54 protein-coding genes and 1 tRNA gene (1 of these 55 only partly in view) are annotated in these 56652 nt (G+C 69.1%); 17 read left to right on the top strand and 38 right to left on the bottom strand.

Features of this window, described 5'->3' with window-relative positions:
- From dacB to ADX84_RS09170, 5 genes are all read right to left on the bottom strand, one after another.
- Window positions 1-1387 carry the 5' portion of a D-alanyl-D-alanine carboxypeptidase/D-alanyl-D-alanine-endopeptidase gene (dacB, locus tag ADX84_RS09190; protein ID WP_049570562.1) on the bottom strand. It extends 188 nt beyond the left edge of the window, so only the first 1387 of its 1575 coding nucleotides appear in the window; the start codon lies at window positions 1385-1387; its stop codon lies off the left edge, out of view.
- A 168-nt stretch (window positions 1388-1555) separates the two neighbouring features.
- Window positions 1556-3772, bottom strand: coding sequence for an ABC transporter ATP-binding protein (locus ADX84_RS09185; protein WP_049570558.1), 2217 nt, complete (start codon window positions 3770-3772; stop codon window positions 1556-1558).
- Window positions 3769-4695: an ABC transporter permease gene (locus ADX84_RS09180; protein ID WP_049570554.1), complete on the bottom strand. Its 927-nt coding sequence runs from the start codon at window positions 4693-4695 to the stop codon at window positions 3769-3771. The genes ADX84_RS09185 and ADX84_RS09180 overlap by 4 nt, the downstream gene beginning before the upstream one ends.
- Entirely contained in the window at window positions 4688-5698 is a 1011-nt protein-coding gene (locus ADX84_RS09175) for an ABC transporter permease (RefSeq protein ID WP_049570551.1), read from the bottom strand. The genes ADX84_RS09180 and ADX84_RS09175 overlap by 8 nt, the downstream gene beginning before the upstream one ends.
- 82 nt (window positions 5699-5780) lie before the next feature.
- On the bottom strand, window positions 5781-7493 hold the full coding sequence (locus ADX84_RS09170) for an ABC transporter family substrate-binding protein (RefSeq protein WP_199776531.1): 1713 nt from the start codon (window positions 7491-7493) through the stop codon (window positions 5781-5783).
- 662 nt (window positions 7494-8155) lie between these two features.
- On the opposite strand from ADX84_RS09170, the gene ADX84_RS09165 reads away from it, so the two are divergent.
- Together ADX84_RS09165 and ADX84_RS09160 are read left to right on the top strand one after the other, a co-directional pair.
- Entirely contained in the window at window positions 8156-8629 is a 474-nt protein-coding gene (locus ADX84_RS09165) for a hypothetical protein (protein WP_049570546.1), read from the top strand.
- 134 nt (window positions 8630-8763) lie between these two features.
- The gene (locus ADX84_RS09160; protein WP_049570543.1) at window positions 8764-9378 is read left to right on the top strand and encodes a rhomboid family intramembrane serine protease; all 615 of its coding nucleotides are present in this window, start codon (window positions 8764-8766) and stop codon (window positions 9376-9378) included.
- A gap of 105 nt (window positions 9379-9483) precedes the next feature.
- Here ADX84_RS09160 and ADX84_RS09155 read toward each other — a convergent pair whose 3' ends face one another.
- The 5 genes from ADX84_RS09155 to dcd all read right to left on the bottom strand — a co-directional run bounded on the left by ADX84_RS09155 (window position 9484) and on the right by dcd (window position 14761).
- Window positions 9484-10401, bottom strand: a complete 918-nt coding sequence (locus ADX84_RS09155) for a glycine betaine ABC transporter substrate-binding protein (RefSeq protein WP_049570540.1) — start codon at window positions 10399-10401, stop codon at window positions 9484-9486.
- Between the two features lie 129 nt (window positions 10402-10530).
- Entirely contained in the window at window positions 10531-11484 is a 954-nt protein-coding gene (locus ADX84_RS09150) for a glycine betaine ABC transporter substrate-binding protein (RefSeq protein WP_049570538.1), read from the bottom strand.
- Between the two features lie 40 nt (window positions 11485-11524).
- The gene (locus ADX84_RS09145) at window positions 11525-12751 is read right to left on the bottom strand and encodes a proline/glycine betaine ABC transporter permease (RefSeq protein WP_049570535.1); all 1227 of its coding nucleotides are present in this window, start codon (window positions 12749-12751) and stop codon (window positions 11525-11527) included.
- Complete coding sequence (locus ADX84_RS09140) at window positions 12748-13773, bottom strand: glycine betaine/L-proline ABC transporter ATP-binding protein (RefSeq protein WP_199776530.1); 1026 nt, start codon at window positions 13771-13773, stop codon at window positions 12748-12750. Before ADX84_RS09140 ends, ADX84_RS09145 begins: the two co-directional genes overlap by 4 nt.
- Window positions 13774-14176: 403 nt before the next feature.
- Window positions 14177-14761 carry a dCTP deaminase gene (gene dcd, locus ADX84_RS09135; protein WP_049570526.1) on the bottom strand — a complete coding sequence of 195 codons (585 nt, stop codon included), beginning with the start codon at window positions 14759-14761 and terminating at the stop codon, window positions 14177-14179.
- A gap of 122 nt (window positions 14762-14883) precedes the next feature.
- Between dcd and ADX84_RS09130 the strand changes: the two genes are divergently transcribed.
- Window positions 14884-14957, top strand: a tRNA-Gly gene (locus ADX84_RS09130).
- A gap of 117 nt (window positions 14958-15074) precedes the next feature.
- On the opposite strand, the gene ADX84_RS25975 is transcribed toward ADX84_RS09130, so the two are convergent.
- Complete coding sequence (locus ADX84_RS25975; protein ID WP_234003889.1) at window positions 15075-15236, bottom strand: hypothetical protein; 162 nt, start codon at window positions 15234-15236, stop codon at window positions 15075-15077.
- A gap of 70 nt (window positions 15237-15306) precedes the next feature.
- Here ADX84_RS25975 and ADX84_RS27070 point away from each other — a divergent pair, with 70 nt between their 5' ends.
- Window positions 15307-15399: a DUF397 domain-containing protein gene (locus ADX84_RS27070; RefSeq protein WP_082206367.1), complete on the top strand. Its 93-nt coding sequence runs from the start codon at window positions 15307-15309 to the stop codon at window positions 15397-15399.
- Window positions 15400-15453: 54 nt separating this feature from the next.
- Here the strand turns inward: ADX84_RS27070 and ADX84_RS09125 are convergent, their stop codons facing one another.
- The 4 genes from ADX84_RS09125 to ADX84_RS09110 all read right to left on the bottom strand — a co-directional run bounded on the left by ADX84_RS09125 (window position 15454) and on the right by ADX84_RS09110 (window position 18185).
- On the bottom strand, window positions 15454-15906 hold the full coding sequence (locus ADX84_RS09125) for a hypothetical protein (RefSeq protein WP_156208053.1): 453 nt from the start codon (window positions 15904-15906) through the stop codon (window positions 15454-15456).
- Window positions 15836-16456, bottom strand: coding sequence for an HAD domain-containing protein (locus tag ADX84_RS09120; RefSeq protein ID WP_199776529.1), 621 nt, complete (start codon window positions 16454-16456; stop codon window positions 15836-15838). Before ADX84_RS09120 ends, ADX84_RS09125 begins: the two co-directional genes overlap by 71 nt.
- Window positions 16457-16467: 11 nt before the next feature.
- Window positions 16468-17379 carry a hypothetical protein gene (locus tag ADX84_RS09115; RefSeq protein WP_199776528.1) on the bottom strand — a complete coding sequence of 304 codons (912 nt, stop codon included), beginning with the start codon at window positions 17377-17379 and terminating at the stop codon, window positions 16468-16470.
- Between the two features lie 62 nt (window positions 17380-17441).
- Complete coding sequence (locus tag ADX84_RS09110) at window positions 17442-18185, bottom strand: hypothetical protein (RefSeq protein ID WP_049570520.1); 744 nt, start codon at window positions 18183-18185, stop codon at window positions 17442-17444.
- A gap of 210 nt (window positions 18186-18395) precedes the next feature.
- Here ADX84_RS09110 and ADX84_RS09105 point away from each other — a divergent pair, with 210 nt between their 5' ends.
- Window positions 18396-19742: a hypothetical protein gene (locus ADX84_RS09105; RefSeq protein WP_049570517.1), complete on the top strand. Its 1347-nt coding sequence runs from the start codon at window positions 18396-18398 to the stop codon at window positions 19740-19742.
- Here ADX84_RS09105 and ADX84_RS09100 read toward each other — a convergent pair.
- On the bottom strand, window positions 19729-20259 hold the full coding sequence (locus tag ADX84_RS09100; RefSeq protein ID WP_049570627.1) for an NUDIX hydrolase: 531 nt from the start codon (window positions 20257-20259) through the stop codon (window positions 19729-19731). The two genes, ADX84_RS09105 and ADX84_RS09100, sit on opposite strands and share 14 nt — an antisense overlap.
- 273 nt (window positions 20260-20532) lie before the next feature.
- Here ADX84_RS09100 and ADX84_RS25350 point away from each other — a divergent pair, with 273 nt between their 5' ends.
- Window positions 20533-21291, top strand: a complete 759-nt coding sequence (locus ADX84_RS25350) for a DUF5131 family protein (protein WP_082206366.1) — start codon at window positions 20533-20535, stop codon at window positions 21289-21291.
- Between the two features lie 57 nt (window positions 21292-21348).
- Window positions 21349-22479, top strand: coding sequence for a three-Cys-motif partner protein TcmP (locus ADX84_RS09095; protein ID WP_049570514.1), 1131 nt, complete (start codon window positions 21349-21351; stop codon window positions 22477-22479).
- Between the two features lie 359 nt (window positions 22480-22838).
- On the opposite strand, the gene ADX84_RS09090 is transcribed toward ADX84_RS09095, so the two are convergent.
- Window positions 22839-23639, bottom strand: coding sequence for a siderophore-interacting protein (locus ADX84_RS09090; RefSeq protein WP_049570511.1), 801 nt, complete (start codon window positions 23637-23639; stop codon window positions 22839-22841).
- Between the two features lie 110 nt (window positions 23640-23749).
- On the opposite strand from ADX84_RS09090, the gene ADX84_RS09085 reads away from it, so the two are divergent.
- The gene (locus tag ADX84_RS09085) at window positions 23750-24370 is read left to right on the top strand and encodes a TetR/AcrR family transcriptional regulator (RefSeq protein ID WP_049570508.1); all 621 of its coding nucleotides are present in this window, start codon (window positions 23750-23752) and stop codon (window positions 24368-24370) included.
- 343 nt (window positions 24371-24713) lie between these two features.
- Here the strand turns inward: ADX84_RS09085 and ADX84_RS09080 are convergent, their stop codons facing one another.
- Genes ADX84_RS09080 through ADX84_RS09040 form a run of 9 tightly spaced genes read right to left on the bottom strand, consistent with a single transcriptional unit; the run spans window position 24714 to window position 34656 of the window.
- A complete protein-coding gene (locus ADX84_RS09080; protein WP_156208052.1) occupies window positions 24714-25988 on the bottom strand; it encodes an ATP-grasp domain-containing protein in 1275 nt (424 codons plus the stop codon).
- Window positions 25985-27253: an MFS transporter gene (locus ADX84_RS09075; protein ID WP_049570501.1), complete on the bottom strand. Its 1269-nt coding sequence runs from the start codon at window positions 27251-27253 to the stop codon at window positions 25985-25987. The genes ADX84_RS09080 and ADX84_RS09075 overlap by 4 nt, the downstream gene beginning before the upstream one ends.
- An 11-nt stretch (window positions 27254-27264) precedes the next feature.
- A complete protein-coding gene (locus ADX84_RS09070; protein WP_082206360.1) occupies window positions 27265-28245 on the bottom strand; it encodes a branched-chain amino acid transaminase in 981 nt (326 codons plus the stop codon).
- Complete coding sequence (locus ADX84_RS09065; protein WP_049570493.1) at window positions 28236-29498, bottom strand: GNAT family N-acetyltransferase; 1263 nt, start codon at window positions 29496-29498, stop codon at window positions 28236-28238. Before ADX84_RS09065 ends, ADX84_RS09070 begins: the two co-directional genes overlap by 10 nt.
- A complete protein-coding gene (locus ADX84_RS09060; RefSeq protein ID WP_049570490.1) occupies window positions 29495-30754 on the bottom strand; it encodes an acetyl-CoA carboxylase biotin carboxylase subunit family protein in 1260 nt (419 codons plus the stop codon). Before ADX84_RS09060 ends, ADX84_RS09065 begins: the two co-directional genes overlap by 4 nt.
- Window positions 30751-31836, bottom strand: coding sequence for an Ldh family oxidoreductase (locus tag ADX84_RS09055; RefSeq protein WP_082206359.1), 1086 nt, complete (start codon window positions 31834-31836; stop codon window positions 30751-30753). The genes ADX84_RS09060 and ADX84_RS09055 overlap by 4 nt, the downstream gene beginning before the upstream one ends.
- Complete coding sequence (locus ADX84_RS09050) at window positions 31833-32930, bottom strand: enolase C-terminal domain-like protein (protein WP_053107272.1); 1098 nt, start codon at window positions 32928-32930, stop codon at window positions 31833-31835. Before ADX84_RS09050 ends, ADX84_RS09055 begins: the two co-directional genes overlap by 4 nt.
- Window positions 32931-32953: 23 nt before the next feature.
- Window positions 32954-33952, bottom strand: a complete 999-nt coding sequence (locus ADX84_RS09045) for a diiron oxygenase (RefSeq protein ID WP_049570486.1) — start codon at window positions 33950-33952, stop codon at window positions 32954-32956.
- Complete coding sequence (locus ADX84_RS09040; RefSeq protein WP_049570484.1) at window positions 33949-34656, bottom strand: TauD/TfdA family dioxygenase; 708 nt, start codon at window positions 34654-34656, stop codon at window positions 33949-33951. Before ADX84_RS09040 ends, ADX84_RS09045 begins: the two co-directional genes overlap by 4 nt.
- 989 nt (window positions 34657-35645) lie before the next feature.
- Here ADX84_RS09040 and ADX84_RS09030 point away from each other — a divergent pair.
- A complete protein-coding gene (locus ADX84_RS09030; RefSeq protein WP_053107271.1) occupies window positions 35646-35951 on the top strand; it encodes a hypothetical protein in 306 nt (101 codons plus the stop codon).
- 16 nt (window positions 35952-35967) lie between these two features.
- Here ADX84_RS09030 and ADX84_RS09025 read toward each other — a convergent pair whose 3' ends face one another.
- The 4 genes from ADX84_RS09025 to ADX84_RS09010 are packed head-to-tail and all read right to left on the bottom strand — an operon-like array spanning window position 35968 to window position 37441.
- Entirely contained in the window at window positions 35968-36297 is a 330-nt protein-coding gene (locus ADX84_RS09025; RefSeq protein ID WP_049570472.1) for a rhodanese-like domain-containing protein, read from the bottom strand.
- Window positions 36294-36560 carry a hypothetical protein gene (locus ADX84_RS09020; protein WP_049570468.1) on the bottom strand — a complete coding sequence of 89 codons (267 nt, stop codon included), beginning with the start codon at window positions 36558-36560 and terminating at the stop codon, window positions 36294-36296. Before ADX84_RS09020 ends, ADX84_RS09025 begins: the two co-directional genes overlap by 4 nt.
- Complete coding sequence (locus ADX84_RS09015; RefSeq protein ID WP_049570466.1) at window positions 36557-37000, bottom strand: hypothetical protein; 444 nt, start codon at window positions 36998-37000, stop codon at window positions 36557-36559. Before ADX84_RS09015 ends, ADX84_RS09020 begins: the two co-directional genes overlap by 4 nt.
- 21 nt (window positions 37001-37021) lie before the next feature.
- Window positions 37022-37441 (bottom strand): MarR family winged helix-turn-helix transcriptional regulator, encoded by a 420-nt coding sequence (locus ADX84_RS09010; protein ID WP_049570463.1) that lies wholly within the window; start codon window positions 37439-37441, stop codon window positions 37022-37024.
- Between the two features lie 246 nt (window positions 37442-37687).
- Here ADX84_RS09010 and ADX84_RS09005 point away from each other — a divergent pair, with 246 nt between their 5' ends.
- The 7 genes from ADX84_RS09005 (at window position 37688) to ADX84_RS08975 (ending at window position 44879) form a co-directional block, all read left to right on the top strand.
- Complete coding sequence (locus ADX84_RS09005) at window positions 37688-38923, top strand: trypsin-like serine protease (RefSeq protein ID WP_234003888.1); 1236 nt, start codon at window positions 37688-37690, stop codon at window positions 38921-38923.
- Window positions 38924-39378: 455 nt separating this feature from the next.
- Window positions 39379-39672 (top strand): lactococcin 972 family bacteriocin, encoded by a 294-nt coding sequence (locus tag ADX84_RS09000; RefSeq protein WP_049570460.1) that lies wholly within the window; start codon window positions 39379-39381, stop codon window positions 39670-39672.
- A gap of 8 nt (window positions 39673-39680) precedes the next feature.
- Entirely contained in the window at window positions 39681-39983 is a 303-nt protein-coding gene (locus tag ADX84_RS08995; RefSeq protein WP_049570457.1) for a lactococcin 972 family bacteriocin, read from the top strand.
- Window positions 39984-40002: 19 nt separating this feature from the next.
- On the top strand, window positions 40003-40296 hold the full coding sequence (locus ADX84_RS08990) for a lactococcin 972 family bacteriocin (protein WP_049570455.1): 294 nt from the start codon (window positions 40003-40005) through the stop codon (window positions 40294-40296).
- Between the two features lie 66 nt (window positions 40297-40362).
- On the top strand, window positions 40363-42417 hold the full coding sequence (locus ADX84_RS08985) for a bacteriocin-associated integral membrane family protein (protein WP_049570451.1): 2055 nt from the start codon (window positions 40363-40365) through the stop codon (window positions 42415-42417).
- A gap of 455 nt (window positions 42418-42872) precedes the next feature.
- Window positions 42873-44039, top strand: a complete 1167-nt coding sequence (locus ADX84_RS08980) for an amidase (RefSeq protein ID WP_049570450.1) — start codon at window positions 42873-42875, stop codon at window positions 44037-44039.
- A gap of 93 nt (window positions 44040-44132) precedes the next feature.
- The gene (locus ADX84_RS08975) at window positions 44133-44879 is read left to right on the top strand and encodes a hypothetical protein (protein WP_049570447.1); all 747 of its coding nucleotides are present in this window, start codon (window positions 44133-44135) and stop codon (window positions 44877-44879) included.
- Here the strand turns inward: ADX84_RS08975 and ADX84_RS08970 are convergent.
- From ADX84_RS08970 to ADX84_RS08955, 4 genes are all read right to left on the bottom strand, one after another.
- Window positions 44876-46018 carry a sorbosone dehydrogenase family protein gene (locus ADX84_RS08970; protein ID WP_049570444.1) on the bottom strand — a complete coding sequence of 381 codons (1143 nt, stop codon included), beginning with the start codon at window positions 46016-46018 and terminating at the stop codon, window positions 44876-44878. The two genes, ADX84_RS08975 and ADX84_RS08970, sit on opposite strands and share 4 nt — an antisense overlap.
- A gap of 49 nt (window positions 46019-46067) precedes the next feature.
- Entirely contained in the window at window positions 46068-47207 is a 1140-nt protein-coding gene (locus ADX84_RS08965) for an aromatic acid exporter family protein (protein WP_049570438.1), read from the bottom strand.
- Window positions 47208-47600: 393 nt separating this feature from the next.
- Window positions 47601-48308, bottom strand: a complete 708-nt coding sequence (locus tag ADX84_RS08960; RefSeq protein ID WP_049570609.1) for a Crp/Fnr family transcriptional regulator — start codon at window positions 48306-48308, stop codon at window positions 47601-47603.
- 155 nt (window positions 48309-48463) lie between these two features.
- Window positions 48464-49858, bottom strand: a complete 1395-nt coding sequence (locus ADX84_RS08955; protein ID WP_234003887.1) for an MFS transporter — start codon at window positions 49856-49858, stop codon at window positions 48464-48466.
- A gap of 216 nt (window positions 49859-50074) precedes the next feature.
- Here ADX84_RS08955 and ADX84_RS08950 point away from each other — a divergent pair, with 216 nt between their 5' ends.
- Entirely contained in the window at window positions 50075-50509 is a 435-nt protein-coding gene (locus ADX84_RS08950) for a VOC family protein (protein WP_049570436.1), read from the top strand.
- Between the two features lie 45 nt (window positions 50510-50554).
- Here ADX84_RS08950 and ADX84_RS08945 read toward each other — a convergent pair whose 3' ends face one another.
- From ADX84_RS08945 to ADX84_RS26280, 4 genes are all read right to left on the bottom strand, one after another.
- A complete protein-coding gene (locus tag ADX84_RS08945) occupies window positions 50555-51715 on the bottom strand; it encodes a VWA domain-containing protein (protein WP_049570433.1) in 1161 nt (386 codons plus the stop codon).
- Complete coding sequence (locus ADX84_RS08940; RefSeq protein ID WP_049570431.1) at window positions 51712-54066, bottom strand: DUF5682 family protein; 2355 nt, start codon at window positions 54064-54066, stop codon at window positions 51712-51714. The genes ADX84_RS08945 and ADX84_RS08940 overlap by 4 nt, the downstream gene beginning before the upstream one ends.
- Window positions 54066-55187 (bottom strand): AAA family ATPase, encoded by a 1122-nt coding sequence (locus tag ADX84_RS08935; protein WP_049570427.1) that lies wholly within the window; start codon window positions 55185-55187, stop codon window positions 54066-54068. The genes ADX84_RS08940 and ADX84_RS08935 overlap by 1 nt, the downstream gene beginning before the upstream one ends.
- On the bottom strand, window positions 55188-56652 hold a 1465-nt coding region (locus ADX84_RS26280; protein ID WP_049570424.1), incomplete at its 5' end, for a DUF5691 domain-containing protein.

The following is a 56652-nucleotide window of genomic DNA, read 5'->3' as shown; positions in this document are numbered from 1 at the left end:
CGTCCGGGCCCTGCACGTAGCCCGACAGGGCGCTCACCCCGGTCATCGTGCCGGTCTTGGCCTGCGCCGCTCCTTCGGCGGCGGTGCCGCGCATCCGGTTGGCCAGCGTGCCACCGACGAACGGGTCGCTGTCGCCCGCCACCGGCAGCGAGTGGTGCCACTCCTCGTACCAGGCGGCGTCCTTGGCGCTGTCGAGCAGGTCGACGACGGTGTTCGCGGTGACACGGTTGCCCCGGGACAGCCCGGAGCCGTCGGTGAGGACCAGGTCCGAGGTGTCCACGCCCGCCTCCTGAAGCGCGGTCTCCTGGGCCGCCAGCCCCGCCTCCCACGAACCCTCACCCTGGAGCTCGCGCCCGAGGGTCTTGGTCAGCATCTCGGAGTGCCCGTTGTTGCTGAACTTCATGAGCGGGACCAGGACCTCGTTCAGCGGCATGGAGGTGTGCTCCCCCACCACCCTGGGCCGGTGCCACTCGGCGGGCACCTCGCCCTGGGCGACCTCGCCCTTCACGGCCACCCCGTTCTCCTCCAGGGCCCGCGCGAACAGGTGCCCGGCCAACCCGGCGGGCTCGTCCACGGTGCGCACGGCCACCACCGGTCCGGCGTTCACCGACAGCGACCCGGTGACACTGATGGTGTTGGTGCCCACCGGACGGTCGACCGTGATTCCGGTGCCCTGCCCGGCGGGGGCGGTGACGGCCTGGTTGTCGAGCTCGACGTAGCCCTCTGCGGCGCCCAGGTCCACGTCGACGGGATCGCCCGCGGAGGCGGCGGTGACGGTCACCTCGGTCACGCCGGTGTCGTAGCGCTCGCCGTGGGCCACCGTGAGCGCGGAGATCTGCGCCGAGTAGGCGTACGCCTCGTCCTCGGGCCACCAGTCGTCCACGAGGCGCTGGTCGTCGAACCACGAGTCGTCGGCGAACACCTCACCCACCGAGGTCACCCCGGAGGCGGCCACGTCCGAGGCGAGGGAGTCGAGGTCCTCGGCGTTCAGGGTCGGGTCACCGCCGCCGACAAGGTACAGCTCCGGCACGTCGCCGCGTCCGGGCCGGCGTTCCACCACGGCCTCGGTGGCGAAGGTGTGCTCGCCTCCCAGCGCCTCCAGCGCGGCGGCGGCCGTGAAGATCTTCATGTTCGAGGCGGGCAGCAGCTGGGTGTCCGCGTCCCGCGAGTAGAGCGTCTGGCCGGAGTCGGCCTCGGTCACCACCACACCGGAGGTCGCGCCCTCCAGCGCGGGATCCGCGAGGATCGCGTCGAGGTCGGTGCGCAGGTCGTCGGCGCGTTCGGCCTGCTCGGCGGTGTCGGCCCACGACGGCGCGACGGGGGTGAGGGCCACCAGCGGGGCCACGGCCAGTGCGACCAGCCAACGGCGGGGGGTTGCGGGGGTCATGTGTCTCCTCCGGAAGTACCGATCGGGAGCATGCCAGGAGAACGTAACCGACGGTTTCCGTCCACGCCAGGACGCCACCGGCGGTTCGATGGCAAAAGGGGCGTCTCAAATGGGCCCAGACGCGTACGGGGCGGGCCGGGAGTCCCCGACCCGCCCCGTGTGCGGCACCTAGATGAGTTCGATCGCCTTCGAGTAGTGGCAGGCGTCCCGGTGGCCGGTGCCCCGGTCCTTCAGCTCCGGCGGCTCCTCCACGCACCTGGCGCGCTCGGCGTCCGAGAGCTCGTTGGCGAACTTCGGGCAGCGGGTCCGGAACCGGCAGCCCGAGGGCGGGTTGGCCGGGCTCGGGATGTCACCCGTGACGGTGATCCGCTCCCGGGTCCGCTCCTTGACGGGGTCCGGCAGCGGGATCGCCGAGATCAGCGCCTGCGTGTACGGGTGCGCGGGCGCGCTGAACAGCTGGTCCGTCGTGGCCGTCTCCACCATCTTGCCGAGGTACATCACGGCCACGCGGTCGGCGATGTGCTTGACCACCGAGAGGTCGTGCGAGACGAACAGGTAGGACAGCCCCAGCTCGTCCTGGAGGTCCTCCAGCAGGTTGATCACGCCCGCCTGGATGGACACGTCCAGCGCCGAGACCGGTTCGTCCAGCACCAGCACCCTGGGGTTGAGCGACAGGGCCCGGGCCACGCCGATGCGCTGACGCTGGCCCCCGGAGAACTCGTGCGGGTAGCGCGAGCCGTGCTCGGGGTTGAGCCCCACCAGTTCGAGGAGCTCGGACACCCGCTTCCGGGCGTCACGGTGCCCGCTCCCGTGGATGCGCATGGGCTCGGCGATGATGTCCGAGACCGTCATGCGCGGGTCCAGGGACGCGAAGGGGTCCTGGAACACCAGCTGGAGGTCCTTGCGCAGCGGCCGCATCCTGCGGTCGGAGAGGTCCTGGAGCGGCTGACCCATGTAGGTGACCTCGCCCGAGGTCAGCTTGATCAGGTTCAGCAGCAGGCGCGCCGTGGTGGACTTGCCGCAGCCGGACTCACCCACGAGCGCGAGGGTCTCCCTCTCACGCAGGTCCAGCGAGATCCCGGAGACCGCCTGCACCGCACCGACCTTGCGCCGCATCAGCCCCTTGGAGCGGATCGGGAAGTGTTTCACCAGGTCGGTGGCGGTGAGCAGGACCTCGGGCTCCGCCTTGGCGGCCACCTCACGACCGGCCTCCGCGCCGAGCTCCCCCAGGTACTCCTCGCGGGCCTCGGCCACCTGCGACTCCGCAGCCTCCATCTCGGCGACGGACCCCAGGCCCTCGGTGTCCACGGAGGTGGGCCGGAAGAGGTCACTCGCCTCCGTGTCCGCGAGTTCCTCGCTGAAGTGGCAGGCGGCGGTGTGCGCGGTCTCGCCGCCCTCCTGCGGGCCGTCCTCGATGAGCAGCAGCCGGGGCTCCTCCTCGTGACAGCGTTCCCTGGCCATGGGGCAGCGCGGCGCGAACCCGCAGCCTCCGGGCAGGTCCCGCAGCGAGGGCGGGGCCCCGAGGATGGGGGTGAGCCGGTCGCCGCGGTCGCCGTCAAGTCGCGGCAGCGACCCGAGCAGCCCCAGCGCGTAGGGCATGCGCGGCCGGTAGAACACATCCTCCACCGACCCCATCTCCACGATCCGGCCCGCGTACATCACGCCCACCCGGTCGACCTGACCGGCCACCACGCCGAGGTCGTGGGTGATGAGCACCAGGGCGGCCCCGGTCTCCTCACGGGCCCTCTGGAGGGCGTCCAGCACCTGCGCCTGGACGGTCACGTCGAGCGCCGTGGTGGGCTCGTCCGCGATGATCACGTCAGGGTCGTTGGCCATCGCGATCGCGATCACCACTCGCTGGCGCATACCGCCGGACAGCTCGTGCGGGTACTGCCTGAGCCGCTGCTCGGGGGACGGGATGCCCACGATCTCCAGCAGCTCCAGTGCCCGCGCCATGGCGACCTTCTTGCTCACCTTCCGGTGGGCGAGCACCGCCTCTGCGATCTGGTAGCCGATCGTGTACACGGGGTTGAGCGAGGTCAGCGGGTCCTGGAAGATCATCGCGATCCTCTGCCCCCGGACCTCGCTGATCTGCTTGTCGTTGAGCCCGATGATCTCCTGGCCCAGCAACCGGGCCGAGCCCTCCACGCGCGCGTTCCTGGGCAGCAGGCCCATGATCGCCATGGAGGTCACGGACTTGCCCGATCCGGACTCCCCCACGATGCCCAGGGCCTCGCCCCGGCGCACCTTGTAGGAGACCTGCCGGACCGCGGGCAGCGGGCCGTCGTCGGAGGGGAAGGTGACGCTGAGGTCGCTGACCTCCAGCACCACGTCGTCGGTGTCCGCCACGGCGGTGTGTTCCTTGTTCTCGTACTCAGTCGTCATCGCCGCACCCTGGTCTGTCGTGGGTCGAGGGCGTCCCGGAGGCCGTCACCGATGAAGTTGATCGTCAGACAGATCAGCACCAGCAGCACACCGGGCGGATAGAACAGCCACGGCCGCGTGGACACCGCCGTGCGCGCGCTGCCGATCATCTGGCCGAGCGAGATGTCCGGCAGCTGGATGCCCAGCCCGAGGAAGGACATGCCGGCCTCGGCGAGGATGGCCACCGCCACCAACAGGGTGGCGGCGACGATGATCGGCCCGGCCGCGTTGGGCAGCAGGTGCCGGAGAATGATCCACGGCGCCGAGGCGCCCGAGGCCCGGGCCGCCTCCACGAACTCCTGTTCCCGCAGGGACAGGACCACGCCGCGCACCACGCGCGCGATGGTGGCCCACGAGAAGATCGAGATGATCAGCGCGATCGCGGACCACGAGGTCCCGGCACCGCTGTTGCCCGCGATGGCCGCGGCGGCCACGAGCAGCGGGACGATCAGGAAGATGTCCACGACGCGCATCATGAACGCGTCCACCCGGCCGCCGTAGTAGCCGGCGGTGGCACCCCACACGGAGCCGACCGCCGTCGACAGCAGCGAGACGGTGAAGGCGACCTTCAGAGTCTGCTGGGCGCCGCGCATGAGCTGGCCGAGGACGTCGTGTCCGGCGGCCGAGGTGCCCAGGGGGTGGATGCCGGACGGCGGCTGGTTGCTGGGGATCTCGCGGTAGACCGTGTGGTCCCAGGTCCAGAAGAAGGGTCCGACGAACGCGAACAGGGCGATGAGCCCCAGGAGCACCAGGCTGATCATCGCTGGCCGGTGTCGGGTGAACCGGATCAGGATGGTCTGGAGCTGGGTCTGGTCGGCGCTGCTCTTCTTCCGCTTCTTCGCCGGGTCACGGCGCGCGCTCTTCGACATGCCGTTCTCACTCATAGCGAATCCTCGGGTCCAGCACGGCGTACAGCAGGTCGGCGACAAGGTTGGCCAGGATGACGATGGTGCCGCTGAGCAGCAGCCACCCCATCAGCGCGAAGGAGTCGTTGTTGTCCACCGCGGTGATGAAGAAGTCGCCCAAACCGCGCCACTGGAAGACCACCTCGGTGAGGATGGCCCCGTCGATGACGCCCGCGACGCCGATGGCCACCACGGTGGTCAGGGGGATCAGCGCGGTGCGCAGCGCGTGACGCCTGATGACCGTGTGGTTGCGCAGGCCCTTGGCCCGGGCCAGCCGCACGTAGTCGCTGTTCATCACCTCCAGCATCGAGGTGCGCTGGTAGCGGCTCCACGACGCGAAGCTGATCAGCATGAGCACGATCGTGGGCAGGGCCATGTGCGCGAAGGCGTTGAGGAACTGGTCCCACAACGGTGCGCCCTCCGCCCTGAAACGCCCGTCGCCGATCGTGGCGAAGACCTGGTCGCCCACCAGCTGGTTGAACTTGACCCCCGCCGCCTGCATGATGCCCGCGAACCAGAAGGTTGGCAGCGCCAGGGCGAGGAAGCCGACGAAGGTGAGGGTGTAGTCGAGTTTGGAGTACTGGCGCAGGGCGCTGACCACACCGGTGATGATCGCCAGGCCGAGCGCGAAGACCATGGCCGCGCCCACCAGGCGCAGCGTGGTCCACAGGCGTTCGGCGATGGCCGAGCCGATGTCGTACTGGGGGCCCTGGGTGGAGGGGCCGAACTCCCCCTGGAGCAGCCCGATGTCGCCGTTTCCGCCGATTCCGGTCACCCACAGCCAGTACCGCTCGGGCATGGAGCGGTCGAGGTAGAGCCGCTCCTCCGCCTGTTGCAGGACTTCCTCTGTGGGCGGTGGCTGGGCCATCCGGACGTCAGCGAGCGGGTCACCGGTGACGTCGATCATCACGAAGGTGAGGATGGATGCGAGGACCAGGACGGGTAGCGCGCCCAGGATGCGCCGCATCGTGTAAACGAGCATGGGAGTGATCCTTCAGGGGTGGACGAGGACCGGTCCGGCCCCGGGAGGGTGTCCCGGGGCCGGACCTGGGTGGTGCGCCGGACTAGCTGGCGACGTCCCACTCACCGATGTTGTAGGTGGCTCGGTAGCTGGACTGAAGGTTGTCGTGAACGTTCACGAGGCGGTCGGAGTTGGCGAAGAAGTAGTTCGGCTCCGCCATGATCGGCATGACGTAGGCCTCGGGAACGTGGATCGCCATGGCCTCGTTGGACAGCTCCGCGGCGGTGTCCAGGTCGGGGGCGTTGTCCACCTGCGCGGTCAGCTCGTCGACCTCGTCGTTGGCGTAGCCGCCGAAGTTGCTGCCGCTCTCGGAGTGCCACTGCTGCTGCGGGGTCGTGACGAAGTACGGGGAGCCGGACCAGCCGAACTGGGCGATGTCGTACTCGGCCGCCGCGAGCATGCCGCCGAGGTCGTCGGTCATCTCGATGTTGGTCGTGATGCCGATCTCGGAGAGCTGGGCCTGGATGAGCTGGACCGAGGTGTTACGAACGGTCGAGTCGGTGCTGCGTAGGCGGAACGGGCCGATCTCCTCGCCGTCCAGGGTGAGGTCCTCACCGGACTCGAAGCCCTCGTAGCCGGCCTCCTCCAGGATGCTGCGGGCCTCGTCGAGGTCACCGGTACCCAGGGGCTCGTTCTCGTAGTGGTCGACGAAGTACGGGCTGTCGACACCGAAGGTGTGGTTGTTCTTCAGCTCGTAGTCCGGGTAGCCGGCGCCGAAGTTGCGGTTGGCGATGTCGTCGCGGTCGATCGCGGTGAAGATGGCGCGGCGCAGCTCGACGTCCTGGAGCGTCTCGTTCTTCAGGTTGAGGTCGATGTGCTCCCAGGTGGCGCCCTCGGCGACGGTCACCTCGGCGTTGGCGACGTCCTCCAGCTGGAGGATGACGTCCTCGCTGTAGTCGGCGGGGTTGCCACCGTCGATCTCGTTGTTGACGAAGGCGTTCACGAAGGTGCCCTCGTCGGTGTTGTACGGCATGGTGATCTTGTCGAGCGCGGGCGCCTCACCGAACCAGTTGGGGTTCGGCTCCTTGACGACCTCGTTCTCCAGGTCGCCGGAGGTGATCATGTACGGGCCGCCGGACCACTCGGGACGCTCGGAGTGCAGCCAGGCGTAGTACTCGCCCAGGTCGTCCGGGTCGTCGACGTCCCAGTCGTTCTCCGCGGCGATGTGCGCGGGCAGGAAGCCGCCGGACTGGCCGTGGGCGTCGAACAGCCCCATCCACTCCGGGTCGGCCAGTCCCTCCTTCAGCTGGAAGGTGGCCGTCTTGCCGTCGACCTCGACGGACTCGACCTTGTCGTTGCTGGCGGAGGACCGGGGGTCGCAGCCGGTGCAGTAGCCCTCGTCGGGGCTGGTGCCGAGCATCCACGAGACCCGCAGGTCCTCACCGGTCATCGGCTCGCCGTCGCTCCAGACGGCGTCCTCGGCGAGGGTGATGGACCACTCGAACGGACCCTCGTCGGGGTCGTCGTTGATGAGCTCGGGCTCCTCCGCGAGGACGTCCATGTCGTACTCGTACGTCGCGTCCGGCAGCCACTGGCCGGTGTAGGGGAGCACGCCGGAGAGCATCTGGATGACGTAGACGCTGCCACCGGCGAGGCTCGTGGCCTGCCAGGCGCCGGGGAGGCTGTTGATGACCCAGGTGACCTCCTTGGGGCCGCCGTCGCCACCACCGTCACCCCCTCCTCCACAGCCGCTGGCCACCATGACCGCTGACGTCGCCGCGGCGGCGAGTGCCAACGTCTTTCGGCGCTTGAACATAGTCACACCCTTGATCACTCATGCGAACAGGCCACGGGTTGGTGCCCCCAGGGCACAACCCACCAAAACTAGGCGATTAGTCGATTAGAAGACCATTAAGGGAAATGTCTGTATAGCCCCAATGCCGATTTCGTGACCCATCCGCAACCGGTCCGCGCTCACACGCACCCGATCGAGTCACGAACTCCCAATACACCGGTAACAACCAGGACATCCTTACATCATGCCAGGTCAAGCGGACACTGGCGACCGGAGCTCGGGACGGCGGGATTCGGACACACCGGAAAAGCATTGGGGATCAACGAAGGCCTTCCACTGCAAAAGCACAAACGTAAACGACGTTTAACTACCGCCTCGGAGCACGCAACTACTGAGAGAGAACAGGACAAACAGCGCATAACTTCGCATACGGCCCAACTCGCGCACTGGGCGGCATCTTTCTCCCCCTCCGCACCCCTCCTGGAATCCGATGAAAATTCATGGGACAACCCGATCATCACTTGATGGAAAGCGACACAGGGGACGAAACTTCCTTGCGCCTGTCCTGAACCCCACGCTCGAACTGACCGAAACCGAGATGGCCGTATCCGCGAAGCGGATAGGGTTCCCAGTGACGGCTTCCGTCATCCTCAGCGCCCCGCCCAGCGAGAGAGGCATCCGCCGTGTCCGAACCGGTCCGCCTGGTCTGCCCCGTAGGCCGCAAGTACGTGGAGCTGTGGGGTGGTTACGCTCTGCTGACCCTGGGCGTCGTGGTCGTGGCCGTCGACCCCGGGCACTGGGCCAACATCGTGCTCGGCGTCATCCTCGCGCTCCTCGGCGCCGCCTCGGCGTTCGACGGGCACCGGATCAAGGCACCGGTGCTGGAGGTCTCCGAGGACGAGTTCCGCTACGAGCGCGGCGCCTACGTCGTCCGGGTGCCGTTCGTCGACATCGGCTCCTACTACGTGCTTCCCGGCCGCATCCGCTCCCTGGGCCTGTGCGACCACACTGGGCGCCCCAAGCGCTTCCCCTCGCTGAAGAGCCGCCGGGCCTCACGCACCTACCTGCCGCTGACCGGGATGACCAACCCGGCCAGGGTGGAGGCGTTCATGGCGGTCGCGGGCATCCCGCCGCGCAAGCGCTCCCTGACCTCCTGAGGCCCTCGGGCGCGCCGCCGCACGACTCCGAACGGCCGCGACAGAGCAGTCATCTGTGAACACAACAGATCATTTCGCCCACACGCGCCCCAGGAACATACCGACGCAAGCCTGCTTCATCTAGTCTCGATGGGGTGAAGCAGTCCAGAATCACCGCCATCCTGACCGTCGCGGGCATGCTCGCGGCCATGTGGGTCTTCGAGATCATCGACACCCCGCTCGGGGGACACCTCGACCGGCAGTTCGGTATCCAGGCCCGCAACCCCGACGCGCCCTGGACCGTGCTGACCGCGCCCTTCATGCACGGCAACTTCGCCCACCTGATCGGTAACTCACTGCCGTTCCTGGTGCTCGGAGCCCTCGTCGCCTTCAGCGGCCTGGGCCGGTTCCTGCTCACCACACTGATCATCGCCGTCGTCAGCGGCGTCGGCGTGTGGCTGTTCACCCCCTCACACGTCGTGACGGTGGGTGCCAGCGGGCTGGTCTTCGGCTACTTCGGCTACACGGTGCTACGCGGCATCATCGAACGCAGGACCGTCGACATCGTCATCATGATCTGCGTGGTCATCTTCTACGGAACGATGATCTGGGGGGTCCTGCCCCAGCACCCCGGCGTCTCCTGGCAGGCGCACCTGTTCGGTTTCCTCGGCGGGCTCCTGTCCGCCTACGCGCTGCCCCGGCGCGACAAGCCGGGCCAGACCAACCAGGGGAGCATCGGTGGCGCCCAGGGCGGCTACTACGCCCCCTGAACCCACTGCCACCGAACACACGACGGGGCCGTCTCCCCTCCGGGAGGCGGCCCCGTCGTCTCGTCCGAACCGTCCGGGTCATCCGGGTGGTCCGCGTCCTGCGGGTCAGAACTCCAGGCCCTCGGCGGCGTCCATCAGCGTGCGCTCCAGGAACAGCGGGTTCTGGGCGAGCCACTCACGCGCCCCGGCCGCCGGGTCGGTGACACCGGGACCGACCGTGAGCGCCTCCAGGGACGCCAGCTCCTCGTCGTCCATGGTCCAGTTGCGCATCCACTCGGCCAGCTCCGGGTAGTCCTCGGAGAACCCGGCGCGCCCGATCGAGTGCAGGCCCTCGGTGCCGCCCATCCCGCCCTGCGGGTCCTCCAGGTCCCGCAGCTCGTACTGGGCGTAGGCCGGGTGCGGACGCCACAGCGTGACGACGATCGGCCGCTCCTCCAGGATCGCCTCGTCCAGCCGCCGCATCATCTCCCCGCCCGACGAGGTCTCCAGCTCGAAGTCCTCCTCCAGCCCGTACAGGGGCATGGCCTGGTCGCGGGTGACCTGGGTCAGACCGGCGCCCGGTTCGATACCGACGATGGTTCCGCCGAGCTCGTCCGCGCGCGCGGGGAGGTCGTCGATCTCCCGCACGTCCTCCATGTACTCCGGCACCGTCAGCGTGAGGACGGCGTTGTCGTACCAGGAGCCCAGGCTCTCGATGCTGTCCCGGTGCTGCTCCATGTACTCGTGGTGGGTGACCGGAAGCCACATGTCGAGGTAGAGGTCGAGCTCGCCGTCGGCCACTCCCTGGAAGGCCGGAGCGACGTCGACCTCGGTCACGGTGACGTCGTAGCCCTTCTCCTCCAGGACCGCCTCCCACATGTGGGTGACCGCGATCGCCTCCTCCCAGGCGATCAACGCGATGTTGACCTCCCGGAGGTCGTCACCGTCGTCCGGGCCTCCGGAGTCCGCCTCCCCCGAGCAGGCGGACAGCAGGAGCACACCGCTCAGACCAGCGGCGGCCAGTCCCGTACCTCGCCTCTTCATGTCAAGCTCCCTCACAACCTCGCGCAGACGAAGGCCGCCCCCACGCTCGTGAAGGCGGCCGTCATCGCATGTCTACCCCATGAAACGGGACGTGTGGCACTCCCCGTGACGGGTTCCACACTGTGGGTCCTAGAAGTTCAGGCCCTCGGCGTCGTCGCCCAGGGTGCGCTCCAGGAACTCGGGGTTGTCGGCGAGCCACTGGCGGGCACCGGCGTCGGGGTCGTCGACATCGTCACCGACGGTCAGCGCCTCCAGGCTGGCGAGCTCGTCGTCGCTCATGTCCCAGCCCTCGAGCCAGGAGGCGAGCTGCGGGTAGTCGTTGGCGAAGCCGTCACGGCCGACCGCGTGGATCGTCTCGGCGTCGCCCATGAGGCCCTCGGGGTCCTCGAGGTCCTTCAGGTCGTGCTTGGCGTAGGCCGGGTGCGGACGCCACAGGGTGACGACGATGGGCTCCTCGTCGGCGATAGCCGAGTCGAGCTCCGCGAGCATCGCCGCACCGGAGGAGGTCACCAGCTCGAACTCGTCGTCCAGACCGTAACCCGGCATGGCGGAGTTCTGGGTGGTCTCGGTGAGACCGGCGCCCGGGTCGATGCCGACGATGCGGTTGTCCAGCTCGTCCGCGTGGTCGAGCAGGTCGGGGATCGAGTTGACGTCCTCCATGTACTCGGGGACGGTCAGCGTCAGGATCGCGTTGTCGTACCAGGAGCCGAGGTCCTCCAGCTGGTCCCCGTAGTCGTCCCAGTACTGCTGGTGCGTGGCGGGGAGCCAGGTGTCGAGGAACAGGTCCACGTCGCCGTTGGCGGCGCCCTGGTACATCGGGGCCACGTCGACGTCGGTGACCTCGACGTTGTAGCCCTTCTCGTCCAGGACGGCCTCCCACATGTGGGTGACCGCGATCGCCTCTTCCCACGCGATCAGCGCGATGTTGACGTCCTGGAGGTCGTCACCCGTGCCCGAACCGCCGTTCTGGTCCTCGCCGGAGCCACCGGTGAGGTCCTCCCCGTTGCCGCCACAGGCGGTCAGCAGGAGCACCCCGCTCATACCGGCCGCGGCCAGGGCCATCATGCGCTTACGGCTGTACATCTGGATTCCTTCCATCAGGACTGCTGCGAAAAAACCGTTGTCAGGACGAACTGCTGACCCTGGCCTGGGGACTCTTGCGGGTGACGGCGGCGGTCAGGCGGTCCAGGAAGATCGCCAGGATGACCACGGCGATACCGGCCTCGAAACCGAGCGCGCCGTCGTTGCGGGTGATGCCCTGGTAGACCTGGCTGCCGAGGCCGCCCGCGCCGACCATGCCCGCGATGACGACCATGGACAGGCCCAGCATGATCACCTGGTTGACGCCCGCCATGATCGTCGGCAGGGCGAGCGGGAGCTGGATGCCGGTGAGGATCTTGCGCTTGGGCGCACCGAAGGCCTCACCCGCCTCGACGAGCTCCTTGTCGATCTGCCGGATGCCGAGTTCGGTCAGACGCACACCGGGCGGCATGGCGAACACGATGGTCGCGACCACACCGGGCACCGCACCGATGGAGAAGAAGAAGATCGCCGGGATCAGGTAGACGAACGCCGGGAGCGTCTGCATCAGGTCCAGGACCGGCTTGGCGACCTTGCTGACGTACTCGTTGTAGGCGGCCAGGATGCCGATCGGGATGGCGATGACCACCGCGATGAGGCTGGCCACCAGGACCAGGCCCAGGGTGTCCATGGCGTTGGACCACTGGCCGACGGAGGCCACGACGGTCAGGGCGATCAGGGCGAAGACGCCCAGGCGCCAGCCTGCCACCGAGAGCGCGAGCAGGCTCAGCAGCAGGATCATCAGCAGGGACATCGGGTTGGTGACCAGCATGGGCAGGACCAGCCAGCCCAGCAGCACCAGCGCGAGCCAGCCACCGGCGACGATTCCCGTGCGCACGCGGTTGGCGCTGTCGACCATGCCCAGGGCCGCCGTCGCGATCAGGAAGACCAGCGAGACGACGAAGGTGGGCTCGACGTTCGTGTCGAACAGGTTCATGGCCCAGACGAAGAGCCCCGGAACACTGTTGATGAAGCCCGTCACCAGGGCGAACTGCGCCTCGGCGATGTAGAGGAGCGAGACCACCACGACGATGGCGAGCAGCGGGATCCGGCGCGATCGCACCAGCGGGACCGCGATGATCACGGCCGCGATGAAGGCGAGCTGTCCGGCCCCCGGCTCGACGAAGAACCCGGCCAGGACGGAGACCGCCCAGCGGATGAAGTCGCCGGTGAGGTCGAAGAACAACCCGAAGTGGCTCTTCAGCCAGGAGTTGAACGCCTCGAAGCCGTCACCGATGGGAAGCGACGGGGGGAAGTTGACGGGGGTCACTTGGCCACCTCCGCGGTGTCACTCTGGACCAAGGCGGCGAGCACCGACTCCCGGGTGACCATGCCCAGTACCTCGCCGTCGCCCGAGACGACCCGGAGGCCGTTCTCGGTGGCGACGCTGGTGTACAGGTCCGCGACGAGGGTGTCGGCGGTGACCTGCGGGGCGCCGTCGTCGACGGGAACGTCCGCGAGCGCCTCGGCCGCCGTCAGCACACGGCTGCGGTCGACGTCCTCCACGAAGCGCTCGACGTACTCGTTCGCGGGCGCGTTGAGGATCTCCGACGCCTCACCGATCTGGGCCACGCGTCCGTCGCGGAGCACGCAGATCCGGTCGCCGAGGCGCATGGCCTCGTTGAGGTCGTGGGTGATGAAGATGATCGTCTTGCCCAGCGTCTCCTGGAGCTCCAGGAGCTGCGTCTGCATGTCGCGGCGGATCAGCGGGTCGAGCGCGCTGAAGGCCTCGTCCATCAGGATGATGTCGGTGTCGGCGGCCAGGGCGCGGGCCAGGCCCACGCGCTGCTGCATGCCGCCGGAGAGCTGCTGGGGGAGCTTGTCCTCCCAGCCCTCGAGCCCCACGAGGGCGAGGGTCTCCTTGGCCTTGGCGAAGCGCTCGGCGCGGGAGAACCCGCGCAGCTCCAGCCCGTAGGCGGCGTTCTCCAGCACCGTCCGGTGGGGAAGCAGGGCGAAGTGCTGGAAGACCATGCTGATCTTCTCGCCCCTGAGCTTGAGCAGGTTCTTCCTGCTGAGCGTGGTGATGTCCACGCCGTCGATCTCCACCGATCCGGCCGTGGAGTCGAGAAGTCCGTTGAGCATCCGGATCAGGGTGGACTTACCCGATCCGGACAGGCCCATGACGACGAAGATCTCGCCGGGTTGGACCTCGAAGGACACGTCGATGACGGCAGCGGTCACGTCGAGGTCGGCGATGGTGTCCCGGTGGCTCCCGTCGGCGAGCCGTTCGACGGCCGCCTTCGACTGCCTACCGAACACCTTGTACAAGTGGTCTGCGCGTACTACTGGCACGGTCTCCTCTAAGGGGCTGTCCCTGTCGCGAGGCCGAGCGGGGCGTGATAACCCTGCGCTCGGCCTGCGGTTACCTCAGGTAGCCGGTCCGCGCAGAGCCCCCTCGTGCGCACCCGAATCGGGCGTAACCACTACCTGGTTCACGTCGGGGCGCCACCTTACCGAGATGTGAACGCACAGTTCAGGCGGCATGTCACTACCAGATAACATGTTTAACCGCCATAAAAGCCGTCCGTCGACCTGTGGCACGGGTTGCCGACGCCACAGAACACCTATATGTGATCTATGCCACTAGCCAGATGGAGGCGACTTGGATCACAATCCGGCGACAAGCACCAAATGCGACAGAACGTGTCAGTACATAACCGTAACGTAAGGGCCTCTCCGTGCCCAGAGCGGACCCCTACCCCCCGACGATCCGGGTCCGCGCGAAGTTCTGGTGCGACCTCGACGGCGTGGGTCCGCGCTGCCCCTGGTAGCGGGATCCGTAGGCAGCCGAGCCGTACGGACGCTCAGAAGGCGAGGTCAGCCTGAACATGCACAGCTGGCCGATCTTCATGCCCGGGTAGAGCTTGATCGGGAGGGTGGCCACGTTCGAGAGCTCCAGGGTGACGTGCCCGGAGAACCCGGGGTCGATGAACCCCGCAGTGGAGTGGGTCAGCAGACCCAACCGTCCGAGGGAGCTCTTGCCCTCCAAACGGCTCGCGATGTCGTCCGGGAGGGTGACCACCTCGTAGGTGGACGCCAGCACGAACTCACCGGGGTGGAGGATGAAGGCCTCCTCCCCGTCGGTCTCCACGAGCCGCGTGAGGTCCGGCTGCTCCACCGAGGGGTCGATGTGGGGGTACTTGTGGTTCTCGAAGACCCGGAAGAACCGGTCGAGGCGGACGTCGATACTCGACGGCTGGACAAGAGTGGGTTCGAAGGGATCGATCCGGACCCGCCCGGAGTCGATTTCTGACCTGATATCGCGATCGGAGAGCAGCACGCTCCGAACCTACCGCCTGCGAGAACGGGCCGAGGGTCGCACTCGACACCCCGCCGACTTGCCTACCGGGCCCAGAGTTGGGCTAGGATGGCGAGCGTTGGTCAGCCTCCGGGCTATCCGACGCGGATGTAGTTCAATGGCAGAACTTCAGCTTCCCAAGCTGATAGCGCGGGTTCGATTCCCGTCATCCGCTCCAGACACGCAAACGGCCAGGTCGTTCGAGGTTTCTCGAACACCTGGCCGTTTGTTATTCCCGGGGTCTGAAGCGGTCTCCGTGCCACACACGTGCCACACGCCCTTCCGGCGGTGGGAGTCAGGCGGGGACACCCGCGAGAGGCGGATCGTCGTCCTCGTCTCCGGTCCCGCCCGGCCCGTTGGCCCTCAGCTCCTCGGCGGCCCGGTCCGCGATTTCTCGTTCGCGTTCGTCGCGCGCGTGGAGGTAGAGCATCGCCGCCCTCGTGCTGGAGTGGCCCATCCGCCGCATGAGTGCAACACCATGAACTCAGGTCCCCGCACCTGCGTGCCGCGGCCGCCTCCCCCGCACGCTGGTCCGCAACAACCAGAACCCCCACCTGGACGTACTGGGTTTCCACACCCGGGCGTGGGCTGACTTCCTGTCCGGGATCAGAACGAACTGACACTGGGGGCCACCCGTCCCACAGGACGAGCAGCCCCAGCCCCCGAGCTTCTCTTCACCCGGTCTCGCGGAGAACGTTCAGCACCCGTTCCAGGTGCTCACGGGGGAAGAGAAGATGCGCGCTGGGCGCCGTCTTGCCTCGGCCTCCGATCAGCTCGGGCAGAAGCGGGCGGACGCACCACCAGGACTCGGTGAGTCCCCACTGGGACAGGGCCAAGCGGAGCTCGGGGTCGCGGCTGATCAGGCCCACGAGCCGCTCAGCGTCCTCGGCCTCCAGTTCCAGCCAGACCCGGTCCGCGCAGAAGTCGATCCACCGACTATCGCCCGCCGCGAGTCCGGGCGGTGAGGCGGCCAGCATGGCCCCGTAGTCCTGACAGCTCGACCGGGTGCGGATACCGAGCTCCCAGAGCCGGGTGATGAGCGGAACCAGGTCCTCGTCAATAGGAACCTGTGCCCCTTGAGGTGTGCGCAGCGGCCGCCAGGGGTGGAGCGTGGGCGGCGACGTCATCGCGGTCTCCGTTCGTGCGTGCGTTCCGTGTGACGGCCAGGGCCCAGGTCCGCACCGCGTCGATGTGGGCGCGCTTTAGGCCCTGGTAGGGGTCGGGTTGGATCAGCAGGGTGGGCACCCCGTTCAGGGCACGTTGTCGGGCCCACTCGTGGTCGGGATGGGCGAAGTCGTCGTCGATCCACACCAGGGGCGCCTGCGCTGCCCAGGTGGCGACCGCGTCGCGTTTCCACAGGTAGCCGTTGGGGTGGCGGGTGAGCTGCCTGGTGGGGCCGAGGTCGATGTGCGGGTAGGAGTCGAGGCCGAGCCGGGGACCGATGGTGCGTGCGGCCGCGCTCTGCCAACTGGTGGCCCAGATCGGACGGAGCAGGCCCGTGGAGTAGAGCTCGGTGATCCACGAACCGTGCTCCGGGTTCAGCCAGACCGGTACGTCGGTGCCGTTGAGGTCGACCCGGCGGGGCCGGTAGTCGGGTGGGAGTGAGCCTCCGGGCCCGGGGAAGGGGTTGAGGACCCCGTCGATGTCGATGAGCAGGTGCGGGGGGTTGGCTGTCATCACACATCCCGTCAGACGTTGAGGAGTCGGACCGCTTCTTCGGCGTGGTTGCGCACGACCCGGGCGTACATGTGGTCATCTGGTTCGTGGGCGATCCACACAGCGGCCTGGGCGAGGTACCACTCGACGATCCACACCCGGTGCCAGCCCAGCGCCCAGTCCTGAGCGGGCAACCCACCCCGATCAGCCAGGGTTTCCCCGGGGCCTCCGGCCTGGACGTAGCGTTCGAGCAGGGCGCGGGTACGGTCGGGGTCGGCTGGGTCGATGGTGCCGTGCCAGGAGGCCAGATCGAGCAGTCCGGGCCCGTGGAAGGCACGGGCGAGGTCGTACATGTGCACCCGGTCCGGGCCGATGAGCAGGCTGGTGGGGTGGAACTCCGAGTGCACCCACCCGAACGGTGCCAACATGGCGCCCTGTGTCCTGGTCGGTGCCGCTTTCTCAAGCGACCTCAGGGCGGTTTCGAGGTCGGCGGTGTCGGCCCAGCGGTTGTTCTCGTGCAGCACGGTCAGGGTGCGCAGGGCCCGGCCGGGCAGCGAGGCGAGCCAGTCGGTGTCTCCGGGTGAGAGGAAGTCGGGGGCAGCGGCGGAGTGCAGTTGCCGGGCTGCGGCGACCCCGTCGTCGTCATCGGCCTGGCGGCAGGGTTGGCCCAGGTCCTCCAGGAGCATCCCCAACGTGGTGCCGCTGCGGGTCGAGGTGAGCACCCGGGGGACGTCGACCCCGGCCTGGCGGGCGGCGATGAGTGCTTCGTCCTCGTGGGTGAAGGGTTCGGTGGCGCACTTGAAGATCACCGTCACCCCGTCAGCGGTGTGGAGGCGTTCGACGTGTGAGAGCGCCCAGCTGTGCAGGACCTCCGCCGAAGTGCTGTCGAAGCCCGCAGCGATGGTGACCTCCTGACGCAGCCGGTCGATGTCCTGGGTGTGCACGAACACTCCCTTTCTCGCGATCGAAGCGCCGGGGCCGTGCGGGCCCCGGCGGGCCTGGGTGTTCAGGTGGTGGAACCGTAGGAGCGCACGGCCTGGATCCACTGGTCGCGGAACTGCGCGAGTTCGTCGCGGAAACGACCCATGGGGGTTCCGTAGGAGGCGACCACACCGCCCTTCTGGGAGGGGGTGGACTGGCAGCCGTGCACGAGCCGGCCGCCCAGGGCGGTGTGGGCCTTGATCGACTCGATCCTGCGGTTCTCGTTGAACAGGCCACCGTGGAAGACCTCGTCCAGAGCCTGCACGGTGGGCTCGTCCAGGTCGTAGACCACGCGTGCGGTGTCGCCGAAGAACCAGGCGGGACCGACCACGGAGATCCGGCCGTCGGCATCGACCTTGTTCAGCGCGGTGAGCGTGGAGACCTCCGCGAGGATCCGCAGGTGTTCGGCGGTGATCCCGGGGACGTCCAGGGTGGGCAGGTGTTCGGTTCGGAAGAGGTAGCTGTAGACCTTCCAGGCGATCCCCAGGACCTCGGCAGGGTCGTGGGTGGTGCGGACGCGGTCCTCGATGAACCGCAGCGCCTTCTGTTCCAGTGCTTCGTCGGAGGACTCCTCCAGGGGCAGCATCCGGTCGGTGACGGTCTGCCAGTCGATGACGCGCCAGCCGGTGGACTCCAGGCGGAAGAAGTAGTCCTCGGGCTGAACGCTGAGCGTGGGTCCGTCGACCGTGATTCCGGGCAGGCGTTCCCAGCGGGGGTCGAAGCGGTGGTCGGGCAGCTCCACCGTGAACGGGGCGAGTGTGGTCGTCATGCCTGTTCCCTTTCCTCTTCTGCGGCTTCGGGCAGATCCCACCGTCTCTTGGGGAGCCTGTGCCGAGAAGGCGCGGCCTCGGGGTTCGTGCGTGAGCCCAAGCTGAAGGAGTGCACAGGGGGCGTGCGTTTTCGCGACTTCGTTCCCCGTAGGCCGAGGGCGTGCCACACTGCACTCCCCCGGACACTGCGGAAACACTGTGGAGACGCCGTGCCGCGCACCCCCAAACAGCCGAACACCCAACTCGCGCAGCTCCTGGACGAGTCAGGTATGCCCGCCAAGGGACTCGCCCGCAGAGTGGTCTCGCGCGGTGATGAGCTGGGGCTCTCACTGTCCTACGACCACAACAGCGTGCGCCGCTGGTTGGAAGGGGAACGTCCACAACAACCGGTCCCCACGCTGATTTCCGGAGTTCTCTCCGAGGCCTTGGGGCACCCCGTCAGCCCGCAAGAGTGCGGCCTACCCGGCGGAGACGAGCGCACCCTGGAGTTCCCGCTCGCCTGGACCACGGGTATCTCCACCGCTGGGCAGCTCTACCGGGCCGACGTCGAACGCCGCCGTGTGCTGTCCGGCGGCTACTCCCCCGCCGCCTACCCGAGCGCCACCACCCGCTGGCTCACCCATCCGCCCTCCCCGGGCCCCGCGCACCGGGGCCGAACACGGGTCGGACGTCCTGAGATCGCTGCCATTCGACAGATGACCCGGGCCTTTCGCGACCTCGACAACCGAGTGGGCGGGGGTCGCATCCGCAGCACCGTCGTGCAGTACCTCGACGCCAACGTCACCCCGCTCCTGCACGGCACCTACACCGAAGAGATCGGGCAGGAGTTGTTTGCTGCGGCGGCCGAGCTCACCAAGGCCGTGGGGTGGATGGCCTACGACTGCGAGCAGCACGGCCTGGCCCAGCGCTACCTGGTACAGGCCCTGCGCATGGCCAAGACCGCGCAGGACGACGGCCTGTGCGCCGAGATCCTCGCCGCCATGGGTCACCAGGCCACCTACATCGGTCGCTCAGCCGAAGCGGTGGACCTCGCGCGGGCGGCCCAGTCCGCAGCCACCCGCACCGGGCACACAGCGCTCATGGCCGAGTGCCATCTCATCGAAGCGCACGGCCACGCGGGCCTGACCGATCACCGGGCGACATCGGTCTCCCTGCGCGCAGGGGTGCGGGCGTTCGAGACCGAAGACCCAAATCCCCCGGAGTGGCTGACCTACTTCGACGAGGCTTACCTCGCGGCCAAGGTCGCCCACTGCTTCCTCGCCCTGAACGACGACACCCAGACCGCCGCCTACGCGGAACGCTCCCTGGAGATGAATACCGACTACGTCCGCGGCCGCACGTTCAATCTGCTGATGCTCGCCACCGCTCATGCCCCTAATGAACCTGAGGAGGCCGTTCGAGTAGGTGATCAGGCCCTGCATCTGGTCGAGGGGTTGCAATCCCGTAGAGCCCTGTCCTACCTACGCCGCTTGGGCCACCGCCTCCGCGCCCATGAAAGCTCGCCCACTGTCGAGGAGTTCACCGTGCGCGCCAGGGAAGCAGTCACACCAGACTGAGCGCCCGGTAAACCGCCACAACCGTGGACGCACCAACGATCTCGCCACGTTCGATCATCTTCACTGCCTCTTCCAGCGGCCACCAACGGATCTCCTGGGCTTCGTTGATGTCAGGAGGGGTGTCGGTCAGGTGAGCGCCGCGTGCCAGGTAGATGATCTGGGGTTGGTCCACCGACCCGATCGCGGGTTGGAAGGTCACCATGTGCTCCATCGAGCGGGGACGCCACCCAGTCTCCTCCTCGACCTCACGGGCGGCTGCGCTCTCGACGTCCTCCGCGCCATCCACGTATCCGCCCGGCAGCTCCCACACCCACCGGTCGATGATGAACCGGTGCCTCCGCATCAGCAGGACTTCGCGCTGGTCATTGACCACCAGCGTCATCGCGGCCGGAGGCATGGCCACGACGTACTGCGTGAAGGACACCCCGTCCGGGAGGGTGATGTCGACCGTAGACAGTCTGATGTGCCGGTTCTCGTCCACCAGCTTCTCGCCGTGGATCGTCCATTGCGTACTCACACCGGCACAGTAGGGCACGGCAAGGTCCGAGAGGGGGGCGCTGGTCTGTTCAAAGATCCCTCGGTGAGGATGATCGCGGTCCTCGTAAATCACCACGTCCCTGAGCACCGAAGCCCCTACCAGCCAGCGGTAGATTTTGTTATGTTGCGAACTAGTGTTCGATTATATCTAGGTTCTCAGAACCTGCGCGACGCACGTCACCTTCGTGGTTAAGTCAACCTCGACTGGTGTCACCAACCAAGTACAAATTTTTGAGGAAGGGCGGTGTTGGCCGTGGCTGACAAGAGCTCCATCGAGTGGACGGAGGCGACCTGGAATCCAACCACAGGGTGCGACCGCGTCGCCTCTGGTTGCGACAACTGCTACGCGCTGGCGCTTTCCAAGAGGCTCAAGGCCATGGGTGTTGACAAGTACCAGACAGACGGAGACCCGCGAACTTCGGGTCCTGGGTTCGGAGTTGCTGTCCACCCCTCAGCGCTCAAGATGCCGTATAAATGGAAGAGCCCCCGTACGGTCTTCGTCAACTCCATGAGCGATCTTTTTCACGCGAAGGTGCCCAAGGACTTCGTTCACAAGGTCTTCGAAGTCATGGCTGATACCCCACAGCACACATACCAGGTACTCACCAAGCGCTCTCTTCGTTTGGCACGGCTAGCCCCCGAGCTGCCGTGGCCACCCAACATCTGGATGGGTGTTTCGGTGGAGAGTGCGGAGGCACTCGACCGCGTGGATCATCTTCGAAGCACGCCAGCTGCCGTTCGCTTTCTCTCGTGCGAACCGCTCCTAGGCCCCCTAGACCAGCTGGATCTAGCTAACATCCACTGGGTCATCGTGGGTGGTGAAAGCGGCCCACGCCACCGCACGATGAAGGCCGACTGGGCCCGAGGAATCCGGGACCTTTGTCTTGAATCAGACACTCCTTTCTTCTTTAAGCAATGGGGCGGTCACACACCGAAGTCAGGCGGGCGCCTTCTTGACGATCGAAGCTGGGATGCTACCCCTCATGACCTGAAGGTCCACGCGCACCAGTGACCGAATTCGGCCAATTTTAGCCGTTATTCGATTTCACCTTGGTGGTAAGTGAAATGTATGGCTACCCCCAAGGACACCGTCTGGCCTCTGGACCCCCACACCCAGGCGAAGCATCTCATCATCAGCGAGTACCTCAAAGCCTGGTACCCGATCTGCGCAGGAGGCCAGTTCAAGGAGTTCACCTACGCCGAGGGGTTCGCGGGTCCCGGTGTCTACGTAGGAGAGGAACCTGGCTCGCCGGTGGTCGCCCTGGACGTCTTCCTGCGCCGCCGCGAACTGCTTCGCCCCGGCCAACACCTCAACGTGCTCCTCATCGAGGAGAGAGGTGACCGCCTGGAGGAGCTTCGGCGCCAGGTTGACCGCAAATTTGATGAGTATGGCGGCCGACCTTCTCAGCTGACCGTCACCTTCCGGAAAGGCGAATGCACAACTGCGTTACTCCCCACCCTGCAAAAGTTGACTCCGAGACGTTCTCCCTTCTTCGCCGTACTCGACGGTTGGGGAGGGCCCGACGCGATCCCTCTGGACATAGCCCGGAGTGCTGCCAACAGACCAGGCGGAGAAGTCCTGGTTACCTTCCAGCCACAACACCTGGTCCGCTTCGCCACTACCGAGAACGGTGCGCAAGCAGGTGACAGGTGCTTCGGTAGCGATGATTGGCGCGCTGCCGTCGATCAGCCCAAGAAGATGAAGAAGAAGTTCCTGGTGGATTGCTACCGAAACTCCCTCTTCAAAGCTGGGTTCAGATACGCGGCATCGTTCGAGATGCGAGATGAGAAAAAGAATGAGCTTCACCTCGTCTTCGCGAGCAACCATCTCAAAGGCCTAACCAAGATGAAAGAGGCCATGTGGAAGGTGGACAAGCAGCATGGTGTCAGGTTCCGTGACCCTCGGGATCCGGACCAGTTGGAGTTCTACTTTGAGGAGAAACCTGAGCTCAGCCCCCTGCGCCGCGCCCTCCTCAACAAGTTGGAGGAAGGACCTGGGGAGGTATCGGAGCTCCGCGAATTTGCACTGTGCGAGACAGTCTACCGAGACGTCCACGCCGGAATGGTGCTGAAGGATCTACTCAAGGTTGGCACCATCGAGAGCTCGACTGGGAAAAGGGTCCCGCGAAAGCAGGACCGCGTCTGGCTGACGAAGAAGGAACCAACACCTCCGCCTCTCTCGCCGGAACCTCTCTTCTGATAAAACGTAGATCTTCTGCTTCGGGTATCGGAGAAATCAGCATGTCTGGTGCACCCGTGAGGGTGTACCAAGGCGGCAAAGGTCGTGCACCCGTAGGGTGCACGAGGGCTGATGCAACCTGGGTGAACCCAACACAACGGGGTGGCTGCCAGCGCCACTGCCTGCGAGTTCTCGTGTTTGGGCAGGTCACGCCATTAGCGGTGGGCGGTTCGATTCCCGTCATCCGCTCCGTACGAAAGACGGCCCCTGGTCGCGAACTCGGTTCGCGGACCAGGGGCCGTTTTCGTGTCGGCCGTGTCTCGACCTCTTCCACCGTCGGTGATCGGCCCAGAGCGCCCATCCGGTGGTGGACGGAGTCCTCAGCCGGGGGCGGACCGACCCTGACGCCAGTAGCCGACGAACGAGATGTCCCGTTTGGGCACGCCACGATCGTTGACCAGGTGGCGACGCACGGTCGTGGCCATCTGGGACTCTCCCGCGACCCACGTGTAGAAGCGACCGGATGGCAGCGACGCCCCACGCACCGCGTCCAGCACCAAGGTGCCCGGCCGCGGGTTCTCGGCGTCCCGGCAGAGCCAGTGGACGCGGACGTCAGTGGGGGCCTCGACGGGCCGGATCTCGGCCGCGGTCGCCACCTCCAGGTAGACCTCCGTGGGCAGCGACGAAGGCGTTCCGTCGAGGATGGACAGGATGGCGGGCAACGCGGTTTCGTCGCCGACCAGCAGCTGCCCCTCCGCGTACTCCGGTAGCCGGTACGTGGTGCCGATGTCGAAGATCCCGGCCCGGTCACCCGGCTCGACCCGGCGCACCCAGGACGACATGGGTGAGTCACCGTGCAGGGCGAACTCGATGTCGATCTCGTCGTCCGCGGGCCGCACGCGCCGAATCGTCATGTTGCGGACGCACGGGCGGACCGACTTCGGCATGACCATCAGCTGGGCCATCCAGGCCTCGTTCGAGATGGTCGGCATCCGCAACGCGGTCTGCCCTTCGCGGGGGAAGAACAGACGAACCGCCTGGTCGTTGCCGACGACGGTCAGGTCCCGCACGGCCGGTCCGCCGAGGGTGACGCTCGCGAAACCCGGTGTGAGGAACTCGCGGCGACGCACCTCCAGCGTGATCATCGTGCGCGACTCGGGCAGGGACACCCTGGGGATCACAGCGCGCCACCGACACCGATGAGGATCTTGTCTTCGCAGTTCATGGCCCTATTATGAGCAATGGCTCAGCTCTTTGACTACTCGCTTTCACACCCGGGGAGGACCTTCGGATGCCACCCGCCGATCGGCGTCTCCAGCCACGTCGCAAGCCCGTCCAGGTGCGTGCCGAGCTCACCCGTGAGCGCATCCTCACCGCCGCTGCTCACGTTTTCGCCGAGAACGGCTACGCCGCTGGCACGACCAACCGCATCGCGGAACGCGCCCGGGTCTCCATCGGCTCGCTCTACCAGTACTTCCCGAACAAGGACGCCATCCTCGCCGAGCTGTTGGTGCGGCACATGGAACGTGGCAGGTGGGCCCAGGCCGATCAGCTCGATCTGTCCGCCGGCGGACTGGAGACGGTCGTCCGGGCACTGGTCCGCGACGCGATCGACAACCACCGCGACGATCCGCAGCTGCTGCGGATCATGATCGAGGAGGCGTCGTTCTCACGGGAAGTGCTCGACACGATCGACCGGCACGAAAGGTTGCGGGTCAGTCAGGTACGCGATCTCCTCGCCCGGCACCCGGATGTCGGCGTGCGGGACCTCGACACCGCCGCCGAGCTGATCGTGACCACAGTGGAGATGAACACGCACAGGCGGATGGCCGACCTGAAGGGCGAACCGGTCGAGACGTTCGAGAACGAGCTGGTGGACATGGTGACTCGTTACCTGCGCGGAGATCAGTAGGCGCCCACGGGCGTCGCGACGTCTGCGCGGTCGGGAACGCGACCACGAGCGGATCAGCGGTGGTCGGTGTGTGCGACCTCCGGGCCACACGGGTCGGGGGTGCGACGCCCGAACTGACCCCCACATGAGCGACGGACGGACCCCGGCCCTGACCTGAGGGCGACGAAAGCCCTACGGCAAGAGGCGGGTGCGTCCGCACGGGTGCACCACACCCGCTGGCCCCCATGCACCCGGAGGTCACGGGGGCCAGCGGTGACGCGCACGACTCCCGGAGTCGATCGCGTCCCCATACCGGTCCGCCGTCACCACGGCTTGCGGGACGGCGGACCTGACCACTCCTCGTTCACACGGCTTCGTCGGGTGCGGTGCCCCCCACAAGCGGGACCGAGAGCACCAGTCGACACGAGGCGACCGCTTCGTAGGCCTTGCGCACGGCCTCCTCCGACGTGGGTTCCTGCACCCTGACCTGGAGGATCCGCGCGTGGGAGTCCTCCATGGGCCGGACATCGTCCTGCGCGCTCACGTAGGACTCGACATCGAAGCCGTCCTGGGCCTTCAGCTCCTCCACCCCCTCGACCCGCACGACTCGGCCCTCGCAGGGTGAGGAGCCGAACCAGATCGCCTCAGCCCGCTCCGGCCGCTGTGAGAGCCGCTCGCGGATCTCCGGAAGGACTCGTTCACCCACCGTCTGGCGGACGATGGCGTCCACGAGGTCGACCCCGGTCGCCCCCTTGACCAGTGCGGGGATGTCGTCCCCGCCCAGACGCAGGTGGGTCTCGATGAGGCGTGGCCCGGCGTCCGTCAGGACCAGTTCGGTGTGGCAGGTGCCGTCGCGCACGCCCAGGGCGTCGAGCACCTCGGGCAGATAGCGCCCTACCGTCTCCCTCTGGCTCTCGGAGATGAGGGCCGGGACGACGTGGCCGATCTCCACCAGGGAGCCGGGGTGGGAGAACTTGCCGGTCGCCGCCACCACACAGTGTTCACCGCCCTCGGAGAACGACTCGACGCTGATCTGCGGTCCGGTGAGGTACTCCTCCACCAGGACCTGGGCACGGTCGGTGTCCCCTGAATGGTCCGCCTCGGAGCACCGGGCGTAGGCCAGCCGGGCCTCCTCGGGGGTGGAGACCACCGAGACCCCGGCGCTGCCGGTGCCGTCCACGGGTTTGAGGACCCACCGCCCGGGGTTCCCATCCACCCAGTCGGCGGCCTCGTCACCGCTGGCGCATCGCCGCGCGACGACCTTCTCCACTCCCGCGTCGGCCAGGATGCGCCGCGTGAGCTCCTTGTCGTAGACGGCCCTGACCAGTTCGACCGGGTGCCATGCCAGCCCGAGCGCCTCCGCCAGGCGTGCCGCTCGGAGCTGGTCACGCTCCGAGAAGGCCGCGATCCGGGTGAAGGGGTCGTCACGGTGGATACCGAGAGCCGCGCCGATCCACTCGCTGTCGGGACTGTCGCTCTGGAAGGCCAAGACCCTGGCGTGCCGGTCGACGTCGCGCAGCCTGGGCACGACGTACATCTGGCACATGACCGAGGTCCGCAGGCCCGGGACGTGTTCTCGAAGCAGGCCCGGGATCTCCATCCCACCGCCCACCACCAGCACGTGCTCGGTAGTCGTCACGAGATCTTCTCCTTTCGCGCGGTGGCGCTTTCACCGGAACGACGCGCGCCCGCGGCCATGAGCAGCGTGCCGAGGGCGAAGGCTCCGGCGAGCACGATCCACCCGGCGGGGCCCCGTAGGACGACCGCCGTCATGAGGGGCGGGCCGATGGTCAACTGCACGGAGTTGCCCAGGTTGAACACTCCCAGATACCGACCGATGAGTGCGGGCGGCGCCATCCTGTGGGAGAGCTCGAACGAACCCACCGAATGCAGGTTCTCGCCCACCGTGAGGAACAGGATGGCCAGCACGGCGAGCGTGGTGGCGCCCCAAAGGCCCGCGTTCGCCTCCGCCGCGGCGAAGAGCAGACAGCAGGCGAGCAGCGGGCCCACCGCGGCGATGACCGTCCTGCGAGCACCGTCGTGGTCCTTGGCCCAGCGGGTGAGGGGCACCTGGAGGAGCACGGTCAGCACGGTGTTGACCGCGAGGAGGGGGCCGACCATGGCGTCGGGGACCTCGGTTCGGCTGACCAGCCACAGCGGGAAGAGCGTGAAGAGCAGTGAGTCGTGGAGCAGCACCAAGGTGTCCCCGGCGACCAGGGTGAGGTAGCGGCGGTTCCGGAACGGGGAAAGCCCCTGATCGACCTCCTGCTCCGAGGATCCGTCGGCGGCCGCGGGGCGTTCCCCCTGCTCGGCACTCTTCATGACCGCGCCCGTTCGGGCGACCGCCGCCACGGCGGCCCACAGCGCCGCGTAGGAGAGCGCGTTCAACAGGAAGCCGAGCTGGAAGGCCCAGTCCGTGCCCAGCCCCAGCAACACGCCGGTGAGCAACAACCCGACACTCATCCCGACGTTGCGCGCGGTGCGCACCCCGGCCATCGATCGGCTGCGTTCTCCCGGTGGTTCGCTGTGCACCACGAACGCCTGCTGAGCGGTCCCGCTCCCCCGGTCCAGGGGCACGAGCAGGCAGGTGAGCAGGGCGTAGGCCAGGAAGGAGTCCACGAACAGGAACCCCGAGTAGCCGACCATCCGGACGACCACGAGTGCCTTCCAGACACGGCCCGCGCCCAGGAGGTCGCACAGCCATCCCGTGGGGACCGAGGCGAACAGCGCGAGGAGGTTGGCGAACCCGATGATCAGACCGACGTAGAGGGGTTCCACTCCCAGGGAACGAACGAGGAAGACCGGGAGGAGGCTCAGGAACAGGCCCGTCCCCAGGGAGTCGAGCGCCGCACCGCACGAGAGGATCCTGCCCGACCGGGTGTTGGGCAGATAGGCCCTGACCAAGGCCGAGGGCCTCATGACCCGGAAGCCGTGCTACCCGACGTGAGCGGGCTCGGTGCGGGGGCGTCCGGCGAGCAGTCGGTGGACCAGTCCTGGTGGTCCTCGCACCGGCCGTGGAAGGCGCCGTCGAGCGCGCCGCGCAACTTCGCGTACCAGGGCCCGGGACGTCCCGGGCCCACCGGGCTCCCGTCGATCCGAACGACCGGGGCCAGCTCCATGGCGGTTCCGGCGAGCATGACCTCCTCGGCTCCGGACAGTTCACGGGGTTCGACCGGGCGGCACAGGGTCGGCATCCCGTGGTCCTCGGCCAGGGTGAGAACGGCGTCCCTGGTGATCCCGGGGAGGATTCCCTCGCTCAGGGGCGGCGTGACGAGCGTGTCGTCGATGACAGCGAAGACGTTGGCCGCGGACGCCTCGGCGACCCGGCCCTCCTGGTTCAGCAGGATCGCCTCGTGGTCGCCTCCGCGAACGGCGTCCAGCCGCGCCAGGGAGGGATTGAGGTACCCGCCGGTCGACTTCACGCTGGGTGGGATCTGGGACGCGGCGCACCGCACCCAGGAGCTGGTGCGCACGGAGATACCGCTGTCCGCGTCGCTCACATAGCCCGACCAGGTCCAGCAGCCGATCACGACACTGACGTCGTCGATCTGGCCCGCGACCGACATCGCGCCGGCCCTGAGCATCACCAGCGGCCGGAGGTACCCCTCGGAGAGCCCGCTACGGCGCACCAGTTGGACACACGCGGCGATGAGTTCCTCCTGGCTGTGGGGCAGGCTCATCCCCAGGGCCTCGGAGGAGGCCTCCAGACGACTCAGGTGTTCGGCCAGGCGGAAGATGAGGGGGCCGGGGCGTTCCGGGTCGTCCGAAGTGTAGAAGCGGATGCCCTCATAGGCGCCCCAGCCGTAGTGCAGGCTCGGCGTCATCACGTGGACCATCGCCTCGGGGCCCGAGACGATCTCGCCGTCCATCCAGACGGCCTCCGTTGTCACATCCATGGTGTTCCTTCCATGACGTCCAGGTCGGTCCGCGCCATACCGGATCCGCACTCCTGCACCAGTCGTCTCCGCTCACCGGTGTCCTGGGCGCGGAGGACCCGTTCCAGGGGGTTGTCCGGGCCGAACGAGAACAGTCCGAAACGGGGCTCGAAGCCGCATCCTCGCGTGCGTTTGGCCGGATAGGCGGAGAGGCCCAGTTCCAGGCGCCGGATACCTCGGGGCAGGCCCCATTCGAGTACGTCGTAGTAGACGAGGTTGAAGTAGCAGTAGTGGTGGCTGGAGAGCCTCTCGTAGTCGAACCCCGCGGTGCGGGCGTAGACGGTGTCCCCGTCGAGGAGGAGGACGACGAACCCGACGACCGTCCCGTCGCGCCAGGCCCGGTTGACGACCACACGGTCGCCGCACCAACGTGCCAAGGACCTGAACTCGGCGGCGGAGCGTTCTCGGTCCGGTGGCATCCCGTGGCGTATGCGGAGATTGGCCCGCATCTCGATGAGGTCCTCTCCCAGGGCGTCCGGTCCGGTTCGGATCTCGCTGACGACGTCGCTCTCTCCGTAGGCGCGGCGCTCGCGCCACACACGGGAGCGGCGACGGGTCGAGAGGGAGGCCAGGTAGTCCCCCCAGGAGTCACCGGAGCACTCCAGGACGCTCTCCGCTCCCAGGACTGCGGTTCGGTACTCGGAGTCGGGGGAGGCCGTGGCACACAGGAGTTCGGGGGTGAGGTACAGGAGCGCGTGACTCGCGCACCGCAGCTCCTCGGCGGCCTCGGCGACGGCGGTCGGCAGACCTTCCAGGAGTGACGCGCGCTCGGCGGCGTCCGCCGCGGGATGGACCAGGATTCCGTGGTGGGAACCATAGCTTCCCGCGGCGAGGCTGGGGTAGGCGGCCGTCCTGGCGTCCTCCAGTTCCGTGGCCGTCACGTTCGGGTGTTCGTCCGCTCCGAGCCGTGCGGAGTCCCCGAAGGCGCGCTCGTCTCCGGCCATGGCCGGCACGTCGTAGAAGAGCAGGCCTCCCGCGTGCTCTGTGAGGAGCAGCGGCACGAACATCCGGGGGCCCCGATGGTCGAAGGCCACGAGCTGGAGCGCCCTGTGCGGCGGCAGCTCCTCCGTCGCACGGCGAAAGTCCGGACGGGACCAGACCCGGGTCCGTCCGACGGGGTCCTCCCAGGTGTCCAGGTCCGTTCGTGCGGCGACGTCGGACAGTTCGGTGACCGCCCAGCGGACGGCGGAAGCGGTGCGAGTGCGAGCGTTCATCCGGCGCCCACCCCCATCACGGCTTCCTCGTGTCCCCGGTCCCGTGGCGGTGGCTCCCACCTGACCTGTGCCTCCAACAGTTCCGCCGACCGGGTCAACCGCTCCTGGAGGGTGTCGGCGTCCGGGGCGGTGACGGTCCAGGTCAGGACGAAGTCACCCGACTTGCGTCGGGCGTAACGGTCCGCGTCCCACACCTGCCCGTCACCGAACTCCAGGTCGCGCACCCACGGTGCGCATTCCGGCGGCGGTGCTTCCGGCAAGGCAGCCAGAGCGCCCAGCCGGGGCGGGAGCCCGTAGTTGGCGACCAGCCGCCCTTCTGCTGCTCGCTTCCCGAGCGCCTCGGTGTCGCACTCCAACCCCGCCGCCACACGCGTCCACACCTGTTGCAGGCTGGTGTCCAGGGCACGGTCGAGCATGGGTGGAATCGGGTGCCCTGGCATTCGTGAGGCGATCTCGCACAGCACCGGGGTCCTTCCCTCCGACACGAAGAACTCGGCGTGCAGGAGGAGGTCGTCGGCGGGGGGCAGGGCCCGCACGACGTTCCACAGTTCCTCGACCAGGGGGGTGTACCAGGGATGCTCCGGAGGCAGCAGACTGCTTCCGCCGCCCTGGTCGGCCAGGTGCGCGAGACACCCCAGTTCGGTGTACACGGCTGGCAGGGCGAACACGGGTTCGCCTCCGACCATGAGGCCGTCCACGTGGACCACGGTCCCGGGAACGAACTCCTCGACGACGTGGTCCGGCAGATTCTCGGGCAGTTCCCCCAGCGCACTGTGGTCGTCCAGCACGCGCACGCCGACACTGCCCGACGCCCTCCTCGGCTTCACCACCACGGGAACACCGTGCGCGTGGACGAAGGCCCGTACCTGTGACGCCTTCTCCACGCACCAGGAGCGCGGGCCGGGCAGGCCCGCCGCAGCGGTGTGCCGACGCATGAGCGCCTTGTCCCGGTAGGCCGCGGCGCTGGCGGGCGACTGCCCCACCAGACTGAGCTGTTCCCGCAGGCGGGCGGCCGCGATGACGTCGGACTCCGCGTAGGAGACCACCCGTTCGATCGGGTACCGCTCCGCCAGACGCAGCCCCGCCGCCACGATGGCCTCGGTTCCGTACTCTTCCAAGGGCACCGTGAGCACCGCGTCCTCGGCCCCGGTCGGCAACGGTCCACCCGTGATGAGCAGGGTCCGGCCCAGGTCCTCACCGAGCGCGGCGCGCAGGTCGAGTCTCCGCTGGCGTGGACTCACGAGTATGAGGATCATCCGGTCACCTTCCGCCCTTGTCGACCCGCCGTCATCTCGGCCTCCAGGACACGTAGGAGGTCGAGGGTGGCGCCGTCCAGCTCGAGCCCCCGGGCGCTCTGACGCGCCTCGTGTTCGCGTTGCGGATCGCCGGGCACGAGGACCGGGGAGGCGGGGTCTTTGGGCTCCGCGGCACGCACCCTGTCCACCAGGCCGTTCATCCGCTCCTCCGCGGCCTCTCGTCCTCCGAACGCGGCCGGGTCCACGGCGATGAACAGGTGCGCCACCCCCCGGTCGGACCCGTCCTCGGACGTACCGATGTGGGCCATCTGGAAGTCGAGCGGGCCACCAACGAGCACGGCCGTCAGCACGGTCACCGCCATGGCCAGACCGTGCCCCTTGTATCCGCCGAGCGGGCTCAGGGCCCCCGCGTCGTCAGGACGGATCGCCGTGTCCCCGGTGGAATCCAGCGCCCAGCCGGGCTCGAGATCGGTGCCGGTCCGGCGGCGCTCCTTGATCTCACCGAAACAGACCTGGCTGGTGGCCATGTCCAGGCAGAAGTCCGGGCCGAAGGCGATCGCCACCGGGTTGGTTCCGAACAGCGCCTCGATTCCACCGAAGGGTGCCACCCGTGAGGCTGCCGACGTGGTGACGATCCCCAAAAGCCCCTCGGCGGCGATGCGCCGGGCGTAGGCACCCGCGGCCCCGAAGTGGTTGGATCCGCGAACGCCCACCACGCCCACACCGTGGGACCGGGCTCGTTCCACCGCTGTCCGCGTGCCGTTCAGTCCGGCGGAGGCGCCCAGGGCGCCATCGGCGTCCACGTGCACCACGGGCCCGGTGTCACCGAGGGTCCGGGGCGAGGGGTCCGGGCGGGACACACCCCGGCCCAACTCGTCGATGTAGGCGGAGAGCATCCGCACGCCATGGGTGTGGATCCCCAGGAGCGACGTCTCCACAAGCAGATCGGCGACCTCCTTCGCGTCGCGAACGCCCCTGGAGGCCAGTGCGGCCGTGACCACGGTCCGCACCCGTTCCGGTGCACACTCGTCCTCGGGAGCCGTCGCGCCCTGGTGGTCGCGAGTTTCGTCGGTCTCGTTCATCCCAGTGTTCCTCCCAGGGGGACGGCCACGATGGGTCCGACCACGGATTCGGGATCCACGGCCCATGCCTCGGATGCGGGGTCTGGAAGAAAACCGGTCCCAGGCAGACCGGACAGGCCGATCCGACCCGAACCGTCGAGCCGGACACCGGTTCCGGTGTCGGTGGCCAACAGGGCGATGGTGTCGACGTCCACGTGGTCGACCATCCCGGAGAGATGGGCCGCCGCGCTGGCGCCGATCGAGGACTCCGGCAGGCAGCCGAGCATCGTGGAGATGCCGCGCTCACGGCAGGCCCGAAGGATCTCCAGGCTGGGGGTGATCCCGCCCGCCTTGAGGATCTTGACGTTGACCCCGTCGAAGTCCCCGGCGTGGCGCTCGAACTCGTCCAGGTTGGTCACCGACTCGTCCGCGAAGATGGGCACCGGGCTCACCTCACGGGCCCGCAGTTGCGCCTCGCGGTCTCCCACGGAGAACGGCTGCTCGATCGCGGCCACCCCCAACGAGGGCAGTTCGCCGAGGACGGCCGCCAGGTCCTCGTAGGCCCAGCCCGCGTTGCCGTCCAGCCAGAAGGGGGCGTCGGTCCGCTCGCGGAGCAGGCGCAGCACGTCCAAGTCCCCGGCCTTGCCGAGTTTGACCTTGTACATGTGCCAGTCGGAGGATTCGGGAAGCTTGGCGACCATGGCCGCGGGTTCGTCCAGGCCGATGCTGTAGGCGGACCGCCTCCCAGTGGGGTCGGGACATCCGAGCCGTTCGTAGAGCGGGATCCCCGCGAGTCGGGCGGCCAGGTCGTGGCAGGCCACGTCGAGCGCGCCGAGGGCGAACGGGCAGTCGGCGAGCAGGGGGGCGAGCCTGGACCAGGTCAGCTCCGGACGTTCGGGGTCACAGGAGGACAGGGTCGATTCGACACCTCGCAACCGTTCGATCAGTGTGGCCAGACGCGAGGAGTAGACGGAGGTCATGAACTCGGGGGCCTCCCCCCACCCCGACTCACCGCGTGCCCGGACCTCGACGACCACCGCCCGGTGCTCGGGGATCGCCTCCCGGGCCGAACGCCACACGTCGTGGTCCACGGTGCGCGCCAGGTGGAGGCGCAACCGCATTCCGGCGGAGGCCGGTCTCAACGATCGGTCACCGAGGTGCCCCAATCGAACTCCACCTCCCCCAGCACGTCCATCTCGGTCATGAGCGAATGGAGACCGCTGTAGTTCCGGACCAGCCGGGAGCGGGAGGTGTCCTCCTTGGTCTCGGCGACCATGCGCTCCCGACCGGGGATCTGCTCGACCTCGAGAATGCGTTCCCAGGTCGAGTAGTCCGTGGCGACGAACGCCTCAAGGCCCGCGACCATGCGGTCCAGGAAGAAGCGGCGCTTGTTGACGTCGAGGACGTCGTAGACCATCTTGGCCAGTTCGTCGGAGATCGAGGCGTGGCAGTACTCGTCGCGATTGTGCAGCTTGGCGGTCGTGGAGTTGATGACCTGGATCTCCTGGTCATCGGCGAGGAGGTCCAGGTAGGCGTTGATCGAGATCTCGGAGACGGTCGCGAAGGCCAGGGTGGTGAGGCTGCGTTGCCAGCGTTCGGACGAGGCGTGCCTCAGCCGCTGGTGTTCCAGCGCGGTGTGGGAGGCGGGTAGGAACGCGTCGGGGAACGGGTCCTTTCGGCGCTTGCGGGTGATGGCGTTCGCGTTGATGTGCATGAGCGTGTGGTACTGCTCATCCACCATGGCCTGGGCCAGGGCGATCTCGATCTCCTGTCCGCCCAATGAGGGGAATTCGCCCTCCATCACCAGAGCGAAGGCGGGATTGGCCACACGCTGTTCGGCCATCACCGTGTGCCGGTTGTAGGCGATCCACGCCCAGCTGAGCAAACGGGAACGTTTCTCTTCGGGCAGTGCCTGCCAGATCGGATGGCCGGAGAACGGGATGATCGCCTCTGGGTAGTCAGGCCGGGATTCGTCGAAGAGGCTGTCGAGGTCGGGCTCGTCCCGTTTCACCGTCGCACGTCGATACCAGTTACCGGCCAGACGACTGATGACGGCGCTTTCGGCCTCGTCATTCGGGTCGAATGACGGCAAACCCGGAATGTGCACGAATCCGTCATCGGAGGGCTCAGTGGTCATTCGGCGCTCCCATCAGTGAACCAGAAGCGGGTGAAGTGCCGCCCCTTGTCTTCGTACTCGGACCTGGCATGGAGGAGACGTCGGTTATCCCAGATCAGAAGGGCGTTGTCGGGGATGAGGACGCGGGTGCGGTGTTTGTCGAACACCTCGCTGACGCGCTGGGCCAGCCTGCGGCCCTCGGCGCCGAGCGGGAGTCCGCTCTCCTGCGCCACGGCGTCGAGGTCCGGGTCGAATTCGCCGTGCACCAGGAGGTTGTAACTGAAGCGAAGTCGAGCCCGCCCCTGATCGGTGTACTCCAGCATGGGGGACTTAAGGCCGGGCAGACCAGGAGGTCCCGGAAAGTCCAGAACGCTTTTCAGGTTCCGGATGTCAGTGGGATCCAGGTGCAGCAGGAGTTCGTCGACCGGGAGCAGGTCGGTGTGGCCACCACCGCAGCGAGCCTGCCGGTGGCAGTAGAGGGCGATGAACGCGGGGCTGCTCGGCCAGCCCGGCGCCTCGGTGTGAGCGAGGATCGTGTTCGTGCTCTGCGAGTACGAACGGCTCTCGTTTCCAGGGCGGTAGGTGATCTCGTGCGTGACCTTGCCCGAGTATTGCGGTATCAGGTCGCCGAAAGATTGAACCACTTCGAAGGCGTCGTCCACGCCCCCCAGACCAGGGATTACGACGTACCCCTGTTCATGCAGCTCGCGCCTAAACGATTCCATTTCCACTTCGCCCCTTGACTAAAGAAGGTCCAACGGAAAACCACCGGCGCAAGCTACCACACCATGACGAGCTTTATGAAGGGCCTGTAAAGCGGCGAACCCAGGCCCAGTTTAGCTACTTACCGTAGTTTTCATTCCCGGCGGCGATCCGAGCCTGCCAAGAGAGCCGGGAATCGTGAGGTCAAGGCTTCCCCCAAGGTGAAACCCCGTCCTTTGCGGCCTCACGATATGTAACGGAGGGCCGAGGCAGTCCGGACCGTCTCACCGTTTGGTCCCGACAGTCCAAAAGGGTTCCGATTCCACGCACACCCGTGAACTGGCGCCTTGCACGACCAACGGCAGGGATTGGCCCCGAACATTCACGATATGGCGAACATCACATTATGCGGGCATTCTTTCAGGTGGATTACACATGTCGGTGACGTAAGTGTGCTCACCGGGTCCGTGGAGATCCACAGCGCGGCCTGGGCGAGGTACCAATCGGCGATCCACGCCCGATGCCGGACGCCAGTCCGGCGCGACGGGCCCTGACTGCGACCGACCCGTTCAGCCCGGGCTCATTCGGCTCCTCTCCTTTTACTCACACCGGGGACAACGACCTCGGCCCGCGCACCCTGGAAAGCACCGGGAACCGTGGGTCCCACACAGTGGACAGGTCGGTCTGAGAACCAGAGGGATGGCCTCGGGCGCGGTCCTCGAGGAAGCCGATGTCACTCCCCCACAGTCCCGCGGCGTGGAAGGACGCGCCGGTGTCCGCTGTGCCCCAGCAGCAGTGGGGCCGGTCCCCGGGTTCACTTCGGGAGGTGAGAAGGCAGTGGGGCCGCGAGTTGGTGAGCTTCCCGATCCGGTCCGTCGTTCCCCAGCCGATCTCCGTGGCGATCCTCCGCGACACATGATCCGCCTTCTGGGACACGCTCGAACGGAACCCCGGGTCGCAGCGGCGTTCTGGGAGGGTGGTCACTTCGGGACCACCATCTCCGGGGACGCACATGAGCTCAGCGACCACCGCCTTCGCCGGGTACAGCCATCTGTTTCCCGGGGCCCGCGTCCTCGTGGAGACGGACGCCGAGGACCTCGCCCGGCTTCCCGAGTCGTTCCCCGTGGTGTTCTCCGACGACTCCCTTTCGACCGCCCGGCTCCTGCGGGAGGACGGCCGATCCTGGATCCTCGTGGTGGAGGGTTACTCGACCACGAAGGGAACCCGCCTCGACGAGCGGGCATGGGCCGTCAGCGCGGTCGAACCCGACGCCGAGGGGCTCGGGCTGACCCCTGGTTCCCGTCTGCCCTCCGGATGAGCGAAGCGGGCCCCGGTCACTGACTGAGCGGCCCGCCCGCGGCGCGCCACTCGACGAGTCCACGACTCATGTTGACGGCGTCGAAGCCGTACTCCACCAGGAGGTTAGCCGCACCGGCGGACCGGATTCCACCGGTGCAGAAGGTGATGAGGAGACGCTCCTCGGGCAGTTCGTGAGCGCGCTCCCGCAGGTGTTCCAGCGGCATGTGGACGGCACCCGGGATGTGCGCCCGCTTCCACTCGAACTCACGGCGGACGTCCACGACGAGCGCGCCCTCCTCGACGAGGCGGACCGCCTCCGCGGCGGGGACGGACGGCGGACGGCGCAGGTAGTGGCGCAGACTCATGCGGCTCGTGCCTCCCTGCGTACGTTCACCACGGTGAGGGGTCCGCTCAGCAACGGGACCACCGCGCCGATCCGGGTCCGCGCGGTGAGGCCGCGACCAAGGAGCGCGGTGACCGCGACCGCGAGGTAGAGCGCGCCGTGGGTCGGGCCGAGCACGCTTGAGACCGTGTCGTCGTGCACGGTGACCAGGTTGGCCAGCAGCGCGAGGACGCTGACGAGTTCGAGCGCCGAGAGCACGGCCAGGGTTCGGAACAGTCCGTTCATGAGTGGTCCGATCCCGGGCGCACGATCATGAGCACCACGACGACCACCCAGAGCAGGTTGAAGACACCGACCACCATGCTGAGACGGCGGAGCTGTGTGCCGTCGTCGGGCGAGGCGAGCGCGTCACGCTGGCGCGGGCTGATCTGGAGCACGAGCAGGGCTCCCGCGACCGCCGTGAGCACCATCGCGACGACGATCCAGATCTCCGAGGTCCTGCCCTGGACGATGGCCAGTACCAGGCCGACGACCGGAACCACGAGTGCGAGGGCGCCGTAGACCCGCGTGATGCGGTGCAGCAGGCGGGCCGTCTCGGGGCCTCGCTCGATCCGGGCGGCGCCCGTGACGGGCGCGTAGCGGGGAAAGAGGCTCGTGGCCACGGCCACGGGACCGACGAAGAGAATGCCCGCCACGACATGGACGGACAGCAGTAGTGCTTCCATAACCTTCAGGCTAGCTGAAGGTTAGTCGGAGCCCGCCAGCGCCCTCGCCATGGTGAGGCGCAGCGCCTCGGTCAGTTCCGGGTGCTCCGTGGCGAACTCCTCGTCCAGCCTGGCCACCACCTCGGCCGCACGGGCGAGGAGTGCCTCGCCCTCGGCGGTGACCCGCAGTGTCGACGCGGCCCCGGCCTGGGCGGTCCCGTCGTCGACGAGTCCGGCCGCCACGAAGGCGGCCACCGCCGAGTGGGCGCTCTGCACGGTGATTCTCGACCGGCGGGCGAGTTCGCTGAACGAGATGCCCGGGGTCCCCCGAACGTGTCCCAGCAGTCCGTACTTGCGCGTGGTCAGTCCGAGTGGTTTCAAGGCCGCGTTGAAGGCGGCCTCCCACACCCGGCCCACCGTCAGCAGGGCGACCGTGGGGCTGAAGGGAGGCTGTTCCGGCATGCGAACAGGCTAACGGCGCCGCTCGCTCGGCCAGGGAGGAGACCGGCACCCCGCCTTTGGCGTCCACGGCCCCTACACCTTCTGGCCCCCTCTCCTCGCGACGTGTCCGACCATCGTCGGACGGGGGTTTGGTCCTCGCGGTCGATGTCCGCGACGCCCCTGGTTCCTAGATTCGGGGGTGACAGGGAGACGCGACACGGGACGGAAAGGTCTGGCATGACTGACAGCCGCAGGAGCCGACGGGGCGTGACGATCGCGGGAGTTCTGGGCGCGGGGGCGTTTCTGGGAGCGACGGCCCTCGCGGCCCCGGCGGGCGCGATCATCGGTGGTGACGACGCCACCGAGGAGTACGAGTTCATGGCGGCCCTGTACGACCACAGCGGCGAGCACCTGTGCGGGGGCGCGCTGGTCGATGACCAGTGGGTACTCACCGCGGGCCACTGCACCGACCCCGAACAGCTCACCGTCCGGGTGGGCAGCACCGGCCTGGACGAGGGCGGCAGCGAGCGCGCGGTCGTCGACGTCGTCCTCCACCCCGAGTACGAGGTGGAGGACGTGAGTGACGACCCCGACTACCCGCTTTCGCAGTACCTGCTGCGCAACGACGCCGCGCTGCTGAAGCTGGACTCCCCCGTCGAGGAGACCCCGATCAGCGTCGGAGGGGAGTCGGCCGCCCCGGGTTCCGCGGTGCGCGGCCTGGGCTGGGGGATGCTCGACGAATTCGGTGAGGAGGGGAAGCCGGACACCCTCCAGCAGCTGGACACCGAGGTCGTCTCCCCCGATCGCTGCGCGGAGATGGACCCTGGGAGCGACCTCTGCTCGGAGCACCCCACCGACGAGGCGCAGATGTGCATCTCCGACTCCGGGGGTCCCCTGGTCCGTGGGGAGGAGGGGAACTGGGAACTGGTGGGCGTCGCCAGCCGTGACGGCGACTTCGACGAGAACCCGCTCTGCGTGGGGCCGATGGTCCTCACCGACCCGGTGGCGCACACGGACTGGATCACCACCACCGTGGCGGACGCGGAGTGGCCCGAGTACGAGCAGGGTGAGATGGGGTGGAACATCGAGGTCGCCAAGCGGCTGCTGGCCGACGAGGGATCCTTCGAGCCGGGTGAGGTCCTGGACGACCGGTTCGACGAGTCCACCGTGGCGGCCCTGCTTGACTACCAGCAGGCCACCGACCTGAAGGTCACGGGGATCCTCGACACGCGCAGCTGGGAGTTCCTGGCCGAGGAGGCGGGCAGCGTCGTCCAGCGCGACGAGGGCCACGCGGTCGGCGCCGCGCAGACCGCTCTGGCGGAGAAGTTCGGCCACGACCTCAGCGGTGACGGATACCGGACGCACAGCCCCGAGCCGGGTGTCTTCGGCGAGGCCACGCATGAGGCCGTCGTGGACTTCCAGGAGCAGGCCGGGCTGTACGTGGACGGCGAGGTCGGACCGACCACGCTCCAGGCCCTGGTCTCAGCGCCCGAACAGGGCTGACTCCCAGGACGAGGCCTCGACCCCAAGGGGTCGGGGCCTTCCGTGCTTTGTCCACAGGTTGTGGACAAAAGGTTGTCGACCCGGACCGGGTGGGGTAGCCCAGCCGGGCACCACGACGATGCCAGGAGGGGCAGGGCCGGTTCTTCAGGGGCCGGTTCTTCAGGGGCCTGTCCACAGCCTGTGGACGGACCATCCGGCACCCCACGGGAACAAAAGGAATAATTCCCAAGAATACCGATTCGTGACACCCATTACCCCGAGCCCGACCAGGCGTCTGGATCGTGTCCGCATCCGGCCACAAAAGAGAAATACCCAAAAGGGCGCGGTAGTACTGGATTTCAGAGGGGCGGAGCATCTCGGCCCTTCAACCGTGAATTCTTGATGATGCCACTTTCCTCCGTCGCTCCCCCGTTTCGGAGCATCGACACGGAGAACAACAGGACCGGGGTCCTCGAATGCGCAATACCGTCAACCAAGGAATCGTCGTCGCCCTCGTCGTCGTGGGGGTCACCGCCGGGGCCACGGGTGCGGCCCTCGCGGGCACCCGCGTGGGCGGTGGCACCTGGCACCACGGAGTCACCGTCTCCTCCGTGTACTCCAACTACCACCACGCCCAGAACTGCCACGGGTCGACCGCTGTGGGCACCTACACCGACCGCTCCAGGAACACCGCTGCCGGCCACACCTCCTACGCCAGCGCCCCCAAGGCCTGGACCAACAACCAGTCCTACTTCCGCAACGGCTGCTAGGGGCCACCGTGAAGTCGCTTTCACGTGTGTTCGCCACTTTCCTCACCGCCGTCGTCATCGCCCTGGGCGGCGCAACGGCAGCCCTGGCCGCGCATTCCTATGTGGGCGGCGGTGAATGGCTCTGGGGCATCACCGGAGTTCCCGGATCGGGCGAGGTCTACTCCCATTTCCTCCACGGATCCGCCTGCCACGGAGCCACCGCGGTGGGAACGCGCACCGTGCGGGTGAACAGGAACCCCGGGCAGTGGGCCCGGGCCAACGCACCGCGTGCTAACGGAAACAACCAGAGCTACTGGCGCAACGACTGCTAGCCCCGGCAGGGAGCCCTCAATGACAGCCCTCCTCCGTCTGTCCGCCATCGTGGTCGCCGTCCTCGTCATGACCACCGGCACCGCCCTCGCCCAGACCTCCCGGGTCGGCGGCGGGGTGTGGGAACGCAGCCTCACGGGAATCCCTGGTCAGGGGTTCGTCCGTTCCTACTACCACCACCCGAAGAACTGCCACGGGGCCACCGCCGTGGGCACCCACACCGAGCGGGTCAACGCCTCCGCCGGGTTCTGGGCCAGAGCCGAGGCCTCGCGGGCCATGGCCAACAACCAGCAGTACTGGCGCAACGGCTGCTGACCCGTCCCGGGAACCCGTGGGCGCTCCCCGCCCCACGGGTCCACCTCGCCCTGACAGGACCGCCAGGTGCCCAACCGGACCCTCTCCTTCGCCTACACGGCGTGCGTCGCCTTCGCCGCGCTGCTCGCCTTCCTCCTGGCCGCCACCGCCGAACAGACCGTTCACGTGCTCGACGACCCGCACCTGGTCTGGATCACCGAGAGCGACGGCACCCACGACACCGACGAGGTGGCACGCTCCGTGCAGGAGGTCGCCGACGCCCATGACGCCGCCATCGGCTACAGCGTCCTGGACGTCCACACGCCGTCCTCGCTGGCCCACCTGTACCTGGCGGTCTCCGACCCCGGTTCCCGGTACGGCCGCTGGCTGGACGAGGGCTATCCGTCCTTCAGCCGTTCCTTCGCCGTCCTGACCCATCCCATCTCCGAGTTCGGCGACGTGGGCCCTCACGGCTACTACCTGGTGTTCGGCGCACCGGAGGCCGCTCCCGCGCTGCGCGAGGCCCTGGCCGAACACGGGCTGTCCGAGGCGCCCGGCATGCAGAGGACCCAGCTGTGGCACTTCCTCGCCAGCGGCCACCTGTTGCACCTCGTGGCCGTCGCGATGCTCACCACGGTCACCGCCACGGGCGCCGGGGTCCTGCTCGACTCCCGCGACCACGCGGTCCGGCGACTCCAGGGGCACTCCTACGGTCGGCTGCTCGCCGGTGAGCTGTTGGGGGTCCTGCGGCTGTGGGCGCTCGTCCTGCCCGTGTCGGCCGTGGCCGTGCTGGGGCTCCTCGGCGTCCACAACGGTGGGAACCAGATCGGCTTCTACTCGCTCCTGGCACTGGTCTTCCTGGCCGCGCTCACCCTGGCCTGTCTGCTCACCCACGCGGTGTTCCTGGCCCTGGTGGGCGCGACCGGCATCCTGCCCGCGCTCCGGGGGCGGCTGCCGGTTCGCGGCACCGTGGCCGCCGTCTACCTGGTGCGCGTCCCCGCCCTGGCGCTGACTCTGGTGCTGTTGGGCTCGGTGGTCACCACCGCCCGGGAGGCCCGGGAGCAGGGGCTCGGCGTGGAGGTGCATGACGCGTACGGACAGACCTCCCGCCCCGCGTTGAGCGCCAACTACGGCTGGGCGGACGACCAGGCGGTGGACGACACCCTCGGCCCGTGGCTGCGGCGCACCGACGCGGACGCGGACCTGGTGTTGGCGGCCCAGATGCACCCCTCCGAGATCGTCCCATCCGTCCCCGGGAGTCCCGCGGTTCTGGACAACCCCGTGCTGCTGGTCAACGACACCTACCTGGACGAGGAGGAGGTCCTCTCCCCCACTGGGAGACCGTACGGTTCCGCGGGAACCGTGCGGGTCCTCCTCCCCTCCTCCGCCTCCGGCCACTCCGGTGCCCTGGTCGAGGGGGTGACCGGTTGGCTCGGCGTCAACGGTGCTCCGGGCGAAGGGTTCGACGTGCGGGTCCTGCCCGCCGCCGACGAACAGACCCTGTTCACCTACGGCGCGGAGGAACGTCTGGGCGGCACCCTGCCCCTGCTGTACGAACCCGTGCTCATCGTGCTGCCCAACGGGGCGGTGCTGTCCGACAACTCCTACGTGAACCACATGTCCGCCAGACAGACGGTCTTCCCCGACCCCGGGGTGGTGGAGGCGTTCCGTGCGCGGAGCCCGGAGGCCTCCCGCTACGTCTCCATGGTCGAGACGCTCGGCACCAGTGCGCGCAGAGCCCACGCGCTCACCGTGAACGCGCTGCACACGGAGACCTTCAACCTGGTCGGGGCGGGCGCCGTGCTCCTGTTGACCGCCATGGCCGCGTGCGTGGTCCACGCGCGCACCCGGGACCAGGAGATCTTTGCCCGGCACATCAGCGGGTGGGGGTTCCTGGCCACCCACCGCCGCCTGCTGACCGTGGAGGCCGCCCTCGCGCTGGCCTTCGTGGGCTGGGCCGTGGTCCACACAGCCGCGAGGCTGTCCGCCCCGGACGATCCCGCCCGACCGCCGACCGACCAGGCCAGCTGGGCCGAACCCCTCCACGCGGCGGGGATCGCCCTGGCCTCACTCACTCTCACGCTGGGCGTGCTCGCCTTCCTGCACCGACGCGTCGTCCGGGAGGGAGCCACACGAGCCTGAACCGACCGGACCAACAGCCAGCGCCCGGAGACGGGAGAGCGAGGAGGCGCCTGTCCGCCGACCAGCGGAAATAAGGCTCTGGACAGCGTCAACGACTCCGAGGTGGTGGACGCCCCGCACGGCATGACCCGGAAGGCTCGCGCGGCACTCACCGCCACCCGCGACCAGGCCGTCCGTGACCCCGCCAACGACCGCAAGTTGGTGGACGTCCCATCCGCGTGCAGCCTGACCGGACGGGAGAACCAACCGCGGCCCGTCCGAGCGCGTGGCCCTGAACAGCGTCAACGGACGGCGCCCTGGTGGTTGGGCGTCCCGCACGGCATGACTCGGGAGGCTCGCGGCACTCGGCGCCACCCACGACTGGGCCGTCCGTGACACCGTCGACGTCTCGGAGGCGCCCGAGGTGGGCGATGCGGACCACCGCCCCTTGTCTGCTGCCCCCTACTCTCGGGCGCATGGAGAACCAGCCACCGTCCACGGCGGGCGCGATCGCCGCCAGGGTGACACAGGGTGCGACGAGCGCGGTCGAGACCGTCCGGGAGTCTCTGGCGGCCGTCGACGGGATCGCACACCTGCGCGCCTTCGTCGAGGTCTGGCCGGAGGCGGCGCTGGAGTGCGCGGCACGGGTGGACGTGGCCCTGGCCCAGGGCCACCCCCTCCCCCTGGCTGGGGTGCCCCTGGCGGTCAAGGCCACGGAGGGGGTCGGCTCCCACCAGGCCCGACGACTGGTCGCGGCGGGTGCGGTGCCGATCGGGGCCACCTCGGTGCCCGGCCCCGGGACCCCGTGGAAGACCTGGGGGAACACCGACGACGGCCCCACCCTCAACCCCTGGAACACGGAGCGCGTCCCGGGCGGTTCCTCCGCGGGTTCGGCCGTCGCGGTGGCCACCGGCGCCGTGCCGTTGGCGACCGCGAGCGACGGTGCCGGGTCCACCCGCATCCCTGCGGCCTGGTGCGGGGTGATCGGCTACAAACCGACCACGGGGCTGCTTCCGGCGCGCGACCGGGCCGGGCTGACGGTCGGCGGGCCGATCGCGCGCACGGTCGGGGACGTCGAGCTGTACCGGAGCGCCGTACTCGGCGGCCGTCCCGTCGCCGCGCCTCCACGCATCCGAGTCGCGTGGTCGCCGACGCTGGGATTCAACGATCCGGAGCCGGAGGTGGTGGCGCTCGCGGAACGGGCGCTGTGGCGCTGGGCCCGGTCGCGCGGGGTGACGGTGACACGGTCCGAGATCGCGCTCACCGATCCCACGAGTACCTGGCTCGCCCGCAGGGAACGGGGCAGCGGGACGGGCCCCGCCTCCGTCGGGCAGCGGGACCTGTCGGCGCTGGACGGCCTCCTCCACTCCGTGGACCTGCTCGCCACTCCCACGACTCCGAACCGCGCCCACCCGCACTCAGGACCGGGCGACGTGATGAGCGTCGGGTTCACCTGGCTGTTCAACCTCACCGGGCACCCGGCCCTGAGCCTGCCCGCAGGGCTCACGGAGGACGGTCTGCCCGTTGGCCTGCACCTCGTGGCACGGCACCACGAGGACGCCCTCCTGTTGGCCGCCGCCCGTGACGCCGAACCTGCGCTGGCGCGGGCCCTCGGGGACGGCGGTCACGCACCGGAGATGTAGCATCTGAGGCGGATTCTCCCCCTCGTCCGCGTGTTCCCCGGCCACCGGAGAAGACCGTGTGACGGGGCTGCCCCAGACACGGAAACGGACGGCATGGACACGGAAGAGACCCAGGTCATGGCCAGGACGGGCCAGTTCACCACCACTCTGGGCTGGGAGACCGCCGTCAGGGGTCGGGTGGCCGCCGCGGTCGACCGGTTCGCCGGTCCGCTCGCCGACCTCGCGGAGCGCGATGCCAACGACGGCGACACCCGCCTGTTGGTCGCCGACTTCTTCAGTGTCGGTCTGAACTTCAGCAAGTACCAGGACCTGACCACGGAGTACCGCACCAGCGGGGACTCGATCGACTACGCGATCGTCCTCGACGGCGAACTGTTCGCCCCGGTGGAGGTACGCCGGATCGGCCAGGACCTGGACCTGCGCAACATCCAGATGGCCCGGCGCCTGGCCGTCGAGCAGGGCGTGGACTGGGTGTTCCTCACCAACGGCCGCGTCTGGCGGGTCTACCACCTGAGGCCCGCCGCCGACGGCGGTGCCCCGCAGCCGGTCGTCGTGGTCGACGTGGACCTGCTGGACGAGGACTCCCACGACCGCAACGTCGACGGTCTGTTCCTCCTCACCCGCGAGTCCGTCGAGCACGGCCGGTTGGACGCGATGCGCCGCTGGCGCGAGGCGGCCGAAGCCGCCCCGCTGTCCGGTGCCCTGATCAGCGACGAGGTGGTGGCCGCGGTGCGCGATCGCCTGAGGGAGAACGCCGAGCACCCCGGCCACGTGGGTGAGGACGACGAGATCCGCCGTGTCCTGGCCGAGGAGGTCGTCGCCCGGGGCCTGCTCGACTAGTCGCCGGTCCGCTCCAGCGGCACGGTCATGATCCGGTCGTCGTCATCGGCGGGCGAGCCCCAGGAGTCGAGGTTGCTGGTGCTCAACCACAGGGTCTGGCCGTCGGGGTGGGCGACCACCGTGCGCAGACGGCCGAACTCATCGACGAAGTGCGGCTCCGGTTCGCCCACGGTGCCGTCGCCGTTCAGGGGGATCTCCCAGAGCCGGGCGCCGCGCAGCGCCGCCACGTACAGGGAGTCCCCGGCGATCGCCGAGCCGCTCGGTGAGGCCTCGGCGGGTTCCCAGGTGACGAGCGGGTCCGTGAACTCGTCACCGCCGCCGGGCCCCTCCACCTCCGGCCATCCGTAGTTGTTGCCCGGTTCGATCAGGTTGACCTCGTCCAGGGTGTCCTGGCCGAACTCGGTCGCGTAGAGGTTCTCCTCGGAGTCCCAGGCCAGGCCCTGCACGTTGCGGTGGCCGTAGCTGTACACGTGGTTGTCGAAGGGGTTGTCCGGGGCGGCTTCGCCGTCGTCGGTGATCCTCAGGATCTTGCCCGCCAGGGAGTCGGTGTCCTGGGAGCTGTCCGTCTCCTGGGCGTCGCCGGTGGCCACGTACAGGTAGCCGTCGGGCCCGAAGGCGATCCGGCCGCCGTTGTGGGTGTTCGCGGCTGGGATTCCGTCCAGGATCACCTCGGATCCGCCGAGTGAGCCGGATTCGTACTCCACCCGGCTCACCCTGTTGTCCGTGTCGGTGGTGTGGTGGACGTACACGTGGGGCCGCTCGGGGAAGTCCGGGTCGACGGCCAGGCCGAGCAGACCCCCCTCGCCTCCGTGGCGGACGCCCTCGATGGTCCCCGCCTCGGTGACCTGGCCGCCCGTGGTCACGTGGGCGACGACGGCGGAGTCCCGCTGGGCGACCAGGGCGGACCCGTCGGGGAGGAAGTCGATCCCCCATGGAACGTCGAGGTCGGTGGCCAGGGTCTCGGGCTGCCCGAGGCCCTCGCCCCCGGTCGCCCCGTCTCCGGGCTGGCCGCCCGAGCCGGAGCCGTCGGCGCCGGTCGTGGAACAGGAGCCCACGAGGAGGACGGTCCCGAGCAGGGAGAGCGTTCGGGTGAGCAGGAGGGGCCGTGTGGTCCCGGCGCGCGTCGGTGTCCGATCCATGTCCGAACCCTGCCCGCTCGGCACACGGGGTACGCCCCCGGGTCCGGCCTCACCCGGGGTCGTGGCGCTCGGTGTTCTCCTGGCCCTGGTGGATCTCCTCGAAGATCCGCTCGACGTCGGTGATCAGGGCGCTGTAGACCGGCCAGTTCCGGTCGTCCCAGCGATCCCGCAACGCGTCGCGCTCCTCGTCCACCTTGCGCAGCGCCTCGTCGACCTTCTCCCGGAGGTCGCCGGAGACGGTCGCACGCCCGGGCTCCTCGGAGTCGTGCACGGTCTGGAAGACGTCCGAGACGCGTTCGACCAGCGGGGCGAACTCCCGAAGGAAGGCGTCGTCGGGTTCCGGGAAGCGTGCGCCGCGTCGAGTGGTGGTGCGCAGGGTCCGGACGATGGACTGCACGTGCCGGGAGGCCCGACTCAGCGCGGAGATCCACTCGCCGTAGGTCTGGAGGGCACGGGTGTCCATGCGGGCGCCGGCGACGAGCTTGCGGGGGTTGAGCCGGGTCCGGTCCTCCTGGCGCTGGACCGCTTCCTGGGCGTTGCTGACGGAACCGTCGAGTCCGTCGCTGGCCCGGATCCAGTGGTCCAGGTCGAGTCCCTCGCCCCCTTGGCGCAGACCCTGCGCCATCTCCCCCGTCAGGGAGCGGAGCCCGTCCGCGAGGTCCCGGACCGCGTTCTCGGCGTCCCGGAACCGGATGACCGGGGCCATGACCGTGTTGGTGACCAGGGCCGAGGCGGCGCCGACGCAGACCATCAGCAGGAGGTATCCGAGGTCGGAGGCGCTCTCCGCGGTACCGCCCGCGAGCGCGAAGGCCGCGACCACCGGCAGCTGCGTACCCTGGCCGCCGAAGAACCTGGCCTGTCCGGCGATCAGCGCGATCAGCAGCAGCACGGTGAAGGACCACACCTGGGCTCCGACCGTGAGCCCCGTCAGCCCGGCGAGCAGGGCTCCGGCGAAGACCGCCGCCACGTAGCGGCCGGACTGGAGCACGGAGCCGTACACGCTCGGCCGGACCACGAGCAGGGCGGTGAACGGGGCGAATCCGATCTGGCTGGAGGCTCCCAGCAGGGTGCCCACGACCCAGGCGACGGTGGCCGCGATCGTGCACTTGACGATGATGACGGCGGTCTCGCGCTCGAACCCGCGTCGTTGGCGGGCGCGCCTGATCCCGTTTCGCAGTCCCTCGAACACCCTCGCCCCCGTTCCTCCGTGACCACACACCGTAGCCGTCGTTCCCCGTTGGGCCCGGGTTATGGGTCCGTTTCCAACAAATGTCGCGGCCACCCGACATGAGCGTCGAGAAGCGGACGAAGGGGTGACGTGGTCGGTCGTCGGGGAGGGCACGAAGATCCCCGGTGGCAGGGGGACGGCCACCGGGGCGGTGTGGAGACGGGGGGTAGCTGCCGGAATGGTGCCGTCCTCACCACTCCGGCAGCCCGACCACTCCTCTCCGCACAGGGGGAGGGCACCGGAGGAGGGCGCGAACAGTGCGGAGCGAGAGGTTGGGCGTGATGCCCAGGTGAAGTCTGTCGCCTACGGTGACCGTCGGACCACCGATCAATCGGTAATTCAGGACAAAAAGGATTACAAAGCGGCTTCGAAGACTCCGTTCAGGCGCTCCATGTCCACGATCACCACGCGCCGGTAGCTGGTGATCAGGATGCCCTCGGACCGGAAGCGCCGGATCGCGTTACCCACCGCGTCCGTGCGGGCCCCGACGAGTTTTCCCAGGTCAGTGTGGGAGAGCCGCACCCCGAGATGGACTCCCTCCTCCGTGGGCACCCCGTGTCGCTGTGCCATGTCGACCAGGATGCGGGCCACCCGGGCCTCCACCTCGTAGCCCGCGAACTCCGCCCGCTGACGGTCCGCGCACTCCTGCCGCTCCCCCATCACGGCGAGCATCGCGCGCCAGGCGTCGGGGTGCTGTTCCAGGAAGCCCTCGAAGACCTGGTGAGGGTAGACCCGGATCGTGTGCGGGGCGCACGAGGTGACCGTGGCGCTGGGCCGGGTGTCCCGGAACATGCCCAGCTCACCGACCAGGTCGCCCCACCTGCGGATGCCGAACATCGCCTCGGTGCCGTTGCGCAGCACCGACGTGATCTTGACGCACGCCGGGTCGGCCGCGGTGCCGTTCTCAGGCGGACACAGGAGCATGACCTGTTCCTCCGCGTCGCCCTGGGAGATCAGGACCCGGTTGGTGGGGATGTGCCGGGGCGGCGCGAGAGCGAGGAGGCGGTCCACGGTCCGGGGACCGAGCCTGGACACGAAGCTGCCCGTCGGCCAGTCGGTCATGCGTCCTCCGATCATGCCCACAACGATGCCCAGGTGGTACCCAGTTCCGCAGGAGAAGCACGAAATCGGCGGATCTTGTTTCCCCGAACCACGGTGACCGACCGGGTCCGGGATCCGGCGCGCCACGGCGCCGAACCCCGGATCACGAACCGCTCCTAGGCCCCCGCGGTGATCCGCGGGCGCGGAGCCCTGGTCAGGGCCAGGACCGCGACGACCACGACCAGCACGAACCCGCCCAGGGACAGGGCGACGCCGTGCAGGGCCCCGGTGAAGGCGGGACCGGCGAGGTGACCGCCGGTGAGGACCGCCAGGGCCGCGCCGACCACGGCGATGGAGACGGTCTCCAGGCTGAGCCGGGTCGCGTTGAACACCCCGGCCGCGGTGCCCACCCGCTCGGGCGGGACCGCACCCAACCCCAGGCCGTCGATCATCCCTCCCGTCAGGCCGACACCCGATCCGACCAACAGGAACGGCAGCATGACCGTCCACGGGGTGGAGTCCGGGCCCAGCGTGGTGAAGCCGAGGACACCCGTTCCCAGCAGGAGGAGCGCGCCGACCACCACCGCCGTGGGCGGGAACCGGTTGGCCAGTTCGGCGCCCACCGCAGGCAGCACCAGGGTCGGGACGGTCACGAGCAGCAACCAGAGTCCCGCCGTGCCCGCGCCGAGGCCGACCACGTTGATCAGGTAGGACGGCAGGTAGACCAGGAGCGGGACCAGCACCGACATGAAGGTCGCGGCCGCCAGCGCGTAGGCCACGAACCGGCGGTTGGAGAGCAGGCCGAGATCCACCAGCGGCACCTCGCGGCGGCGCTCCACCAGGGTGAACAGGACGAACAGGGCCGCCGACAGGGCCAGGAAACCGACCAGCACCGGCGCGCCCCGGCTCGGGCCCTCGACCAGACCACCGATCAGGCTCAGTAGGGCGGCGGTGAACAGGGCTCCGCCGAGCCAGTCCACGGGCCGTCCGTCACCCCGCATCGCGGGAACGCGTGTCACCAGAAGCAGAACCGCCCCCGCCACCAGCGCGGGTCCTGCGAAGGCGAACCGCCAGCCCAGGTTCTCGACCAGCAGTCCGGCCACGGCGGGCCCGAAGGCGGTTCCGGCGCCCAGCACGGTACCGAGCAGCCCGAAGGCCCTCGCGCGCGCCGGTCCCTCGAAGGCCAGGGCGAGCATGGAGCCCCCTCCGGCCACGGCGGCCGCCGCCCCCACCCCACCCAGGGCACGCAGGGCGACCAGCGCCCCGATGTCCTGGACGAGGAGGCTGAGCAGTCCGCTCACGAAGAAGAGGACCACGCCGAAGGCGTAGACCCGGCGACGCCCGACCGCGTCGGCGATCGACCCGGCACTGACCAGGAAGGCGGCGAAGCAGGCGTTGTAGGAGTTGACCACCCACTGCGCGGAGGTGAGCCCCACGCCCAGGTCGCGCTGGATGTCGGGCAGCGCGACGGAGGCCCCGGTCAGCGCCAGCGGCAGGAGGAGGGTGGAGAGCAGGACGGTGACGAGCACGATGGTGCCGCCGCCCCTGCCTGTGGACAGAGATGTGTTCACGGGTACGTCCGGTGTGGAGAGAAGGACACCGGGCAGCCCGAAGGACCGCACCGGCAGGGAAGCTGATGCGGCGGTCGGAACTGTGAGGGATCAGGCCGCCGCTAGAGGGCGGCCAACTCTTTCGCGAGCGGCATGGGCGCAGGTTAACCCCATCCGCCCTCCCGGAGCCAGCGATATTCCCTGGGCTGTCGGAGATCCGCGGTCTAGGGTGGGCCGATGACCACGATCAGAGAGTTCCAAGTCACCTTCGACTGCGCCAGTCCCGAGCGCGTGGCCCGGTTCTGGTGCGAGGTGCTGGGGTACGTCGTGCCACCGGTCCCGGAAGGATTCGCCGACTGGGACGAGTTCAACCGCTCGCTCCCGCCCGAGCAGCAGGATTCCGCGTTCGCCTGCGTCGATCCCTCGGGCAAGGGTCCCCGCCTGTACTTCCAGCGCGTCCCCGAGGGGAAGACCGTCAAGAACCGGGTGCACCTCGACGTGCGTGCCGGTACCGGTCTCGTCGGGGACGAACGCCTCTCCACGCTCCAGGCCGAACGCGAACGGCTGGAGGCGCTCGGCGCCGAGTGCGTCCGCGTCATGCGCGCCGACGGGGTCAACGAGTCGTGCATCGTGATGCGGGACATCGAGGGCAACGAGTTCTGCCTGGACTGAGTGCCGGGCGGGGCCGCAGGGGGTTCGGCCCCGCCCGGGGCCGGCTCACTCGTCCAGGTGCTTGTCGACCCAGGCGTCCAGGGGCTGGCCCTGGATCGCCGCGGCCATGAGCTCCGGGAAGGCGTCCGGGGTGCAGGCGAACGCCGGGACGCCGAGGTCGGCGAGGGCCGAGGCGTTCTGGCGGTCGTAGAACGGCGCGCCCTCGTCGGAGAGGGCCAGCAGGACCACCACCTGGACGCCCGCGGACTTCATGGCGGCCACCCGCTTCAGCATCTCGGCGCGGACGCCGCCCTCGTAGAGGTCGCTGATCAGGACGAAGATGGAGTCCTGCGGGCGGTCGATGAGCGTCTGGCTGTAGGCGATGGCCTTGTTGATGTTGGTGCCACCTCCGAGCTGGGTCCCGAAGAGCACCTCGACCGGGTCGGTGAGCTGGTCGGTGAGGTCGACGACCGCGGTGTCGAAGACGACCAGGGACGTCTTCAGCGTGCTCATGGAGGCGAGCACCGCGCCGAAGACGCTGGCGTAGACCACCGAGGAGGCCATCGAACCGCTCTGGTCGATGGCCAGGACCACGTCCTTCTGCACGCCCTGGCTGCGGCGCCCGTAACCCACGAGGGTCTGCGGGATCACCGTGTTGTGTTCGGGCAGGTAGTGCGCCAGGTTGCGGCGAATGGTGGCGTTCCAGTCGATGTCCGAGACCCGGCGGGGGCGGTGGGTGCGTGCGGAGCGGTCGATGGCACCGCGGATGACGGACCGGGTCTTCTGCGCGACCCTTCTCTCCAGGTCGTCGACGACCCCGCGCACGATCGTGCGGGCGCTCTCCCGCGCCTCGGCGGGCATCACCCGGTTGAGGGAGAGCAGGGTCCCGACCAGGTGCACGTCGGGCTCGACGGCCTCCATCATCTCCGGCTCCAGCAGGAGCTGGTGCAGCCCCATGCGGTCCATGGCGTCGGTCTGCATCACCTGCACAACGGTGGACGGGAAGTACTCCCGGATGTCGCCCAGCCAGCGTGCGACCCGGGGTGCGGAGGAGCCCAGGTCACCGGAGCGGTCGTCGCCCGAGGCGGCGGAGCCGTCGCCCTTGTTGTACAGGGCCGCCAGAGCGGAGTCCATGGTCTGGTCGCGCCCGGTCAGGGTCGCGCACTGGGACCTCTCCCCCAGGACCAGGCGCCAGCGGCGGGCGCGTTCGGTGGTTTCCGTGCTCACGCGCGGCTCCCTTCGAGTAGTGCGGTCACGGCGGCCACGGCCGGTGCGGCGCGGCGGGTGTCGACGGGGCGGCGCACCCGCGCGGTGGTGGTCCGGCCGCCGTCCGCCCTGGTGATGGCGGTGCCGATCTCCTGGCGTTCGGCCGCGCCGAAGGCCCCGAAGGTGCGGCGCAGCAGCGGCAGGATCGCCACGAAGCGTTCCTCGGACAGGCTGAGCAGCCACGAGTCGATGAGGCCGAGCAGCCGCTCGTCGTGCACCAGGATCAGCCCGCTCCCCTGGAGGAAGCCCTCCAGCCAGGCGGCCGCGCGGGTGGGTTCGGTGCCGGGCGACATCGTGAGGCCGAGCCTGCGGTGCAGTTCCTCGGTGGTGATCCGGCCCGCGTCCGCGAGGATGCGGTTGACCCTCCCGGCGATCCGCCCCGGGACCTGGTCGCGGCGGGCGAGGGACTCCAGCGCCTCCGTCCAGCCGTGCGCGTCCCCGTCCAGGAGGGTGGCGGCACCGTGCGTCTGGTCGATCGCCCGGACGAACCGGGCCGCCGCGTCGTCGTCCAGCCCGCGCACCGCCGGGGCCAGGCCCACGCACACGCGGGCCAGGAGCTGTCGGGCGACCGCGCGCAGGTGCGCGCCGTCGGTCCCCCGCACGTTCCCGTACCGGGCCGATCGGGCCAACGGGGGGAGCGCCGACATCAGGTGGGTGATGTCGCTGTCGGTGGCCGCGCGGTCGGTGAGCAGGGAGAGCACGTCGGGCAGCGCGTCGCCGAGTTCGGCGAACAGACACTGTTCGGTCAGCGCGGTCAGGGTGGGCAGTTCGGCGTCGGCGGCGACCTCCACCACGCGGGCGGTGGCCGCCGAGACCACGGTGGTCCCCCAGGGCGCGGCCTCGATCAGCGCCACGTCCATGTCGGGGTCCCAGCGCAGCCGCCAGGACTCGCGGAAGGTCCCCTTCGAGTGGTGCTCTGCGGCGCGCGGCACCCCCCATTCGACGCCGAGCACGCGCAGCCGGTGCAGCAGGACGCTGCGTTCGCGCTGGCTCTCCTTGCGCAGGTCGAGGTCGAGGTCGCGGTCGAAGGCCTCGGGCTTGAGGCGGAGCCGTTTCTGCGCGGCCATGAGGTCGCGCTGCAACGGCACCATGGGGGTGTCCGGGGGCACCGAGCCGAGGCGTTCGCCGATCACCATCCGGCCGTGCACCAGGGCGGCCCGGCTCTGTTCGCCCTCGCAGAGGACGGCGGTGACCGCCTCGGAGACCTCGTCGATCCCGGCCAGCGGCCGTCCGCGCAGCACGGCCAGGCTCTCCGCGAGCCGAACACCCTCGATCACGTGCGAGGAGGAGACCGGCTGGCCCTCCTCGCGCAGCAGACGGGCGGCGTCGGTGAGCCACCGGTGGATCGGCAGATCGGGGGCGGTGAACAGGTGGTGGTACCAGCCGGGCGAGGTCACCCCGGCGCCGTAGCCGCTGGCGGTGGCGAGCCGCCCGTGCGTCCACGGCACCCAGGTGGCGGTGGTCCGCACCCTGGGCAGCCCCTTCAGGAGGGCGGCGTCGTCCTTGATCGGGTAGTCGTACAGGTCGCGCAGGGCGGGCGCGTGCCAGGCACCGCACACCACGGCCACCCGTTCGTACCCCTCCTTGAGCACGGCGCGCAGGGTCTGGCGCATGTGGGCCTCGCGGCGCGCGTCGCGCCCGGTCTCCGGACCGCTCTCGGCACGGACGGCCGCCATGGCGTCGGCGATCGCCGGGAAGGGCGAGGGTTCGCCGTCGCCGCGCTGTTCCACGACGTCGTCCCACCAGCGTTCGGCGTCGTCGTACCCGGCGGCCTCGGCGAGCACCCCGAGGGGGTCGGTACGAACCCTGCGGGGTTCGCTCTGGGGCGCGGGCCGGGCGTCCTCCTCCTGCCGGGCGTCCTCCTTCTCGGCGGCCCCCTTCTCCGCGGACTCCTCCGCAGCGACCTCCTTCTGAGCAGCCTCCTCCTCCGCAGCCTCCGCCCGTTCGATCCGCTCCGCGATCGTGTGGGCGGCGGGCAGGTCGCAGAAGCGCACCGGTACTCCGCGTCCGTGGGCGTGCACCAGGGCCGCCCACTCCGGGGAGAAGGACGCGAACGGCCAGAACCCCCAGCCCTCCTTGGAGCGCGCCGTCCCCGCCTTGGGGGTGTCGGCCAGGTGGACCAGCAGGGCCACCGGCGGTTCCAGACCGCCCACCAGGGAGGTGATCGCGTCGGCCTCGGGCGGCCCCTCGATCAGTACGATGTCGGGCTTGATCTCGTCCAGGGCGGCCGCCACGGCCCGGGCCGAACCCGGACCGTGGTGGCGGACACCGAGGACACTGACCTTGTCGGTGCCCTGTCGGGGTCGTCCCATCAGGCGCCCACCTCGCGGCAGGCCCGGTAGAAGTCGTCCCAGCCGTCGCGCTCGCGGGCGACGGTCTCCAGGTACTCCCGCCAGACCACCCCGTCCGAGACGCGGTCCTGGACCACGGCGCCCTGGATTCCGGCGGCGACGTCGGCGGGACGCAGCAGCCCGTCACCGAAGTGGGCGGCGAGCGCGATGCCGTTGGTGATCACGGAGATCGCCTCGGCGGTGCTCAGGGTTCCGCTGGGTGACTTCACCTTGGTGGTGTTGTCCTCGGTGACTCCGGAGCGCAGCTCGCGGAAGACGGTGACCACGCGCTGGATCTCCGTGAGGCTGGTGGGCACCTCGGGCAGCTCCAGCGAGCGGCCCAGCTGCTCCACCCGCTGGGTGACGATGCGGACCTCGTCCTCCGCGCTGTCCGGGACGGGCAGGACCACGGTGTTGAAGCGGCGGCGCAGCGCGCTGGAGAGGTCGTTGACCCCCCGGTCACGGTCGTTGGCGGTGGCGATGACGTTGAACCCGCGCTGGGCCTGCACCTCGACGCCGAGCTCGGCCACGGGAAGCGCCTTCTCCGACAGCACCGTGATGAGGCCGTCCTGCACCTCGGAGGGCATACGGGTGAGTTCCTCGATGCGGCCGATCGCACCGCGCGACATGGCGGTCATGATCGGGCTGGGGACGAGTGCCGCCTCCGAGGGCCCCTCGGCGAGCAGGCGGGCGTAGTTCCAGCCGTACCGGACCGCCTCCTCGGAGGTCCCGGCGGTGCCCTGGACCAGCAGGGTGGAGTCACCGGAGACCGCCGCCGCGAGGTGTTCGGACAGCCAGGTCTTGGCCGTGCCGGGGACACCGATGAGCAGCAGGGCGCGGTCGGTGGCCAGGGTGGCCACGGCCACCTCGACCACCCGGCGCGAGCCGATGTACTTGGGCGTGATCTCGGTGCCGTCGTCGAGGGTGGTGCCCAGCAGGTACTGGGTGACCGCCCACGGGGAGAGACTCCAGCCCGGGGGGCGCTGGCGGTCGTCGGCCCCGGCCAGGGCCTTGAGCTCGGCGGCGTAGGTCTGCTCGGCGTGCGGGCGCAGCGCGCTGGCGGCGTCGGTGCTGATGCCAGAGCCGGTGGCGGAGGTGGTCAACTAGAGCTCCCTGTGCATTTCGAGCCGGAATCGGAGGGTGTCGCGGAGGCGGAGGTAGGCGGGGCCCTCCTCCTCGTGGGGTGGTTCCTTGGGCAGGAGGTCGAGGTGTTCGGGAGGCATGTGCTCGGCGGCGGCCTCGCAGAGGAAGCGGTAGCCGCGTGAGTCGCGCGTCCCGATCGGCCCGGTGAGTCGGCGCGTGACCTCGTCGGAGAGCGCGCGTGTCCACGGGGCGTCGACCGTGTGCAGGACCTCCCCGAGAACGTGGAGGTCGGTCCGCCCGGTGGTCGGTGCGCCCTCCACGGAGCCGAGTGCGGCCACGACCCGGTCGCACCGCTCCTGGACCGGAAGCGCGGCCAGGAGCTCCTGTGTGCGCGGCCACTCGCGGTGGCGACCCGCGGCGCGGAGCAGCGGGGCCAGCCCGGCCCCGGGGTGGTCGAGGACGGCGCGGGCCCAGTCCGGGACGGCCTGGAGGCAGGCCGCGTCGGCCAGGGCCTCGCGCAGGTCCTGCTCGTCCTCGGCCAGGTCGAGGACCCCGGCGGGGTCGGTTCCCAGGAAAGCGGTCCAGGTGTCCAGCGGCGCGTGGGTGATCAGGACGCGGCCGAGTTCCCAGCGGGCCCGGCGCGCCTCCGGCCGCTTCTTCGGCGGCACCAGGGCGAGGTCGCGGAGCTGGTCGGCGGTCGGGACGTCCATGTCGACCACGTCGACGGCGCGCGGGGGCCCCTGGTAGCGCCCGAGATGGGCCCTCAGGTGGGCGCGGAGGCGGTGCGCGTGGGCGCTGTCCGGCAGCCGGGTGAGCAGGGCCAGGGCGAGTCCGCGCACGCTGGCGGCGCGGTCGTCCAGGGCCTGGTCCAGCACCGCCTCGTCGTCGGGGCCGAGGCCGACCGCGAGGGCCTCCAGGAGGCCGCGTCGCTCCTCGCTCCTGCTCTCCTGTGGCAGGACCCCGGCGAGGAGGTCGCGGGCGGCCGCCGGGTCGGTGGCGCGCAGGGCGAACAGGGACCGACGGCGTTGCGCCGGGGTGCCCTCGTGCCAGGCGGCGTCGGTGTGCACGTCGGTGGCCAGGGGTTCGCGTGCGATGAACGACCACGCGGTGTTGTGCGAGGCCAGCCAGGTGCCGCGTTCCCCGACGACGGGGGCGACCAGGGGGCGCAGCGAGCTGTCACGGGAGGCGCGGTCCAGCAGGTCGGGAACGTGGACGTGGCTGATCCTGCGTCCGCCCCGTGCGGCGGCGCCCAGCCACTCGGGGAGGAGTTCGGGGCGGGTGGCGAGGATGACATCCAGCCGGTGGTTCGCCGCGGGCCCGACATCCGGACGGGTGTCGGGGGCGTCGGGGGTGACGGGTTCCGCCGTGTGCGCCGTGTATCCGGCGCGGGTGCGCACGGCGTCCAGGGCGACCAGGTCCAGCAGCCCGGCGGCGCCCTCGCGGGTGGCTGTGGGGAGGTCGGGCAGGTCCGGGACGGGGCGGCGG

The sequence above is a fragment of the Nocardiopsis sp. SBT366 genome (genome assembly GCF_001083815.1).
Classification (GTDB): Bacteria; Actinomycetota; Actinomycetes; order Streptosporangiales; family Streptosporangiaceae; genus Nocardiopsis; species Nocardiopsis prasina.
Note: the sequence above shows the minus strand (reverse complement) of the source record. Positions and strands in the feature narration are given on the sequence as shown.

Bases quoted from the DNA above. Each gene is read 5' to 3' on its own strand.
- ADX84_RS09185 (WP_049570558.1), bottom strand. From the start codon at position 3,772: ATGACGACTGAGTACGAGAACAAGGAACACACCGCCGTGGCGGACACC.
- ADX84_RS09180 (WP_049570554.1), bottom strand. From the start codon at position 4,695: ATGAGTGAGAACGGCATGTCGAAGAGCGCGCGCCGTGACCCGGCGAAG.
- ADX84_RS09175 (WP_049570551.1), bottom strand. From the start codon at position 5,698: ATGCTCGTTTACACGATGCGGCGCATCCTGGGCGCGCTACCCGTCCTG.
- ADX84_RS09170 (WP_199776531.1), bottom strand. From the start codon at position 7,493: ATGTTCAAGCGCCGAAAGACGTTGGCACTCGCCGCCGCGGCGACGTCA.
- ADX84_RS09155 (WP_049570540.1), bottom strand. From the start codon at position 10,401: ATGAAGAGGCGAGGTACGGGACTGGCCGCCGCTGGTCTGAGCGGTGTG.
- ADX84_RS09150 (WP_049570538.1), bottom strand. From the start codon at position 11,484: ATGTACAGCCGTAAGCGCATGATGGCCCTGGCCGCGGCCGGTATGAGC.
- ADX84_RS25975 (WP_234003889.1), bottom strand. From the start codon at position 15,236: ATGGGCCACTCCAGCACGAGGGCGGCGATGCTCTACCTCCACGCGCGC.
- ADX84_RS09125 (WP_156208053.1), bottom strand. From the start codon at position 15,906: ATGACGTCGCCGCCCACGCTCCACCCCTGGCGGCCGCTGCGCACACCT.
- ADX84_RS09120 (WP_199776529.1), bottom strand. From the start codon at position 16,456: ATGACAGCCAACCCCCCGCACCTGCTCATCGACATCGACGGGGTCCTC.
- ADX84_RS09110 (WP_049570520.1), bottom strand. From the start codon at position 18,185: ATGACGACCACACTCGCCCCGTTCACGGTGGAGCTGCCCGACCACCGC.
- ADX84_RS09095 (WP_049570514.1), top strand. From the start codon at position 21,349: ATGGCTACCCCCAAGGACACCGTCTGGCCTCTGGACCCCCACACCCAG.
- ADX84_RS09085 (WP_049570508.1), top strand. From the start codon at position 23,750: ATGCCACCCGCCGATCGGCGTCTCCAGCCACGTCGCAAGCCCGTCCAG.
- ADX84_RS09070 (WP_082206360.1), bottom strand. From the start codon at position 28,245: ATGGATGTGACAACGGAGGCCGTCTGGATGGACGGCGAGATCGTCTCG.
- ADX84_RS09065 (WP_049570493.1), bottom strand. From the start codon at position 29,498: ATGAACGCTCGCACTCGCACCGCTTCCGCCGTCCGCTGGGCGGTCACC.
- ADX84_RS09060 (WP_049570490.1), bottom strand. From the start codon at position 30,754: ATGATCCTCATACTCGTGAGTCCACGCCAGCGGAGACTCGACCTGCGC.
- ADX84_RS09055 (WP_082206359.1), bottom strand. From the start codon at position 31,836: ATGAACGAGACCGACGAAACTCGCGACCACCAGGGCGCGACGGCTCCC.
- ADX84_RS09045 (WP_049570486.1), bottom strand. From the start codon at position 33,952: ATGACCACTGAGCCCTCCGATGACGGATTCGTGCACATTCCGGGTTTG.
- ADX84_RS09040 (WP_049570484.1), bottom strand. From the start codon at position 34,656: ATGGAATCGTTTAGGCGCGAGCTGCATGAACAGGGGTACGTCGTAATC.
- ADX84_RS09030 (WP_053107271.1), top strand. From the start codon at position 35,646: ATGAGCTCAGCGACCACCGCCTTCGCCGGGTACAGCCATCTGTTTCCC.
- ADX84_RS09025 (WP_049570472.1), bottom strand. From the start codon at position 36,297: ATGAGTCTGCGCCACTACCTGCGCCGTCCGCCGTCCGTCCCCGCCGCG.
- ADX84_RS09020 (WP_049570468.1), bottom strand. From the start codon at position 36,560: ATGAACGGACTGTTCCGAACCCTGGCCGTGCTCTCGGCGCTCGAACTC.
- ADX84_RS09015 (WP_049570466.1), bottom strand. From the start codon at position 37,000: ATGGAAGCACTACTGCTGTCCGTCCATGTCGTGGCGGGCATTCTCTTC.
- ADX84_RS09010 (WP_049570463.1), bottom strand. From the start codon at position 37,441: ATGCCGGAACAGCCTCCCTTCAGCCCCACGGTCGCCCTGCTGACGGTG.
- ADX84_RS09000 (WP_049570460.1), top strand. From the start codon at position 39,379: ATGCGCAATACCGTCAACCAAGGAATCGTCGTCGCCCTCGTCGTCGTG.
- ADX84_RS08990 (WP_049570455.1), top strand. From the start codon at position 40,003: ATGACAGCCCTCCTCCGTCTGTCCGCCATCGTGGTCGCCGTCCTCGTC.
- ADX84_RS08980 (WP_049570450.1), top strand. From the start codon at position 42,873: ATGGAGAACCAGCCACCGTCCACGGCGGGCGCGATCGCCGCCAGGGTG.
- ADX84_RS08975 (WP_049570447.1), top strand. From the start codon at position 44,133: ATGGACACGGAAGAGACCCAGGTCATGGCCAGGACGGGCCAGTTCACC.
- ADX84_RS08970 (WP_049570444.1), bottom strand. From the start codon at position 46,018: ATGGATCGGACACCGACGCGCGCCGGGACCACACGGCCCCTCCTGCTC.
- ADX84_RS08960 (WP_049570609.1), bottom strand. From the start codon at position 48,308: ATGACCGACTGGCCGACGGGCAGCTTCGTGTCCAGGCTCGGTCCCCGG.
- ADX84_RS08950 (WP_049570436.1), top strand. From the start codon at position 50,075: ATGACCACGATCAGAGAGTTCCAAGTCACCTTCGACTGCGCCAGTCCC.
- ADX84_RS08940 (WP_049570431.1), bottom strand. From the start codon at position 54,066: ATGGGACGACCCCGACAGGGCACCGACAAGGTCAGTGTCCTCGGTGTC.